The organism is Streptomyces sp. NPDC058683 (assembly GCF_042716195.1).
Taxonomy (GTDB): Bacteria; Actinomycetota; Actinomycetes; order Streptomycetales; family Streptomycetaceae; genus Streptomyces.
On sequence record NZ_JBHXSK010000019.1, the window covers coordinates 80,147 to 121,469 of the forward strand.

34 protein-coding genes and 1 tRNA gene (1 of these 35 only partly in view) are annotated in these 41,323 nt (G+C 70.9%); 19 read left to right on the forward strand and 16 right to left on the reverse strand.

The annotated features are described in order from the left end of the window. The 5 genes from ACFWXC_RS22060 to ACFWXC_RS22080 all read left to right on the forward strand — a co-directional run. On the forward strand, positions 1-156 hold the 3' portion of the coding sequence (locus ACFWXC_RS22060; protein ID WP_384481243.1) for a VIT1/CCC1 transporter family protein. 576 nt of this gene lie to the left of the window's left edge; 156 of the gene's 732 nt are visible here — the last part of the coding sequence; the start codon falls outside the window, past its left edge; its stop codon occupies positions 154-156. A 374-nt stretch (positions 157-530) separates the two neighbouring features. Further along, a complete protein-coding gene (gene gltB, locus ACFWXC_RS22065; protein ID WP_384481078.1) occupies positions 531-5,126 on the forward strand; it encodes a glutamate synthase large subunit in 4,596 nt (1,531 codons plus the stop codon). Then, positions 5,119-6,579: a glutamate synthase subunit beta gene (locus ACFWXC_RS22070; RefSeq protein ID WP_384481080.1), complete on the forward strand. Its 1,461-nt coding sequence runs from the start codon at positions 5,119-5,121 to the stop codon at positions 6,577-6,579. The genes gltB and ACFWXC_RS22070 overlap by 8 nt, the downstream gene beginning before the upstream one ends. Before the next feature lie 149 nt (positions 6,580-6,728). Next, positions 6,729-7,454 (forward strand): vWA domain-containing protein, encoded by a 726-nt coding sequence (locus ACFWXC_RS22075; RefSeq protein ID WP_384481082.1) that lies wholly within the window; start codon positions 6,729-6,731, stop codon positions 7,452-7,454. 87 nt (positions 7,455-7,541) lie between these two features. Further along, positions 7,542-9,203, forward strand: coding sequence for a cytochrome bc complex cytochrome b subunit (locus ACFWXC_RS22080; RefSeq protein WP_384481084.1), 1,662 nt, complete (start codon positions 7,542-7,544; stop codon positions 9,201-9,203). A gap of 96 nt (positions 9,204-9,299) precedes the next feature. Here the strand turns inward: ACFWXC_RS22080 and ACFWXC_RS22085 are convergent, their stop codons facing one another. Beyond that, entirely contained in the window at positions 9,300-10,262 is a 963-nt protein-coding gene (locus ACFWXC_RS22085; RefSeq protein ID WP_384481086.1) for an acyl-CoA dehydrogenase family protein, read from the reverse strand. Position 10,263: 1 nt separating this feature from the next. Continuing rightward, positions 10,264-11,403: an acyl-CoA dehydrogenase family protein gene (locus tag ACFWXC_RS22090; RefSeq protein WP_384481245.1), complete on the reverse strand. Its 1,140-nt coding sequence runs from the start codon at positions 11,401-11,403 to the stop codon at positions 10,264-10,266. Between the two features lie 53 nt (positions 11,404-11,456). Here ACFWXC_RS22090 and ACFWXC_RS22095 point away from each other — a divergent pair, with 53 nt between their 5' ends. Genes ACFWXC_RS22095 through ACFWXC_RS22105 form a run of 3 tightly spaced genes read left to right on the forward strand, consistent with a single transcriptional unit; the run spans position 11,457 to position 14,086 of the window. Next, positions 11,457-12,245: an SDR family oxidoreductase gene (locus ACFWXC_RS22095; protein ID WP_384481088.1), complete on the forward strand. Its 789-nt coding sequence runs from the start codon at positions 11,457-11,459 to the stop codon at positions 12,243-12,245. A 25-nt stretch (positions 12,246-12,270) separates the two neighbouring features. Further along, positions 12,271-12,882 (forward strand): TetR/AcrR family transcriptional regulator, encoded by a 612-nt coding sequence (locus tag ACFWXC_RS22100; protein ID WP_384481090.1) that lies wholly within the window; start codon positions 12,271-12,273, stop codon positions 12,880-12,882. Between the two features lie 46 nt (positions 12,883-12,928). Continuing rightward, entirely contained in the window at positions 12,929-14,086 is a 1,158-nt protein-coding gene (locus ACFWXC_RS22105) for an acetyl-CoA C-acetyltransferase (protein WP_384481092.1), read from the forward strand. Here the strand turns inward: ACFWXC_RS22105 and ACFWXC_RS22110 are convergent. Genes ACFWXC_RS22110 through ACFWXC_RS22125 form a run of 4 tightly spaced genes read right to left on the reverse strand, consistent with a single transcriptional unit; the run spans position 14,070 to position 17,449 of the window. Continuing rightward, a complete protein-coding gene (locus tag ACFWXC_RS22110) occupies positions 14,070-15,128 on the reverse strand; it encodes an NAD(P)H-dependent flavin oxidoreductase (protein WP_384481094.1) in 1,059 nt (352 codons plus the stop codon). The genes ACFWXC_RS22105 and ACFWXC_RS22110 overlap by 17 nt on opposite strands. After that, positions 15,128-15,856 (reverse strand): CoA-transferase subunit beta, encoded by a 729-nt coding sequence (locus ACFWXC_RS22115; RefSeq protein WP_384481097.1) that lies wholly within the window; start codon positions 15,854-15,856, stop codon positions 15,128-15,130. Before ACFWXC_RS22115 ends, ACFWXC_RS22110 begins: the two co-directional genes overlap by 1 nt. Beyond that, on the reverse strand, positions 15,856-16,704 hold the full coding sequence (locus ACFWXC_RS22120) for a CoA transferase subunit A (RefSeq protein ID WP_384481099.1): 849 nt from the start codon (positions 16,702-16,704) through the stop codon (positions 15,856-15,858). Before ACFWXC_RS22120 ends, ACFWXC_RS22115 begins: the two co-directional genes overlap by 1 nt. Next, complete coding sequence (locus ACFWXC_RS22125; RefSeq protein WP_384481101.1) at positions 16,697-17,449, reverse strand: enoyl-CoA hydratase family protein; 753 nt, start codon at positions 17,447-17,449, stop codon at positions 16,697-16,699. Before ACFWXC_RS22125 ends, ACFWXC_RS22120 begins: the two co-directional genes overlap by 8 nt. Positions 17,450-17,574: 125 nt before the next feature. Here ACFWXC_RS22125 and ACFWXC_RS22130 point away from each other — a divergent pair, with 125 nt between their 5' ends. Together ACFWXC_RS22130 and ACFWXC_RS22135 are read left to right on the forward strand one after the other, a co-directional pair. Continuing rightward, entirely contained in the window at positions 17,575-18,333 is a 759-nt protein-coding gene (locus ACFWXC_RS22130) for an SDR family oxidoreductase (protein ID WP_384481103.1), read from the forward strand. Position 18,334: 1 nt separating this feature from the next. Beyond that, positions 18,335-19,240 (forward strand): SDR family oxidoreductase, encoded by a 906-nt coding sequence (locus ACFWXC_RS22135; protein ID WP_384481105.1) that lies wholly within the window; start codon positions 18,335-18,337, stop codon positions 19,238-19,240. Positions 19,241-19,255: 15 nt separating this feature from the next. Here ACFWXC_RS22135 and ACFWXC_RS22140 read toward each other — a convergent pair whose 3' ends face one another. Together ACFWXC_RS22140 and ACFWXC_RS22145 are read right to left on the reverse strand one after the other, a co-directional pair. Beyond that, a complete protein-coding gene (locus ACFWXC_RS22140; protein WP_384481106.1) occupies positions 19,256-20,146 on the reverse strand; it encodes a hypothetical protein in 891 nt (296 codons plus the stop codon). Positions 20,147-20,295: 149 nt separating this feature from the next. Further along, positions 20,296-22,047: a beta-galactosidase family protein gene (locus tag ACFWXC_RS22145; RefSeq protein ID WP_384481108.1), complete on the reverse strand. Its 1,752-nt coding sequence runs from the start codon at positions 22,045-22,047 to the stop codon at positions 20,296-20,298. Between the two features lie 107 nt (positions 22,048-22,154). On the opposite strand from ACFWXC_RS22145, the gene ACFWXC_RS22150 reads away from it, so the two are divergent. The 4 genes from ACFWXC_RS22150 to ACFWXC_RS22165 all read left to right on the forward strand — a co-directional run bounded on the left by ACFWXC_RS22150 (position 22,155) and on the right by ACFWXC_RS22165 (position 27,053). Then, positions 22,155-23,027 carry a helix-turn-helix domain-containing protein gene (locus ACFWXC_RS22150; RefSeq protein ID WP_384481248.1) on the forward strand — a complete coding sequence of 291 codons (873 nt, stop codon included), beginning with the start codon at positions 22,155-22,157 and terminating at the stop codon, positions 23,025-23,027. A 34-nt stretch (positions 23,028-23,061) separates the two neighbouring features. Next, entirely contained in the window at positions 23,062-23,412 is a 351-nt protein-coding gene (locus tag ACFWXC_RS22155; RefSeq protein WP_384481110.1) for a chorismate mutase, read from the forward strand. A 210-nt stretch (positions 23,413-23,622) separates the two neighbouring features. Then, positions 23,623-26,106 carry an aminopeptidase N gene (gene pepN, locus ACFWXC_RS22160; protein ID WP_384481112.1) on the forward strand — a complete coding sequence of 828 codons (2,484 nt, stop codon included), beginning with the start codon at positions 23,623-23,625 and terminating at the stop codon, positions 26,104-26,106. 113 nt (positions 26,107-26,219) lie between these two features. Further along, entirely contained in the window at positions 26,220-27,053 is an 834-nt protein-coding gene (locus ACFWXC_RS22165) for an NAD(P)H-binding protein (protein WP_384481114.1), read from the forward strand. Positions 27,054-27,070: 17 nt separating this feature from the next. On the opposite strand, the gene ACFWXC_RS22170 is transcribed toward ACFWXC_RS22165, so the two are convergent. Continuing rightward, positions 27,071-27,619, reverse strand: a complete 549-nt coding sequence (locus ACFWXC_RS22170; RefSeq protein WP_384481116.1) for a GNAT family N-acetyltransferase — start codon at positions 27,617-27,619, stop codon at positions 27,071-27,073. Positions 27,620-27,837: 218 nt separating this feature from the next. On the opposite strand from ACFWXC_RS22170, the gene ACFWXC_RS22175 reads away from it, so the two are divergent. Together ACFWXC_RS22175 and ACFWXC_RS22180 are read left to right on the forward strand one after the other, a co-directional pair. Continuing rightward, entirely contained in the window at positions 27,838-29,196 is a 1,359-nt protein-coding gene (locus ACFWXC_RS22175; protein WP_384481118.1) for a pyridoxal phosphate-dependent decarboxylase family protein, read from the forward strand. Beyond that, positions 29,193-30,614 (forward strand): lysine N(6)-hydroxylase/L-ornithine N(5)-oxygenase family protein, encoded by a 1,422-nt coding sequence (locus tag ACFWXC_RS22180; RefSeq protein ID WP_384481120.1) that lies wholly within the window; start codon positions 29,193-29,195, stop codon positions 30,612-30,614. The genes ACFWXC_RS22175 and ACFWXC_RS22180 overlap by 4 nt, the downstream gene beginning before the upstream one ends. A 42-nt stretch (positions 30,615-30,656) precedes the next feature. Here the strand turns inward: ACFWXC_RS22180 and ACFWXC_RS22185 are convergent, their stop codons facing one another. Next, positions 30,657-32,462, reverse strand: coding sequence for a bifunctional metallophosphatase/5'-nucleotidase (locus ACFWXC_RS22185; protein WP_384481121.1), 1,806 nt, complete (start codon positions 32,460-32,462; stop codon positions 30,657-30,659). A 150-nt stretch (positions 32,463-32,612) separates the two neighbouring features. Between ACFWXC_RS22185 and ACFWXC_RS22190 the strand changes: the two genes are divergently transcribed. Together ACFWXC_RS22190 and pyk are read left to right on the forward strand one after the other, a co-directional pair. After that, positions 32,613-33,320: an SIMPL domain-containing protein gene (locus tag ACFWXC_RS22190; RefSeq protein WP_384481123.1), complete on the forward strand. Its 708-nt coding sequence runs from the start codon at positions 32,613-32,615 to the stop codon at positions 33,318-33,320. A 187-nt stretch (positions 33,321-33,507) separates the two neighbouring features. Further along, positions 33,508-34,944: a pyruvate kinase gene (gene pyk, locus ACFWXC_RS22195; protein WP_384481125.1), complete on the forward strand. Its 1,437-nt coding sequence runs from the start codon at positions 33,508-33,510 to the stop codon at positions 34,942-34,944. 41 nt (positions 34,945-34,985) lie between these two features. Here the strand turns inward: pyk and ACFWXC_RS22200 are convergent, their stop codons facing one another. Continuing rightward, a complete protein-coding gene (locus tag ACFWXC_RS22200; RefSeq protein ID WP_384481127.1) occupies positions 34,986-35,774 on the reverse strand; it encodes a helix-turn-helix domain-containing protein in 789 nt (262 codons plus the stop codon). Positions 35,775-35,879: 105 nt separating this feature from the next. Continuing rightward, positions 35,880-35,954, reverse strand: a tRNA-Leu gene (locus ACFWXC_RS22205). A gap of 99 nt (positions 35,955-36,053) precedes the next feature. Between ACFWXC_RS22205 and ACFWXC_RS22210 the strand changes: the two genes are divergently transcribed. After that, the gene (locus ACFWXC_RS22210) at positions 36,054-36,710 is read left to right on the forward strand and encodes an ANTAR domain-containing response regulator (protein WP_384481128.1); all 657 of its coding nucleotides are present in this window, start codon (positions 36,054-36,056) and stop codon (positions 36,708-36,710) included. Between the two features lie 76 nt (positions 36,711-36,786). Here the strand turns inward: ACFWXC_RS22210 and ACFWXC_RS22215 are convergent, their stop codons facing one another. From ACFWXC_RS22215 to ACFWXC_RS22230, 4 genes are read right to left on the reverse strand one after another with little or no spacing between them, the layout of a single operon-like run. After that, positions 36,787-37,503 (reverse strand): ABC transporter ATP-binding protein, encoded by a 717-nt coding sequence (locus ACFWXC_RS22215; protein WP_384481130.1) that lies wholly within the window; start codon positions 37,501-37,503, stop codon positions 36,787-36,789. Beyond that, complete coding sequence (locus tag ACFWXC_RS22220; RefSeq protein ID WP_384481132.1) at positions 37,500-38,411, reverse strand: ABC transporter ATP-binding protein; 912 nt, start codon at positions 38,409-38,411, stop codon at positions 37,500-37,502. Before ACFWXC_RS22220 ends, ACFWXC_RS22215 begins: the two co-directional genes overlap by 4 nt. Positions 38,412-38,416: 5 nt before the next feature. Beyond that, a complete protein-coding gene (locus tag ACFWXC_RS22225; protein ID WP_384481134.1) occupies positions 38,417-40,267 on the reverse strand; it encodes a branched-chain amino acid ABC transporter permease in 1,851 nt (616 codons plus the stop codon). Positions 40,268-40,272: 5 nt separating this feature from the next. After that, positions 40,273-41,205 carry a branched-chain amino acid ABC transporter permease gene (locus ACFWXC_RS22230; RefSeq protein ID WP_384481136.1) on the reverse strand — a complete coding sequence of 311 codons (933 nt, stop codon included), beginning with the start codon at positions 41,203-41,205 and terminating at the stop codon, positions 40,273-40,275. Positions 41,206-41,323 lie beyond the last annotated feature (118 nt).

Sequence of the window (41,323 nt, forward strand, 5' to 3'; positions counted from 1 at the left end):
CTCGCGCTCGTCGGGCTGTTCGGCTGTGGTGCCGTGGTGGCCAAGGTGACCGCGCGGACCTGGTGGTTCAGCGGTCTGCGGCAGCTCGCGCTGGGTGCCGCCGCGGCTGGTGTGACGTACGCCCTGGGCAGCCTGTTCGGAACCGCCGTAGGATAGCTCGACCGCTACTTATGCATTGGGCCGCATAAGTAGCCGTTACTCGCTGGTTTCGATTGCTTAACCACTGGGCATGAGCCGTAAGCACCGCAGGCAAGGACGCCTGACGTGTACCTGTGGGGTGACGACGACGCTCACCCTCGCCCCCGCGGACCGATGGACACGGATCTGTCCGGATCGGTCCCCCACCACCTTCGCCGCCTGAGCGGCACCACGCCGTAAACCCCTGCGGCGTCCGCATGTTGGAACGGTGTATCCAGTTCCCGAGAACCGCTCCATCATGTAACCTGCGTGAAATTTCGCAACAAAAACGCAGAGGGCCAGCGTCGTCCCTCGGCACCTGCTATATGCCACTGACGACGACGGGAGAGCCGATGCGTACGCCGCGCCAGCCGTCCCAGCACTCCACGAATGGCCTGAACTGGTCGTTCATGGATGCTCGCCCTGCTGCACAGGGTATGTACGACCCCCGCAACGAGCGCGACGCCTGTGGCGTCGGCTTTGTGGCCACCCTCACCGGCGAGGCGAGCCACGCGCTGGTCGAGCAGGCGCTCACGGTTCTGCGCAACCTGGAGCACCGCGGCGCGACCGGCTCCGAGCCCGACTCCGGTGACGGCGCCGGCCTGCTCTCCCAGGTACCGGACGCCTTCTTCCGTGAGGTGGCCGGATTCGAACTGCCGGCGGCCGGTTCGTACGCCGTCGGTATCGCCTTCCTGCCGGAGGACGGCATCGAGGACGTCGTCTCGCGGATCGAGACGATCGCCGGCGAGGAGGGCCTCACCGTCCTCGGCTGGCGCGAGGTTCCGGTCGCCCCGGAGCTGCTCGGCGCCACCGCCCGCTCCACCATGCCGGTCTTCCGGCAGGTCTTCGTCACCGACCACGCCAGCGAGGGCATCGCGCTGGACCGTCGGGCGTTCGTGCTGCGCAAGCGCGCCGAGCGCGAGGCGGGCGTCTACTTCCCCTCGCTGTCCGCCCGGACCATCGTCTACAAGGGCATGCTGACCACCGGCCAGCTGGAGCCCTTCTTCCCGGACCTGTCCGACCGCCGCTTCGCATCCGCGATCGCGCTCGTGCACTCCCGGTTCTCCACCAACACCTTCCCGTCGTGGCCGCTCGCGCACCCCTACCGGTTCGTCGCGCACAACGGTGAGATCAACACCGTCAAGGGCAACCGCAACTGGATGGTGGCCCGCGAGTCCCAGCTGGTCTCTGACCTGTTCGGGCCGCAGGAGAAGCTGGACCGCGTCTTCCCGATCTGCACGCCCGACGCCTCCGACTCGGCGTCCTTCGACGAGGTGCTGGAACTCCTGCACCTGGGCGGGCGCTCGCTGCCGCACTCCGTGCTGATGATGATCCCGGAGGCGTGGGAGAACCACGACTCCATGGACCCGGCCCGGCGCGCCTTCTACGGCTTCCACTCCACGATGATGGAGCCCTGGGACGGCCCGGCCTGCGTCACCTTCACCGACGGCTCCCAGGTCGGCGCCGTTCTCGACCGCAACGGTCTGCGTCCGGGCCGCTACTGGGTCACCGACGAGGGCCTGGTCGTCCTCGGCTCCGAGGTCGGCGTCCTCGACATCGACCCCGCCAAGGTCGTCCGCAAGGGCCGCCTGCAGCCCGGCAAGATGTTCCTCGTCGACACCGTCGAGCACCGCATCATCGAGGACGACGAGATCAAGGCGGGCCTCGCGGCCGCACAGCCCTACGCCGAGTGGCTGGAGGCCGGCGAGATCGAGCTGAGCGACCTGCCCGAGCGTGAGCACATCGTGCACACCCACGCCTCGGTCACCCGCCGCCAGCAGACCTTCGGCTACACCGAGGAAGAGCTGCGCGTCATCATCGCGCCGATGGCCAAGGCCGGTGCCGAGCCGATCGGCTCCATGGGCACCGACTCGCCGATCGCGGCGCTGAGCGAGCGCCCGCGACTGCTCTTCGACTACTTCACCCAGCTGTTCGCGCAGGTCACCAACCCGCCGCTGGACGCGATCCGGGAAGAGCTCGTGACGAGTCTGCGCTCGTCCCTCGGCCCCGCGGGCAACCTGCTCGACCCGAACGCCGCCTCCTGTCGCTCCGTCGTGCTGCCCTTCCCGGTGATCGACAACGACGAGCTGGCCAAGCTCATCCACATCAACGCCGACGGCGACATGCCCGGCTTCAAGGCCGCGACCCTGTCCGGTCTGTACCGGGTCTCCGGCGGCGGCGACACCCTCGCCGCGCGGATCGAGGAGATCTGCGCCGAGGCCGACGCCGCCATCGAGAACGGCGCCCGGCTCATCGTCCTGTCGGACCGGCACTCGGACGCCGAGCACGCGCCGATCCCCTCGCTGCTGCTCACCGCGGCCGTCCACCACCACCTCATCCGCACCAAGCAGCGCACCCAGGTGGGCCTGCTCGTCGAGGCCGGTGACGTCCGCGAGGTCCACCACGTCGCCCTGCTCATCGGCTTCGGCGCCGCCGCCGTCAACCCGTACCTGGCGATGGAGTCCGTCGAGGACCTGACCCGCGCGGGCACCTTCCTGCCGGGCATGGAGTCCGAGCAGGCCATCCGCAACCTGATCTACGCCCTCGGCAAGGGCGTCCTGAAGGTCATGTCCAAGATGGGCATCTCCACGGTCGCCTCCTACCGGGGCGCCCAGGTCTTCGAGGCCGTCGGTCTGGACACCGCGTTCGTCGAGAAGTACTTCAACGGCACCGCCACCAAGATCGGCGGCGTCGGCATCGACGTCATCGCCAAGGAGGTCGCCGCCCGCCACGCCAAGGCGTACCCGGCCTCCGGCATCGCGCCGGCCCACCGCGCCCTGGACATAGGGGGCGAGTACCAGTGGCGCCGCGAGGGCGAGCCGCACCTGTTCGACCCGGAGACGGTCTTCCGCCTCCAGCACTCGACGCGTGCCAACCGCTACGACATCTTCAAGAAGTACACGGGCCGGGTGAACGAGCAGTCCGAGCGGCTCATGACGCTCCGCGGGCTCTTCGGCTTCAAGAGCGACCGTCCGTCGATTTCCATCGACGAGGTCGAGCCGGTCCCCGAGATCGTCAAGCGCTTCTCCACCGGCGCCATGTCGTACGGCTCCATCTCGCGCGAGGCCCACGAGACCCTCGCCATCGCCATGAACCAGCTGGGCGGCAAGTCCAACACCGGTGAGGGCGGCGAGGACCCGGACCGGCTGTACGACCCGGCGCGGCGCAGCGCCATCAAGCAGGTGGCGTCCGGCCGCTTCGGTGTGACCTCCGAGTACCTGGTCAACGCGGACGACATCCAGATCAAGATGGCCCAGGGCGCCAAGCCCGGCGAGGGCGGCCAGCTGCCCGGCCACAAGGTCTACCCGTGGGTCGCCAAGACCCGGCACTCCACCCCGGGTGTCGGCCTGATCTCCCCGCCGCCGCACCACGACATCTACTCCATCGAGGACCTGGCCCAGCTGATCCACGACCTCAAGAACGCGAACCCGCAGGCGCGGATTCACGTCAAGCTGGTCTCGGAGGTCGGCGTCGGCACGGTCGCCGCCGGTGTGTCGAAGGCGCACGCGGACGTCGTGCTCATCTCCGGCCACGACGGCGGTACGGGTGCCTCCCCGCTGACCTCGCTGAAGCACGCGGGCGGCCCCTGGGAACTCGGTCTCGCCGAGACCCAGCAGACCCTGCTCCTCAACGGCCTGCGGGACCGGATCGTCGTCCAGACCGACGGCCAGCTGAAGACCGGCCGGGACGTGGTCATCGCCGCGCTGCTCGGCGCCGAGGAGTTCGGTTTCGCGACCGCACCGCTCGTCGTCTCCGGCTGCATCATGATGCGCGTCTGCCACCTGGACACCTGCCCGGTCGGCGTCGCCACCCAGAACCCGGTGCTGCGCGACCGCTTCAACGGCAAGGCCGAGTACATCGTCAACTTCTTCCGGTTCATCGCCGAGGAGGTCCGCGAGATCCTCGCCGAACTGGGCTTCCGCACCATCGAGGAAGCCGTCGGCCACGCGGAGACGCTCGACGTCACCCGCGCCGTGAACCACTGGAAGGCGCAGGGCCTGGACCTGGCCCCGCTCTTCCACGTGCCCGAACTGCCCGCGGGCGCGGCCCTGCACCAGACGATCGCGCAGGACCACGGCCTGGAGAAGGCCCTGGACAACGAGCTGATCAAGCTCGCCTCGGACGCCCTGGCCGCCTCCAGCGCCACCGACGCCCAGCCGGTGCGCGCCCAGATCAAGGTGCGCAACATCAACCGCACGGTCGGCACCATGCTCGGCCACGAGGTGACGAAGAAGTTCGGCGGCGCGGGCCTGCCCGACGACACCATCGACATCACCTTCACCGGCTCGGCCGGCCAGTCCTTCGGCGCCTTCCTGCCGCGCGGTGTCACGCTCCGCCTGGAGGGCGACGCCAACGACTACGTCGGCAAGGGCCTCTCCGGCGGCCGGGTCATCGTGCGCCCCGACCGGAACGCCGACCACCTCGCCGAGTTCTCCACGATCGCGGGCAACACCATCGCGTACGGCGCCACCGGCGGCGAGCTGTTCCTGCGCGGTCGTACGGGCGAGCGGTTCTGTGTCCGCAACTCCGGTGCGCTGGTGGTCTCGGAGGGCGTGGGCGACCACGGCTGCGAGTACATGACCGGCGGTCACGCGGTGGTCCTGGGCGAGACGGGCCGCAACTTCGCGGCCGGTATGTCCGGTGGCATCGCGTACGTCATCGACCTGAACCGCGACAACGTCAACGTCGGCAACGTGGACGCCGTCGAGGCCCTGGACGACGCGGACAAGCAGTGGCTGCACGACGTGGTGCGCCGCCACGCCGAGGAGACCGGCTCCACGGTCGCCGAGAAGCTGCTCGCCGACTGGGACACGGCCGCCCAGCGGTTCAGCAAGATCATTCCTGGCACGTACAAGGCAGTGCTCGCCGCCAAGGACGCCGCCGAGCGAGCGGGTCTCTCCGAGACCGAGATCACCGAGAAGATGATGGAGGCGGCGATCAATGGCTGACCCGAAGGGCTTCCTGACCCACGGCCGCGAGGTCGCCCGGACCCGTCCCGTCACCGAGCGCGTCCAGGACTGGAACGAGGTCTACGTCCCCGGCTCGCTGCTGCCGATCATCAGCAAGCAGGCCGGCCGGTGCATGGACTGCGGCATCCCGTTCTGCCACAACGGCTGTCCGCTGGGGAACCTGATCCCCGAGTGGAACGACTTCGCCTACCGCGAGGACTGGACGGCCGCCTCGGAGCGCCTGCACGCGACCAACAACTTCCCGGAGTTCACCGGTCGCCTCTGCCCGGCCCCGTGCGAGTCGGCGTGCGTGCTCGGCATCAACCAGCCGGCCGTCACCATCAAGAACGTCGAGGTCTCCATCATCGACAAGGCGTGGGAAGCGGGCACCGTCGCCCCGCAGGCCCCGGAGCGCCTGTCCGGCAAGACCGTCGCCGTGATCGGCTCGGGCCCGGCGGGCCTCGCCGCCGCCCAGCAGCTCACCCGGGCCGGCCACACGGTCGCCGTCTACGAGCGCGCCGACCGCGTCGGTGGCCTGCTCCGCTACGGCATCCCCGAGTTCAAGATGGAGAAGCGGCACATCAACCGCCGTATCGAGCAGATGCGCGCGGAGGGCACCCGCTTCCGTACCGGCATCGAGATCGGCCGCGACCTCAAGGCGACCGACCTGAAGAAGCGGTACGACGCGATCGTGATCGCCGCCGGTGCGACGACCGCCCGTGACCTCCCGGTTCCCGGGCGGGAGCTGAAGGGCGTCCACCAGGCGATGGAGTACCTGCCGCTGTCGAACAAGGTCCAGGAGGGTGACTACGTCACCGCCCCGATCTCGGCCGCGGGCAAGCACGTCGTCGTCATCGGCGGCGGCGACACCGGCGCGGACTGCGTGGGCACCGCCCACCGTCAGGGCGCGGCCTCGGTCACCCAGCTGGAGATCATGCCCAGGCCGGGCGAGGACCGGGCGCCGCACCAGCCGTGGCCGACCTTCCCGATGCTCTACAAGGTCACCTCGGCGCACGAGGAGGGCGGTGAGCGGGTCTACTCCGTCTCCACCACCCACTTCGAGGGCGACGAGGACGGCAACGTCCAGTGGCTGCACCTCACCGAGGTGGAGTTCATCGACGGCAAGCTGACCCCGAAGCCGGGCACCGAGCGCCGGATCCCGGCCCAGCTGGTCACCCTCGCGATGGGCTTCACCGGCACCGACCGGGACAACGGCCTGGTCGAGCAGTTCGGTCTCGACCTCGACGAGCGCGGCAACGTCGCCCGCGACGCCGAGTTCCAGACCAACGTGCCCGGCGTCTTCGTCGCCGGTGACGCCGGCCGCGGCCAGTCCCTGATCGTCTGGGCGATCGCGGAGGGCCGCTCGGCCGCCAAGGGCGTCGACCGCTTCCTGACCGGAGCGAGCGAACTCCCGGCCCCGATCCGCCCGACGGACCGCTCGCTGATGGTCTGATCCACCCCGAAGAACGTCCCGTACAAAGGCGTACGGAACACATTGCGGCGCCTGCCCGCCAGTCCCCGACCGGACGACTGGGCAGGTGCCGCAGCATTTCCCCGATCAAGTAATCTCGGCTTCCTGACCGTGAACCGGGGGGAGTGGGGATGGCCGCGATCAGTCTCAGCAAGGTGGCGGAGAGCGCGCCCGCGCTGGTCGGGTCGTACCGGTCGGCGGGGATCTCCCTCACCAAGCACGGACTCGACGGACTCCGGGCCGCCGTCTACCTGGTCGTCGACTACTCCGGTTCCATGAAGCCGTACTACGCCGACGGCAGTGTGCAGGCCCTCGCCGACCGGGTGCTGGGCCTGTCCGCACATCTGGACGACGACGGCCGGGTCCCCGTCGTCTTCTTCTCCACCGGCATCGACGCGGTCACCGACATCAGCCTCGCCGAGCACCAGGGCCGTATCGAGAAGATCGCGGCCGGGCTCGGGCACATGGGCAAGACCAGCTACCACCTGGCCATGGACGCCGTCATCGACCACTACCTCGACAGCGGCGCCACCGCGCCCGCCCTGGTCGTCTTCCAGACCGACGGCGGCCCGATCAACAAGCTCGCCGCCGAACGCTACCTGTGCAAGGCGGCCAGGCTGCCGCTGTTCTGGCAGTTCGTCGGCTTCGGAGACCCGCACAGCAAACAGTTCGACTTCCTGCGCAAGCTCGACGAGCTGGCGGTGCCGGGCAAGCGGGCGGTGGACAACGCGGGCTTCTTCCACGCCGGTTCGGACCCGATGAAGGTGCCGGACGGTCAGCTGTACGACCGTCTCGTCGGAGAGTTCCCGCAGTGGCTGGCGGCGGCCCGGGCGGCGGGCATCGTACGGGCTGACTGAGCCGACGGACTTTACGCCGCACCGTTGGCTGTCGGGGTCCTGTCATGCCACCCTGAGGGGTGATCCGGCGGGGAGGCGACGCGACGTATGGACGACGCGGCACGAACGGTGAACGGCTCGGTACGGGTGGGGAGTTCGGCGAGCAGGGAGAACCCGCCGGGCAAGGGTGAGAAGCTCGCGGACTGGGCCGACGGGCGCCTCGGGATATACGGCCTGGCCAAGGCCAACATGCGCAAGGTGTTCCCGGACCACTGGTCCTTCATGCTGGGCGAGGTCTGCCTCTACAGCTTCCTCATCCTGATCCTCACGGGCATCTACCTCACCCTCTTCTTCGAGCCCAGCGGCGCCGAGGTCGTCTACCACGGCTCCTACGAGCCGATGAACGGCATCATCATGACCAAGGCGTACGAGTCGACGCTGCACATCAGCTTCGACGTACGCGGCGGACTGCTGATCCGGCAGATCCACCACTGGGCGGCGCTGGTCTTCGTCGCCGGGATGTTCGTCCACATGATGCGGGTGTTCTTCACCGGCGCCTTCCGCAAGCCGCGCGAGGTCAACTGGCTGTTCGGCTGGACCCTGCTGTTCCTCGCCATCCTCACCGGCCTGACCGGCTACTCGCTCCCCGACGACCTGCTCTCCGGCACCGGCGTCCGGTTCGCCGACGGCGCGATCCTGTCGATCCCGATCGTCGGCTCGTACCTCTCGATGTTCCTGTTCGGCGGGGAGTTCCCGGGCCACGACATCATCTCCCGGTTCTTCCCGATCCACGTCCTGCTGCTGCCCGGGATCATGCTGGGGCTGGTGGTGGCCCACCTGATCCTGGTCTTCTACCACAAGCACACCCAGTACCCCGGGCCAGGACGAGACCAGAAGAGCGTCGTCGGCATGCCCTTCCTGCCGGTCTACATGGCCAAGGCCGGCGGCTTCTTCTTCCTCACCTTCGGCATCCTCGCGATCATCGGCGCCATCGCCACCATCAACCCGGTGTGGGCCTTCGGGCCGTACCGCCCGGACCTGGTGACCACCGGCGCGCAACCCGACTGGTACCTCGGCTTCTCCGAGGGCCTGATCCGGGTGATGCCCGGCTGGGAGATCAACGGCTGGGGCCACACCCTGGAGCTGGGGGTCCTCATCCCCTTCTCGCTCTTCCCGCTCTTCCTGGTGGCCATCGGCGTCTACCCGTTCGTCGAGGCGTGGATCACCGGCGACAAGCGCGAGCACCACATCCTCGACCGCCCGCGCAACGTCCCCGTCCGCACCGCGCTCGGCGTGGCCTGGCTCAGCATCTACTTCGTCCTGCTGATCGGCGGCGGCAACGACGTCGTCGCCACCCATCTCCATCTCTCCATCAACTCGATCACCTGGTTCGTGCGGATCTCCGTCTTCGTCGTCCCCGTCCTCGCCTTCATCACCACCAAGCGGATCTGCCTCGGCCTGCAACGCCGGGACCGCGACAAGGTGCTGCACGGCCGGGAGACCGGCCTCATCAAGATGCTTCCGCACGGCGAGTACATCGAGGTCCACGAACCCCTCGGCCAGGACAGCCTGTTCGTCCTCACCCAGCACGAACAGAACCCGCCGTACGAGATCGGCCCGCTGGAGGACGCGAACGGCGTACGCCGGAAGGTCACCCTCGTCCAGCGGGCACGCGCGAGCCTGGCGAAGAGCATGTTCGGCCCGGACACCCACATCCCGAAGCCGACACAGGAGGAGTACCGGGAACTGACGAGTGGGGATCACCACTAGAGAGCCCGAGGAGAAGCGCCCCTTCAGGGGCGCGGGGCTGTATTGGATATGCGGCTGCCGCCGCGTGGGCGCGGTCAGCCCCCACCGGTCCGCAGTTCACATACGGCCCTGCAGAACCGTATTTCTGCACTCCTCCGGCGTCCCCCAAGCCCCCCGCAACGCCCGCGCCTTGGTCAGCCACAACGACAGGTCGTACTCCGCCGTGTAGCCGATCGCCCCATGCAGTTGCAGCGCGGCCCTGGAGCTGAGATACGCCGCCTCGCACGCGCTGAGCTTCGCCGCGGCCACATCCGACGGAGTCATCGTCACCGCCGCCCCGAAGACCACCGGCCGGGCGAACTCCAGCGCGATCTTCACGTCGGCCAGCTGATGCTTCACCGCCTGGAACGAGCCGACGGGCACCCCGAACTGACTCCGCTGTCTGACGTAGGCCACCGTGCGGTCGAGCAGTGCCAGCCCGACCCCCAGTGCCTGCGCGGCCACCGCCAGCCGGGCCCAGGTCAGCGCATCCGCCCACGCCGGCTCCGCGCTGATCAGCTCACCGACCGGGGCGAGCGGTGTGAGCCGGCGCGCGGGGTCCAGGGACCGGCGTACCGCACCGGCGCCGGGGGAGAGCCGCAAGCCCTCCGGCGTCGCGGCCAGTCGCACATCCGCCGCGTCCCCGTCCAGCGCGTACCCGTACCCGTGCTCGGCGACCGTCACCGTCGCCAGGGTCTCTCCCGAGGCGATCCCCGGCAGGAACCGCTTCGCGAGGTCGGTCCGCTCACCGAGCAGCACCGCCGCGGCCACCGTCTCCACCAGCGGACCGGGAACCGCATACCGCCCCAACTCCACGAGTGCGAGCGCGAGTTCCACAGCCCGGAGCCCTGCCCCGCCGTACTCCTCGGGCACCGCGAGGCCGAACACCCCCGCCGCGCCGATACGTCCCCACAGCGCCCGTCCGCTCGTGTGCTCCCCGCGGCTCCACTCCCGTATCACCGCCGGTGTGTCCGCTGCCGTCAGCAGCGCCCGCAGGGAGGCGGCGAAGTCACGCTGCTCGGTGTCGAGGAGGAAACGCATGTCAGCGGCGTCCCTTCGGCAGGCCGAGCAGGCGCTCGGCGATGATGTCGCGCTGGATCTCGTTGGTGCCCGCGTAGATGGGCCCGGCGAGCGAGAAGACGTATCCCTCGGACCACGAGGTGTCCGCCAACTCACCCTCCGCGCCCAGCAGATCGAGTGCCGTCTCGTGCAGCGCCAGGTCCAGTTCGGACCAGAACACCTTGTTCAGGCTGGACTCGGGGCCGAGCGACTCGCCGTCCAGGAAGCGGGAGGCGGCCGCGTAGGTGAAGAGCTGGTAGGCGCGGGCGCCGGCGACCGCGTCGGCGACCCGGCCCGCGGCGGACTCCGGGGCGCCCCGCGCCCGCCACAGCTGCAGCAACCGGTCCGCGGCGGCCAGGAACCGGCCCGGTGACCGCAGCGTCAGCCCCCGCTCGTTGCCCGCCGCCGACATCGCTATCCGCCAGCCCTCGCCCGGCTCGCCGATCACGTCCTCGTCGGGGACGAACACCTCGTCCAGGAAGAGTTCCGCGAATGCCGGCCTGCCGTCGAGGCGGCCGATCGGGCGGACCGTGACCCCCGGTGCGCGCAGGTCGAACATCAGGTAGGTGAGCCCCTGATGCGGCTTGGGGGCATCCGGATGGCTGCGGAACAGGCCGAACGCGCGGTCGGCGAACGCGGCCCGTGACGACCAGGTCTTCTGCCCGCCGAGCAGCCAGCCGCCGTCCGTCCGCACCGCCTTGGAGGTGAGGGAGGCCAGATCGGAACCGGCCCCCGGCTCGGACCACGCCTGCGCCCAGACCACCTCGCCGGTGGCCATCGGCGGCAGCACCCGCGCGCGTTGCTCCTGCGTGCCGTGGTCGAAGAGGGTCGGCGCGAGCAGGCTGATGCCGTTCTGGCCGACCCGGCCCGGCGCGCCCGCCGCGTGGTACTCCTCCTCGAAGACCAGCCAGCGGATCAGCCCCGCGTCCCGGCCGCCGAACCGCTCGGGCCAGGACACCACCGACCAGCGGTCCGCGGCCAGTTCGGCCTCCCACGCGCGGTGCGCCGCGAAGCCCTCCGCGGTCTCCAGGGAGGGCAGCGGTGTGCCGGGCACGTGCGCCGTGAGCCAGGCGCGGGCCTCGGCGCGGAACTCCTCGTCGGCCGGTGTGTGGGTGAGGTCCACGGTCGCCGTCACCATCCTTCCCTAACAAGTGTTTGGTAGGTTAGCGTGGCCCTATGACAGGCGTCGAGAGTCCGGAGTACGTACCCGGGCACGGGCTGCTGACAGGGCGCACCGCCGTCGTCACCGCCGCGGCCGGGGCGGGGATCGGCGGTGCCACCGCACGCCGCTTCCTGGAGGAGGGCGCGCGCGTACTGATCAGCGACGCGCACACGCGACGGCTGAAGGAGTACGAGGCCGAGCTGGCGGGTGCGCATCCGGGCGCCGTGACCGCGGTGCCCTGTGACGTGACCGACGAGGGGCAGGTGCGGGCCCTGTTCGAGACCGCCGTACGGGACCACGGGCGGCTGGACATTGTCGTCAACAACGCCGGTCTGGGCGGTACTTCGGCCCTGGTCGACATGGACGACGAGCAGTGGGCGCGAGTCCTGGACGTCACTCTCAACGGCACCTTCCGGTGCCTGCGCGCCGCCCTGCGGCTCTTCCGCGAGAGCGGACGGGGCGGGGTCGTCGTCAACAACTCCTCCGTCGTCGGGTGGCGTGCCCAGGCCGGCCAGGCGCACTACGCCGCCGCCAAGGCCGGGGTGATGGCGCTGACCCGGTGCGCGGCGATCGAGGCGGCCGAGTACGGGGTGCGGGTCAACGCCGTGGCGCCCAGCCTCGCCATGCATCCGCACCTGGTGAAGGTGACCTCCGCCGAACTGCTGGAGGAGCTGACCGCGCGCGAGGCCTTCGGGCGGTACGCCGAGCCCTGGGAAGTGGCCAACACGATCGTCTTCCTGGCGTCCGGCTACTCCTCCTACCTCACGGGAGAGGTCGTCTCCGTCAGCAGTCAGCATCCCTGACCACCGGAGTGCTCACAATGGACCCGTGCCGACCAAGAAGAAGCCCCAGGTGACCGCGGCCCCCGCCCGGCGCCGCGAACTCCTCGAAACCGCCGCCGAGGTCTTCGCCGAGCAGGGCTACAACGCCACCACCGTACGCAAGATCGCGGACCACGCGGGCATGCTCGCGGGCAGCCTCTACTACCACTTCGACTCCAAGGAATCGATGCTGGAGGAGATTCTGCGGACCTTCCTCGACGAGCTCTGGGGCGGCTACGACACCGTCCTGGACGCCGGACTCGGTCCCCGCGAGACCCTCGAAGCCCTGGTCACCGAGTCCTTCCGGGAGATCGACCGGCACCGCGCCGCCGTCGCGATCTACCAGAAGGAGAGCAGGCAACTGGTCGCGCAGGAGAGATTCACCTTCCTTGCCGAGTCGCAGCGCAAGTTCGAGAAGGCGTGGCTGTCCACGCTGGAGCACGGGGTCGCCGCACGCGTCTTCCGCGCCGACCTCGACGTCCGCCTCACCTACCGGTTCGTGCGCGACACCGTGTGGGTCGCCGCCTCCTGGTACCGGCCCGGCGGACAGCACAGCCCGGAGGAGATCGCCCGGCAGTACCTGTCGATGGTGCTGGACGGGATCGCCGTCCGTGAGTAGCTCACCCATTCGCTGAAAACCCCTTTCTGGTCAGGGAGTTGCTGACATGGCCGAGGCCTACATAGTCGAAGCGGTGCGTACGCCCGTCGGGCGGCGCCGGGGCGGACTGAGCGGGGTCCACCCGGCCGATCTGGGCGCCCATGTGCTGACCGCCCTGGTCCAGCGGTCGGGCATCGACCCGGCGGCCGTCGAGGACGTCGTCTTCGGCTGCCTCGACGCGGTCGGACCGCAGGCCGGTGACATCGCCCGGACCGCCTGGCTGGCGGCCGGGCTGCCCGAGGAGGTGCCGGGTGTGACCGTCGACCGGCAGTGCGGCTCCTCCCAGCAGGCCGTGCACTTCGCCGCGCAGGCCGTGCTCTCCGGCACCCAGGACCTGGTGGTCGCGGGCGGTGTCCAGAACATGTCGCAGATCCCGATCGCCTTCGCCTCCCGGCAGGCCGCCGAGCCGCTGGGGCTGACCGAGGGCCCCTTCCTGGGCAGCGAGGGCTGGCGGGCCCGGTACGGCCGGCAGCCCGTCAACCAGTTCGCCGGCGCCGAGATGATCGCCGCCAAGTGGGGCATCACCCGCCGGGACCAGGAGGAGTTCGCCCTGAACTCCCACCGGAGGGCACTGCGCGCCATCGACGAGGGCCGCTTCGAGCGCGAGAGCGTGCCCTACGGCCCGGTCGCCGTGGACGAGGGGCCGCGCCGGGACACCTCCCTGGAGAAGATGGCCGCCCTCAAGCCGGTCGTCGACGGCGGCACCATCACCGCCGCCTGCTCCTCCCAGGTCTCCGACGGCGCCGCCGCGATGCTGCTCGCCTCCGAACGGGCCGTCCGCGAACACGGACTGCGCCCCCGCGCCCGCGTCCACCACCTCTCCGTCCGCGGCGAGGACCCCATCCGGATGCTCTCCGCCCCCATCCCGGCCACCGCGCACGCCCTGAAGAAGACCGGCCTGACCATCGACGCCATCGACCTCGTCGAGATCAACGAGGCCTTCGCCCCGGTCGTCCTGGCCTGGCTCAAGGAGACCGGCGCCGACCCCGCCAAGGTCAACGTCAACGGCGGCGCGATCGCCCTCGGCCACCCCCTCGGCGCCACCGGCGTCAGGCTGATGACCACCCTCCTGCACGAACTGGAACGCACCGGCGGCCGCTTCGGCCTCCAGACGATGTGCGAGGGCGGCGGCCAGGCCAACGTGACGATCATCGAGCGGCTCTGAGCCCCTCCAGTCCCCGCACCACCTCGTCCGCCTCCTTCATGACGCGTGCTATCAGCTCCGCGCACGACGGCAGGTCGTCGATCAGCCCGGCGACCTGCCCGGACGCCATCACCCCGAGATCCGTGCGGCCGTCCACCATCGCCGATCTGAGCAGCATCGGGGTGTTGGCGGCGAGCAGTACCTGACTCCAGGACAGGTCCTTGCCGTGCCGCAGGGCCAGACCGTCGCGGACCATCTGCCGCCAGGTCAGCCCGGAGAGTCTCCGGAAGGCGGCCGCATGGCGCACGGCCCGCAGCAGCCGTCGCGTCCGGCCGGTGTTCTCCAGGGAGTCGACCAGCGGGGTCCGCAGCATCCGGTGCGGCAGCCCGTCCACCGCCCTGGTCACCGTGACGTCCTTGACCGTCGCCGCCAGATACCTCGCCTTCACCGCGTTCGGCACCGTCGAGTCCGAGGTGAGCAGGAAACGGGTCCCCATCGCGACCCCCGCCGCCCCGTACGCCAGCGCCGCCACCAGTCCACGCCCGTCGAAGAAACCCCCGGCGGCCACCACCGGTATCCGCACCGCGTCCACCACCTGCGGCAGCAGCACGCTCGTCGCCACCTCCCCGGTGTGCCCGCCGCCCTCACCGCCCTGCACGATCACCGCGTCCGCGCCCCACGCCGCGACCTTCTCGGCGTGCCGCCGCGCCCCGACGGAGGGGATCACCACCACGCCCGCCCCCTTCAACTCGGTGATCAGCTCGGGGGAGGGCGCGAGCGCGAAGGACGCCACCCGCACGCCCCCGTCGACGATCAGCCGGACCCGGTCGCCGGCGTCGGCCGCGTCCGCCCGCAGATTCACCCCGAACGGGGCGTCCGTACGGCATCGCACCTCGGCTATCGCGGCACGCAGCTGGTCGAGGGTCATCGTCGCGGAGGCCAGGATGCCCAGAGCCCCGGCGTTGGCCGTCGCGGAGACCAGACGGGGGCCCGCCACCCAGCCCATCCCCGTCTGCACGATCGGATACCGGACCCCGACCAGCCGGGTGAGTGCGGTCTCCATCAGCCCGCGACCTCCTTCGTCCGCGCCCCGCCGGGATCCAGCACCTCATGGATCAGCCGCAGCTCCTCCGGGCCCGGTTCGCGGGTGTACGGCACCTCGTCCGGGACGGCGAGCTCGAAGTCCGTGGCCTCCCGCACCTGGCCGACGCTCACCCCCGGATGCAGTGCGGCCAGCCGCATCGAGCGGTCCGGGGTCTCGAAGTCGAAGACGCCGAGGTCGGTGACGACCCTCGGGATGCGGTGGAAGCGTTCCGTGCCCGGGTGCTCGGCCACCCGGTCGTACCCCACCCCGCACACCATGTCGACCTTCGCCACGAACACCCGCCGGGAGTGCTTCGGGACCCAGTAACTCGTCGGGTTGTTCAGTGTGTTGAGGGGAGCGCCGCGCACGCCGAGCAGCTGGCGGCGGGGCCGGGACCAGTCACCGATGGCCGAGATGTTCTGGTTGCCGTACCGGTCGAGCTGGCTCGCGCCCATCATCACGTGCCGGCGGCCACCGGCCACCAGGGTGAGGTGCTGCCGGTAGGGCAGCCAGCCCTCGGGGGTGCCGTCCGGGCGGACCAGCAGGGCCTCGCCGTCGGTCAGCAGCAGGTCGGGGGCGAAGGTGAGCCGGGCCAGCCGGGCGCCCAGGGAGGGGATCAGACCCATCGGGCTCGCCAGGATCTCACCGGAGCCGCGCCAGGCCTCGGCGCAGGCGATGACACAGTAGTCGGCGCGCAGTACGTCCATCAGCCCTGCTCCTCCTGCCAGTCCCGCACCGCCGAGCGGTAGGCCTGCTCGTCCCCGGCCAGGAACCGCTCGGAGAACTCCGCCCACGGGGTCCTCGCGTACAGCCGCTGGAAGCCCTCGTCCCGCCCGTAGTCCGGGGCGCAGGAGGTGAAGTGCGCACCGCCCGGGGCCTCCACGACCCCCGTCACGTGCAGCCGCTTGACCAGCAGCGACTGCGCGGCCGCCGCCTTCGTCAACTCGGCCGTGTCCACGATCTGTTCGCAGGAGACATAGGCGGTGTCCGCCGCCTCGCAGAACAGGTCGTCGAAGTACGGGTCCGGGCCCAGATACTGCCCGTTGCCCAGCCGGTCGGCGCGGTTGACGTGGACCAGGGCCGCGTCCAGGCGCAGGGCGGGCATCGCCACGAACGTCTCCCCGTCGTCGTACGGCGACGTCACCGTCCGCAGGCCGGGGTTGACCCGCATGACGTCCGAGCCGAGCCCCGCGCGCACCGGCAGGAAGGGCAGCCGGTTCGCGGCCGCGCGCAGGCCCCACATGAACATGCCCTCGTCGACCTCCGTCAGCTCGAACGCCGCGCGCTCGCGCGCCGCCCGGTAGTGCGGTTCCAGCGGGATGGAGTCGAGGGTGACGAAGGCCGTCACCAGCCTGCGCACCCGGCCGGCCGCGACCAGCATCCCGACGTCCGGGCCGCCGTAGGAGACCACGGTGAGGTCGTCGATGCCGCTCCGGAGTACGGCTCTGACCAGGGACATCGGCTTGCGTCGGGAACCCCAGCCGCCGATGCCGAGGGTCATGCCGCTGGTCAGCCGGGCGACGGCCTCGTCGGCGGTCATCGTCTTGTCAGTCACTCCCCGCACCCTCCTTCCCGAAGGTGTCACGGACCCGGTCGGCCACCCCGCTGAGGGCGGCCTCGAAGGTGAAACCCTGTTCCCATCGGTAGCTGCGCCGCACGTCGACGGGGTCGATGCCGTTGATGGCGGCCTTGGCCAGGCGCAGCAGCCGGCCGTCCTTGGCGGCTATCTCCCGGGCCAGCTCCAGTGCCGCCGAGAACAGTTCCCCGCGCGGCACCACCCGCCACACCGAGCCGTGGGCGTGCAGCTGGGCCGCCGTCGCTGTGCGCGAGGTGTAGTACAGCGTCCGCATCAGATGCGGCGGGACCAGCCGGGCCAGATGCGTGGCCGCGCCCAGCGCGCCCCGGTCCAGCTCGGGCAGCCCGAAGACGGCGTCCTCGCTCGCCACGATCGCGTCCGCGTTGCCCACCAGGCCTATCCCGCCGCCCAGACAGAAGCCGTGCACGGCCGCCACCACCGGGGTCTCGCACTCGTACACCGCCGCGAAGGCCTCCGCGCAGGCCCGGTTGGCGCCGAGCAGCGCCTCGTTCCCGTCCGCCTGTATCTCCTTGATGTCCACGCCCGCGTTGAAACCGCGGCCCTGCGCGGCCAGCACCACACACCGGGTTTCGGGGTCGCGGCCCGCCGCGCGCACCGCGTCCGCCAGCGCGAACCAGCCGCGCACCGGCAGCGCGTTCACCGGCGGGTGGTCGACCGTGACCAGCGCGACGCCCTTTTCCGGAAACGAGGTGGAGACACCCATGGACGCATCAGCTACCTTCGCACTCAGCTGCCTTTCCACCAAACATTTGTTAGGTGTGAGGCTTCGAAGCTAGCAGCCGCTGCGAGCAAGCGGGAGGCCCTGTGGAAAACCCGGAACGAGGCCCTGTGGACGACTCGCTGCGCGGCCGGACCGTCGTGGTCACCGGCGGTACCAGGGGCGTGGGCGCCGGAATCGCCCGGGCCTTCGCCGAGGCCGGCGCACACGTTCTGACCTGTGCCCGCCGGCCGCCCGGACAACCCCTCGACGGCATCGAGTTCACCCCCCTCGACCTGCGCGACCCGCCCGCCGTGCGCGCCTTCTTCGACGCCCTGCCCCGGGTCGACGTGCTCGTCAACAACGCGGGCGGCACCCCCTACCGGCGGCTCGCCGAAGCGGACGCCGAGCGGCACGCCCGGGTGATCGAGCTGAACCTCCTCACCCCGCTGACCGCCTCCCTCGCCGCCTACGAGCACCTGCGACGGGCCCGGGGCGCCGTGGTGATGATCGGCAGTGTCAGCGGCGGCCGCCCCTCGCCGGGCTCCGCCGCCTACGGCGCGGCCAAGGCGGGACTGGAGAACCTCGCCCGGTCCATGGCGGTGGAGTGGGCGCCGGAGGTCCGGGTCAACACGCTGGTCGTCGGCATGGTCCGCACCGAGCTGGCCCACCTCCACTACGGCGGCCAGGACGGCGTCGACGCCGTCTCCCGCACCGTCCCGCTGGGCCGCCTCGCCGCCCCGTCCGACATCGGCGCCGCCGCCGTCTTCCTCGCCTCCGACGCGGCCGCCTACATCAGCGGGGCGAGCCTGCTCGTGCACGGCGGCGGGGAACGGCCCCCCTTTCTCGACGCCGCGACTGCCAACAAGCCGTCCGACAAGGAGGACTGAGATGAGCGGAATCTGCACGGGCCGGGTCGTGGTCGTCACCGGCGCCGGGCGCGGGCTCGGCCGGGCCCACGCGCTGGCCTTCGCCGCCGAGGGCGCCCGGGTCGTCGTCAACGACCTCGGTGTCGGCCTCGACGGCGTGCCGGGGCCGGACCATCCCGCCGGGGCCGTCGTGGACGAGATCCGCGCGGCCGGCGGCGAGGCGGTCGCGCACGGCGGTGACATCGCGACCACCGCCGGGGCCGCCTCGCTGATCGGAACGGCCGTCGAGACCTACGGCCGGCTCGACACCCTCGTGAACAACGCCGGGTTCCTGCGCGACCGCATGCTCGTCAACCTCGGCGAGGACGACTGGGACGCGGTCATGCGGGTGCACCTCAAGGGTCACTTCCTGCCGCTGCGGCACGCGGCCGCGCACTGGCGGGCCGAGGCCAAGGCGGGCCGCACCCCGGTGGCCCGGATCGTCAACACCAGCAGCGGAGCCGGCCTGCTGGGCTCGGTCGGGCAGGGCAACTACAGCGCCGCCAAGGCCGGCATCGTCGGCCTCACCCTGGTCGCGGCCGCCGAACTGGCCCGCTACGGCGTCCAGGTCAACGCCGTCGCCCCGGCCGCCCGCACCCGTATGACCGAGCGCACGTTCGCCGCGACCATGGCCGCCCCCGGCTCCGGCTTCGACGCCATGGCCCCGGAGAACGTCTCCCCGCTCGTGGTCTGGCTGGGCTCCGCCGCGAGCGCCCAAGTCACCGGGCGGGTGTTCGAGACCGAGGGCGGCCGGATCACCGTCATGGAGGGCTGGCGAGCGGGGCCGACCGCCGACAAGGGAGCCCGCCGGACCCCGGCCGAGGCGGGGGAGACCGCACTGAAACTGCTGGCCGAGGCGGCGGCGCCGGGGGCGGTGTACGGAGCCTGACCGGCGGGCCGGTCTCTACGTGTCGCACTCCAGTACCGTCCGGCACAGCGAGCAGCGGGCCCGGACCCGGCCCCGTACCGGCACCCTGATCCGCTGGTGGCAGGTCGGGCACGGGAACGAGACCCGCAGTCGACCGACGCCGTCGGGGGTGAAGGCGTAGGGGGTGCCGGACTGCGGGGCCGGGGCCGCGGGGGCGTGCCGGCGGTCCCGGGCGTAGCGGCGGCGGCCCGCCCAGCCCGCCGCGGTCAGCGGCGGCTGCTCCTCGTCCCGGCGGGCCCGGGCCATGCCCTTCTCGTACGCCGTGTAGGCCTGCGGGCTGGTGAACCACACGGACGGGTCCTCGTGGAAGACGAGGGAACGCTTGGCCAGGACGTAGCCGAACTCCTCCGGGGTGAGGTAGCCGAGCTTCTGGGACGCCTCCCCGTGCTCCCGGTAGGCGTCGAGCAGCAGCCAGCCCGCGCCCAGGTAGGTGGTCGCCGTGTCCGTGAGGATCTCGTTCGCCGGGGTGCCCGGGAAGGACAGGTCCAGCCGGTGCAGATAGACGTGCATCACCTCGTGGGCGAGGGCCGCGCCGATGTCCCTGCGGTGGGTGCGGAAACGGTCGTTCAGCTCGACGAAGTACTCGGGGCCCGCGGTGAGTTCGACGTTCGCCGCGTGCGTCATCTCCCGGAAGCCGACGATCATCCGGGCGTCCGGCAGCCGGAAGTGCCGGACCATCTCGTGGGCGACCCGCTGGGCGCCGAGGTGGAGGTCGTCGGTGTCGCAGAACGCCACGTCGGCGGGGAGCACGCTGGTGGCGAAGGTCTGGACGGTGTCGTACGACAGGCGCCGGTACAACGCCGTGATGGCGGCCCGCACGGTGTCCAGGTGCGGGTAGCCGTGTTCTACCGGGCCGCCGTTCGCCACGTCACCCCCACAGACGCCGCCGGAGCTTTTTTCCACTGTATGCGGGGGTGGACGAAAACGGGGGCCGGAGGGTTGTTCGGAACCTGCTGGCCGGTGGGGGTTGATCGCGCAGTTCCCCGCGCCCCCGAAGGGGCGCCACCCGCGCGCCCCTAAAGAGGCGCCACCCGCGCCGTTTGCTGCTCAGATCCCTGAAGTTCCAGAACCCACACCTCGTTCTCGCCCTCCCTCAGCACCGGACCCGGCACGTACAGCGACTCCTGCGGGCCCGCCGACCAGTACCGGCCCAGGTTGAAGCCGTTGATCCAGACGAAGCCCCGGGTCCAGCCGGGGAGTTCCAGGCGGGCGTCCCCGGCGCCGTGGACCGTCACCGTGCCTCGGTAGAGCCCGGGCGTGCCGTCCTCCGGGAGCGAGCCGAAGGCAACCGCCTCCACACCCCCCTCGAATGCGTCCAGATCCAGCCCCCGCGCGCGTACCCCGTGCAGGAACTGGCGTTCGTGCAGGAGGCCGCCGGTGATGCCCTTCGTCTCGCCCGAGCGGGGGCCGTAGTTGACGCGGCCCAGGGACTCCACCCAGAGCTCCACGCGCGCGGGGCCGGCGATCGGCTCCTTGAGCTGGGGCTCCTCCTCGGTGAGCACGCCGGCCCGCTCCCCGTCGACGTACACGACGGCCAGATCGCGCAGCCCTCGCGCGGTGAGCGGATACGGCCGGCGGGGTCCCGGCACGTCCGCCGCGTAGCGGACCAGGCCCCGGCCGATGCCCAGCTCCTCGAAGGTGGGCGGGACGGCGTGGACGCGTTCCGGGCCGCCGAGCGCTTCCAGGACGCCGGCCAGGGAGGCCCAGCCGGTGACCGTCACGTCGGCCGCCGCGACCAACCCGGCGGGCGCGGGCGGCGGTTCGGGCAGGGGCCCGGCGTGGTACTCGGCCAGCACCTCGCGGAAGCGCCGGAACTTCTCCGTGGGGCGGCCGTACTCGTCGATCGGCGCGTCGTAGTCGTACGACGTCACGTCCGCCTCCAGCGGGCCCTCGTGCAGGTCGCCGCCGGGCCGGTTGGCGCCCGCCCAGCCGGCGAAGTTGGTGCCGCCGTGCGCCATGTAGACGTTCACGGAGGCCCCGCAGTCGAGGATCTCCCGCAGTGCCGCCGTCGCGTCCCCGGCGTCCCGTACGACGTGTTCGCCGCCCCAGTGGTCGAACCAGCCGCACCAGAACTCCATGCACATCAGCGGGCCCCGCGGCTGGTGCCGGCGCAGGGTCTCGAAGGCCACGCGCGCGTGGGAGCCGAAGTTCACCGTCGCGAGCAGCCCCGGGACCGAGCCGCCGGTGAGCATGTGGTCCTCGGGGCCGTCCGAGGTGAACAGCGGCACGGTGACGCCCTGCGCGCGCAGCAGCTCGGTGAGATGGGCCAGGTAGTCGGCGTCGGAGCCGTAGCTGCCGTACTCGTTCTCGACCTGGACCATGATCACCGGGCCGCCCCGGTCCAGCTGCCGGGGCACGACCTCGGACAGCAGCCGCTGGAACCAGCGGTCCACGTACTGGAGGAAACGCTCGTCACGCGTGCGTGCCCGCGCGCCGAGCTCGCCCGTCACCCAGTGCGGCAGACCGCCGTTCTCCCACTCCGCGCAGATGTACGGCCCCGGGCGCACGATCGCCCACAGGCCCGCCTCCCGCGCCGCGTCCAGGAAGCGGCCGAGGGCCCCGACGTCCTGGAAGGAGCCCGGACGCGGCTCGTGCAGGTTCCACGGGACGTACGTCTCCACGCAGTTCAGCCCCATGGCCCGCAGCAGCGCCAGCCTGTGGTCCCACTGCTCCTCGTGCACCCGGAAATAGTGCAGCGCGCCGGACAGCACGCGTACCGGGCGGCCGTCGAGCAGGAAATCCGTTTCGCCCACCGTGAAGTCGCTCATAGGCTCACCTTGGCCCCCTGGCGGGCGCCGAGACCATGGACAAAGATCGGCAGCAGTTGGACTGAAGAGCCGAGCAGAAGGAGCGCGCAGTGCCGGCAGGGGCGCCGATCTTCCGCACCTGGATGCGGTTCTTCACACCCGGCCCCGTCCACCACCGCCTCGGCCTGGTCTGCCAGGGCGTCGGCCTCCAGTACGGCGCGGTGCCCGCCGTCGGCCCGCGCGTGCTCGACGGGCACGTCGCCGTGGTGATCAGCTCCGGCCGGGGCTGGTACCGCACACCCGACGGGCGCCGTACGCCGGTCACCGCGCCCGCGCTGGTGTGGCTGACGCCGGGCGTCCCGCACCACTACGGGCCCGACCCCGACAGCGGCTGGGACGAGGCCTTCGTGACCTTCACCGGGCCCGACACCGCCACCTACACGGAGCTCGGCTACATCGAGCCCGAGCGGCCCGTGGTGCCCCTGGCGGACGCCGCCGGACCCCGGGACGTCATCGCCCGTATCGCCAGGGCCGCCCGCCGCGGCAACCCCCTCCTGGAGGTCGAGACCGGTGCCGCCGTGCACGAACTGCTGGTCGCCCTGCGCCGCGCGCGTGCCGACCTCGCCCCCGACGGCGACCCGGTGCTGCCGGCGCTCGCCCGGGACGCCTGCACGGGCATGACCGTCGCCGACCATGCGGCCCGGCACGGCATGACCCCGGCCGAGCTGCGTACCGCCGTCCGCCGGATCGCCGGGTGCAGCCCCAAGGACTATCTGATCGGCATCCGGCTCGGCCGCGCCCAGGAACTCCTCGCCACCACCGAGCTCGCCGTCGCCGCCGTCGCCCGCCGCGTCGGCTACGACGACCCGGCCTACTTCTCCCGCCTGTTCACCCGCCGCGTCGGCATGGCCCCCGTACGCTTCCGCGCCCAGCAGAGCCGCGCCGTCCCCGACGACTGGAACGACGCCCTGGACGAGGACGGCCTCGACGAGGGCCCTTAGTGATCACGCGGTCGTCCCCTTAGGGTTGACGCCCATGACCACCAGCAACACCGGTACCGGTGACGTCGACCCTGCCGTCCGCGCCGAGCTCGGCCGGCTGCGCGACAGCATCGACAACATCGACGCGGCCGTCGTCCACATGCTCGCCGAACGCTTCAAGGCCACCCAGCAGGTCGGCCGCCTCAAGGCGGTCCACCGGCTGCCCCCGGCGGACCCGGCCCGCGAGGCCCGCCAGATCGCCCGGCTGCGCGCCCTCGCCGAGAACGCCAAGCTCGACCCCGCCTTCGCCGAGAAGTTCCTGAACTTCATCATCGCCGAGGTGATCAGACACCACGAGTCCATCGCCGAGGACACCGTCGGCGGCCGGCCGGCGGACGCGCACTGACCCGGCCCCACGCCCCGTAGAGCGCCCGGCCCCGCCGGGCCACCGGCGGTTGCGAGGCGCTCGGACAGGTGCTCAACGGCCGGGCCGGCCGCCGGCCGCACCGCGCCCACCAGCGCCGCCCCGTCCCGCCGCACGGCCGGTGAGCGGACATAAGCCGCGTACCGCTCCCGCCTCTGTGCGTTGTCGGTGTCATCGGGCAGCATGGCCCGCATGTCCGTACTGACTCGCGACGAAGCGCAGAGCCGCGCCGAGCTCCTCGACGTCCACCGCTACACGATCGACCTCGACCTGACCACCGGGGACGAGACCTTCGACTCCCGAACAGTGATCAGGTTCACGGCCCGGTCCGACGGCGACACCTTCGTCGAGATGAAGCCCGTCGAACTGCGCGCCGTCAGTCTCGACGGACAGCCCCTCGACCCCGGGGCGCTGGACCAGGACCGGCTGCCCCTGAAGAACCTCACCGCCGGGGAGCACGAGCTGCGCGTCGACGCCACGATGCGCTACTCCCGCACCGGCGAGGGCATGCACCGCTTCACCGACCCCACGGACGACGAGACGTACGTCTACACGCAGCTCTTCCTGGACGACGTACAGCGCGTCTTCGCCGCCTTCGACCAGCCCGACCTGAAGGCCGTCTTCGAGCTGTCCGTCAAGGTCCCCGAGGACTGGACCGTGCTCGCCAACGGGGTCACCGAGCACCTCGGCGAGGGCCGCTGGCGGGCCGCCGCCACCCCGCTGATCGCCACCTACCTGGTCGCCGTCGCCGCCGGCCCCTGGCACTCGGTGCGCACCGAGCACCGCGGCCTGCCCTTCGGCATCCACTGCCGCCGCTCGCTCGCACCGCACCTCGACGCCGACGCCGAGGAGATCCTCGACATCACGCGCGCGTGCTACGACCGCTACCACGAGAAGTTCGAGGAGCCCTACCCCTTCGACTCCTACGACCAGGCGTTCGTCCCCGAGTTCAACGCCGGCGCCATGGAGAACCCCGGCCTGGTCACCTTCCGCGACGAGTACGTCTACCGCTCCGCCGTCACCGACACCGAGCGGCAGACCCGTGCCATGGTCATCGCCCACGAGATGGCCCACATGTGGTTCGGCGACCTCGTCACCCTGAAGTGGTGGGACGACATCTGGCTGAACGAGTCGTTCGCCGAGTACATGGGCTACCAGACCCTCACCGAGGCCACCCGCTTCACCGAGACCTGGGTCGACTTCGGGGTGTCCCGCAAGGCCTGGGGCTACGACGCCGATCAGCGCCCCTCCACCCACCCGGTCGCCCCCGAGGCCGTCGACGACACCGCCGCCGCCCTGCTCAACTTCGACGGCATCTCCTACGCCAAGGGCGCCTCCGCGCTGCGCCAGCTGGTCGCCTGGATGGGCGAGAAGGACTTTCTCGCCGGCATCAACATCCACTTCCGGCGGCACCGGTTCGGCAACGCCACCCTCGCCGACTTCATCGACTCCCTCGCCGCCGCCACCGAACGCGACGTGCACGCCTGGGCCGACGCCTGGCTGCGCACCACCGGCGTCGACACCCTCACCCCGGTCCTGGCCACCGCCCCCGACGGCACCCGCACCCTCACCGTCGAGCGCACCGGCAGCCGCCCGCACCGCGTCTGCGTCGGCGTCTACGACCGGGACCTCGCCGACGAGGGCCGGCTCACCCTGCGCGAGCGCATCGACCTCGACATCCCGCAGAGCGCCCCGCAGGACCTCGGCAAGCGCCCCGCGCTGCTCCTGCTCAACGACGGCGACCTGACCTACGCCAAGATCCGCTTCGACACCGAGTCCGCCAGGACCGTCCGCGCCGCCCTGTCCGGCCTGCCCGACCCGCTCGCCCGCGCGGTGGTATGGAACGCCCTGCGGGACGCGGTCCGCGACGGCGAGCTCCCGCCCGCGGACTACCTGGAGACCGCCCGGGCCCATCTCCCGCGCGAGACCGACCTCGCCCTCGTCCAGGGCGTGCTGGCCTTCACCTCGGTCCATGTCGTCGACCGGTACCTCAGGCCGGAGGACCGCCCGGCCGCCCTCGCCACCGTCTCCGCCCTGTGCCGCGACTTCATCCGGCGCACCGAGGACGGCGACAACCCCGGCCTGCGCCTGATCGCCGTACGGCACTTCATCCGCGCGGCCGCCCACCCCGACGCCATCGCCGCCTGGCTCGCCGAGGGCACCGTGCCGGGCGGGCCCGAGCTCGACCCCGAGCTGCGCTGGCGCATCCTGAGCCGGCTCGCCGTCCTCGGCGCCACCGACGAGACGCAGATCGCCGCCGAGCTGGCCCGCGACCCCAGCGCCAGCGGCCAGGAGGGCGCCGCCCGCTGCCGGGCCGCGCTGCCCGACCCCGAGGCCAAGCGCAGGGCCTGGGAGGCGATGTTCACCGGCGACGACCTGTCCAACTACCTCTTCACCGCCACCGCCCAGGGCTTCTGGCACCCCGAACAGGCCGACCTGGTCCGGGAGTACGTGCCGCGCTACTACCAGGACGCGGCCGCCGTCGCCGCCCGGCGCGGCCCCGCCATCGCCGCCGTCGCCGGCCGCGAGGCCTTCCCCTCCCACGCCGTCGACGCCGAGAACCTCGCCCTGGGCCGGGCCTGTCTGCGCGACGCCGACCCGGTCACGGCCCTGCGCCGCCGCCTGACCGACGAACTCGACGACCTGGAGCGGGCATTGCGGGTCCGCGAGGCGTAGGGCCGCCGACGTAGGGCGACACGGGTGCGGCTGGTCCCTGATGACGATGCGGGGGCCGGCCGCCGCTCCTAGGCTCGGTCGTCAAGAACGGCCAGAGCCCCAAGGAGAGACCTGTGATCGTAGTGACCGGTGCCACCGGCAACGTCGGCCGTGCCCTCGTCGGCCGTCTCGTCGCCGCCGGGCGGCCCGTGCGGGCGCTCACCCGTGCCCCGGAGCGGGCCGGACTGCCCGACAAGGCCGACGTCGTGGAGTTCCGGCCCGACGACCTGGGCGCCCTGTTCGAGGGCGCGGACAAGGTCTTCCTGTACGTCCAGGGCGCCGGCGGCCGGATGCCCGAGCTGCTGGACGCGGCCCGCACGGCCGGAGTGCGGCAGGTCGTCCTGCTCTCCTCCGGGATCATCCGCGAGGGAGCCGACGCGACCCACCCGATCCACGCCATGCACGCCACCGCCGAGCGGCAGATCCGCGACAGCGGCCTCGCCTGGACGTTCCTGCGCCCCAACGCGTTCGCCACCAACGCCCTCCAGTGGGCGCCTCAGATCCGGGCCGGCCACACCGTCCGCGGTGTCTTCGCCGACATGCTCACGGCACCCATCCACGAGGACGACATCGCCGCCGTCGCGGAACGCGCCCTCCTCGACGACGGCCACGAGGGCGCCGTCCACCGCCTCACCGGTCCCGCCGCCACCACCAACACCGACCAGATCGCCGCGATCGGGCGGGCCGTCGGCCGGGACCTGACCTTCGTCGAGGTGGGGCCGGCGGAGGCGGGCCCGCTGCTCTTCCCGCAGACACCGCCGGAGCTGGTGAGGGGCCTCCTGAAGACCTTCGCGGACACCGTCGGCGTCGCTCCCGAGATCACCGCCGCGGTCGAGGAGATCACCGGCAGCCCGGCCCGCACCTTCGAGCAGTGGGCAAAGGACCACACGACCGACTTCCAGCCCTGAAGGCCTGACCAGAGCCCTCAGCCCGCCGCCAGTCGCAGCTCCGCCCGGCGCACGCCTCCTTCCCGGGGTCCCGCGCGCCGGTTGCCCACCTCGGCCGCCCTGGGCGCCTCCGCGCCCAGCGTGAAGCCGAGGCGCTCCAGGAAGCACTCCCCGGACCGCCAGCCCGGCGGCACGCCCGCCGTCACCAGGGAGACCCCCTCGGCATGCGCGAGCAGCGACTCGGCCAGCGCCCGCCCGAGACCCCGGCCCCGCGCCCAGGGCGCCAGCAGGAACAGGCCCACCGCGACCGCGCCGGGCACCGGATGGTTGCGTACCGCGTCCACCAGCCCCGAGACGACCCCGTCCCGCTCCAGCACGAGCAGCACCTTGTCGTCCGGGGCGGCGCCCTCGGGCAGCCCGTAGAACAGGCTCTGCACGTCGCCCGGCCCCGACGGCAGTCCCGTCGCCGCCACGAACCAGTCCTCGCACGCCTCGAACAGGTCGAGGAGCGGCCCCTCGTCCGAGGGCAGCGGCTCCCGCACCAGCACCCGCTCACCGGGCACGTCGATCATCCACGCGTCAACCACCCGACCGACGTTAACCCCGGTCAGCCCCGGTCTCAACGCCCTGTCACCGCCTGCTCCGACGCGCCCCGCGCCCACCGCCCCCGACACGTTTTCCCCGCACGGCAGTACCCACTTTCGGGTTTCGATCGTTGAGCTTTGGGGGCGCGCAGACCCAATCCCGTACAAGCTGGAACTCCCCCCGCGGACAACCCCTTTCGGCCGGCGCCCCGAGGAGACCCATGAGTACGCCGCCTCTCGCATCCGGACCCCAGGGCCCCGACGCCCTGCGGCCCCTGCTCGACACCGTGCTCGACGCGCTGCGCGACGGCGGCCGGGCCCGCGGCGGACCGCTGCCGGCGGGCGGACCGGAGGCGGTGGCCGAGCGGGTCGCGGACGCCGTCGGGGACGTACTCCCGGACGACGGCGACCCCGACGCCCTGCGCACCCTGGTGACCGCCCTCGCGGCGGGCGCGGCCGACCCCGCCGACCCGCTGTGCGCGGCGCATCTGCACTGCCCGCCGCTCGCCGTCGCCACCGCCGCCGACCTCGCCGCGAGCGCCCTCAACCCCTCGCTGGACTCCTGGGACCAGGCCCCGGCGGCCTCCGCCCTGGAAGCCATGGTCACCCGCGCCCTCGCCCATGCCATCGGCCTCTCCGACGCCGTGGTCACCAGCGGCGGCACCGAGTCCAACCAGCTCGCCCTGCTCCTCGCCCGCGAGGCCCTCGGCGGCGGTGTCCGGCTGGTCTGCGGCGCCAACGCCCACCACTCACTGCCCCGGGCCGCCTGGCTGCTGGGCCTGCCCGACCCGGTCGTGGTCCCGGCGCCGAACGGCACCCTCGACCCGGCCGCCCTGCACGCCGCCCTCACCCACCTGCCGAAACCGTTCGTCGTGGCCGCGACCGCCGGTACCACCGACGCCGGCCTCATCGACCCGCTCCCCGAGATCGCGGGCCTGTGCGCGGCCCACGGCGCCCGGCTGCACATCGACGCCGCCTACGGAGGCGCTCTCACCTTCAGCGACCGGCACCGGGACAAACTCGCCGGCCTGGAGCGCGCCCACACCGTCACCCTCGACCTGCACAAACTCGGCTGGCAGCCGGTCGCCGCCGGCCTCCTCGCCATCGCCCGCCCGGCCGAGCTCGGCGTACTCCACCACCGCGCCGACTACCTCAACGCCGACGACGACACCGAGGCCGGCTACCCCGACCTGCTCGGCCGCTCCCTGCGCACCACCCGGCGCCCCGACATCCTCAAGATCGCGGTCACCCTCAGGACCCTGGGCCGCTCCGGACTCGGCGCGCTGATCGACCAGGTGTGCGCACGGGCCCGGGAGTTCGCGGCCCTGGTCCGGGAGCACCCCGGTTTCGAACTCTACGACCGGCCGAACATCAGCACGGTGCTGTTCCGCCCCACCGGAGCCACCGACGACGACATCGCCGGCATACGGCGCAGGCTGCTGCACGACGGCCGGGCCGTCCTCGGCCGGGCCCGGCTCGACGGCCGGCTCTGGCTCAAGGCCACCCTCCTCAACCCCCACACCCGGCCGGACGACCTGGCCGTCCTCCTCAAACTCGTGGAAGGAACGACGCCCCAATGAGCTCGCTGCCCAACCCCCCACACCAGGAGCCGGAAGCACCCCGCGACCTGGTCGGCATCGGCGTCGGACCGTTCAACCTCTCCCTGGCCGCCCTCGCCCACCCGCTCGCCGAACTGGACGCCGTCTTCTACGAGCAGCGCCCCGGCTTCGACTGGCACCCCGGGCTGCTGATCGACGGCGCCACCATCCAGGTCCCGTTCCTCGCCGACCTGGTGACCCTCGCCGACCCCGCCAGCCCCTGGTCGTTCCTCAACTACCTCAAGTCCCGCGACCGGCTCTTCCCGTTCTACTTCGCCGAGCGCTTCCACATCCAGCGCGCCGAGTACGACGCGTACTGCCGCTGGGTCGCCGAGAGCCTGCCCGGCCTGCGTTTCTCGCACCAGGTGGACGCGGTCCGCTGGAACTCCGAACGGGACCTGTTCGAGGTCGACTTCACCCAGCTCGACGCCGAGGGGGAGGCCGAGTCCCTGGGCCGTACCTACACGAAGAACGTCGTGCTCGGGGTCGGCACCGTTCCCCATGTGCCCGACCCGCTCAAGCCCCTGGTGGAGGCACCGGGCGTGCCCGTCGTGCACGCGGGCGACTACCTCGACCACCGCGAGGCCTTCCTCGCCGCCGAGCATGTCACCGTCGTCGGCTCCGGGCAGTCCGGCGCCGAGGTCTTCCTCGACCTGCTGCGGCACCGCCCGGCAGGCCGCGAGAAACTGCACTGGATCGGCCGCAGCGAGGCCTTCGCGCCCATGGAGTACTCCAAACTCGGCCTGGAGCACTTCACGCCCGACCACACCCGCTACTTCCACGCCCTGACCGAGCCCGTCCGGGACCGGCTGGTCGCCTCCCAGTGGCGACTGCACCGCGGCATCGACGCCGACACCATCGCCGCCATCCACGAGGAGCTCTACCGCCGCACCCTGCACGGCGGCTGGCCGGACGCCGTTCTCACACCCGGGGTCCAGGTCCGTACGGCCGGACGCATCGCCACCACCAAGATCGAACTCCACCTGGAACACCTCCAGCAGGGCAGCCGCTCCCGGCTCGCCACCGACGCCGTGGTGCTGGCCACCGGCTACCGCGAGCGCCCCCTGGGCCGGCTGCTCGCCGGACTCGACCCCTATCTGCGCCGGGACAGCAGTGAACGCCCGCGCGTGGACGAGCGGTTCCGGCTCCTCCTCGACCCGTCCGTGACCGGATCGGCATACGTGCAGAACGCCGAGCTCCACACCCACGGCGTCGGCGCGCCCGACCTGGGCCTCGCCGCCTGGCGCAGCGCCACCATCCTCAACTCCCTCACCGGCAAGGAGCCTTACCCGCTGCCCGCCCGCACGGCCTTCACCAGCTTCGGCCTGGAGCGGTCGGAGGAGAGGGTTCCGACGCAGAACGGGCAGCGGCCGAGGCAGCTCACCCCCCTGGCCGACTGAGTGACGGGCGCCGGTCCCAGGACCGGCGCCCGCCGCCCCCCGTCAGAACACCGGCGTGCCGTCACGGGTCAGCTTCCAGTCCGCCGACGCGAAGTCCTTCGGGTCCAGGACGCCCTTGGCGGTCACCCACTCCGCGATCCGGGTGCGGATCTCCGTCGACTCCGACCACAGCTCCTTCGCCGAGGCGACGTGCGGGAAGGCGCCGCCGCCGTTGGCGCGGTAGTTGTTCACCGCCAGCACGAACTGCTGGGCGTCGTCCAGGGCGGCACCGTTGTAGGTCAGGTTCTTGATCCGGGACCCGGCCGCCTGGGCGATGTCGATCTCGTACCCAAGGCCCGAGACATAGTCGTAGTTGTAGTCCGGGCGGTTGTTCGCGTTGGTCAGCTTGTCCACGTCGACGACGGCGCCGGCGGCCGTCTGCACGAAGTACTGCGCGGAGTACTCCAGGTACGCCCGGACCTGAGCGCCCGTCATCAACTTGGCGACCAGCGTGTTGTCGTACACGTACAGGCTCGACAGGTCCCGGATGGTGACCTCGCCGGCCGGGATCTGGGAGGTCCGGGAGAACGGCGAGGCCTGGGCGAGCACCGCGAGCGCGGCGTACTCGGTGCCCGCCAGGGCCGCCTTGACCACGTCCTCCTGGACCTTGGTGATCAGGTCGATGATCGGGGCGTCCTTGTAGCGCGCCTCGACCGTGGTGAGGGTCGCGGTCGCGGTGCCCACGACCTGGTTGACGTACTCGACGACCTTCGCGTGCTCGTCCTTCAGCAGCCGGGTGATCTTCGGGTCGTCGGCGACGGTGTTGGAGTTGCGCAGCGAGGCGGCGACCGACTCCACCTCCCACCCGCCCTTGGAGAACACCAGCTCGATGTCGAAGACGGTGAGGCGCTCGGCATAGCACAGCGGCTCGGAGAGGACGACGGTCTTCCCGGTGGCCTCGTTGGTGACCTTCAGCTCCGGGATCTCCACATGCGCGTGGCCCACCAGGATGGCGTCGATGCCCGGCACCTGCCTCGCCACGTTCGCGGCCGCGTTCTCGACGTACGGCACCTGGTCGCCGTAGGACGAGGTGCCCGAGCTGCCGGAGTGGGCCGAGACCACGACCACGTCCGCGCCCATCGCCTTCAGCCTGGGCACCCACTTCGCGGCCTGCTCCTCGAGACCCGGGAAGGCCAGCTTGCCCTGGACGTAGGCCTTGTCCCAGATCGCGATGCCCGGGTTGGTCAGACCGAGCACGGCGACCTTGACCGGCGGGGCGCCCGGGACATGGAACTTCTTCATGAAGTACGGCGGGAAGGCGGGCCTGAGGGTCTTCGCGTCGACCGCGTTGGCACCGAGCAGCGGGAAGCGCAGCTGGTCCTCGAACCTGCGCAGGGTCTCGATGCCGTAGTTGAACTCGTGGTTGCCGAGCGCCGCCGCGTCGTACCCGATCGCGTTCATGGCCTGCGCCATCGGGTGCACCGGGCCGCCCTTGGCGGTGATCGGGTCGACCTTGGCGTAGTAGTACGCCAGCGGCGTGCCCTGGATGGTGTCACCGGCGTCCAGCAGCAGGGTGTTGCAGCGGCCCTTCTCCTCGCGCACCTGGTTCACCAGGGTCGAGACCCGCGCCAGACCCAGCGCGTTGCCCTTGGCGTCCGTGTACTCCGCGTCCTTGAAGTAGTCCCAGTTGAAGACGTTTCCGTGCAGGTCGGTGGTGCCCATGACGGTCAGGGAGTACCGCTTGGGGTGCTTGGCGGGCCTCGGGGCGGCCTGCGCGGCCTGCGCCGGAGCCGCCGCCGCTCCGGCGACCGCCATTCCCGCCCCGGTGGCGGCGGACTTCTTCAGGAACTTCCGGCGATTCAAGGGCATGTCTTGATCTCCTCGGGAAATGGTCAACGACGCGCGTAGATTCTGTCTTGAACATGACCTACGGCAACAGGTCCGGGAGGTTGCGATCTGGTGACCCGGACTGTGAACTCCACTGCGCACACCCGGGGATGGCGTGACAGAGTGGGGCGTATGACCGCACCCTCGCCCGAGGACCGCCGACCGGCCGGCACACCCGAGGCCCCCCTGCTCGTCGTACGAGGCGAGGCCGAGCTCGAGGTCGAGCCCGAGCTGGCCCGGATCGGCGTCATGGTGAGCGCCCGCGGCCGCGACCGCCGCTCCACCCTGGACGACCTCACCCGCCGCAACAGCGCCGCCCTCGACCTGATCAAGTCCTACGGCGAGGCGGTGGCCCGTCTGTCGACCGGCGCCTTCTCCATCGCCCCCGAATTCGCCGAACGCGGCCGCGGCGAACGGGTCCGCAGCTACCAGGGCCGGGTCCAGCTCACCGCCGAGCTCACCGACTTCACCGTCCTCGGCGAACTCACCACCAGACTGGCCGACTTGGAGCTGACCCGGGTCGACGGCCCCTGGTGGTCGCTGCGCCCCGACTCACCCGTGCACGGCGAGGCCCGGCGGCAGGCGGTCGCCGAGGCGGTACAGCGCGCCCGGGAGTACGCGAGCGCCCTCGGCACCTCCCTGGCCGCCCTGGTCGAGCTCGCCGACACGGGCGCCGACGGTCCTCAGCCGCGCCGGCCGGCTTTCGGCGGCGGGGTCCGCCGAATGGCGGCCGCCGCCGAAATGGCCGAACCCGCCGAGCCCCTCGATCTCGAACCTCCGCAACTGCGCGTGACCGCTCAGGTCAGCGCGCAATTCACGATGGCGCCGCCGGAGCTGTGACCCCGAAGCGAATGTTCGGTATTTCGAATGGATGAGCGCCGGGATCTCCGCATTCAACAAATGCGAGATGCTCATCGGAGCGGGCCACCGCACAATTCAACACTTGTCAATAGGCCTTCACGCAAAGGTTGTTGGGTCGTCATGTACGGCCAATTCTCTACCCGCCGGTAAGGCCTAGGCTCGAAGCATGCGCCGAGCAAAGATCGTTTGTACTCTGGGGCCCGCCACCGACTCGTACGACCAGATCAAGGCCCTGGTCGAGGCCGGAATGGACGTCGCCCGATTCAACCTCAGCCACGGCAACTACGCCGAGCACGAGGAGCGCTACCAGCGTGTCCGCAAGGCCTCCGACGAGACCGGTCGCAGCGTCGGGATGCTCGCCGACCTTCAAGGCCCGAAGATCCGCCTCGGCAGCTTCACCGAGGGGCCGGTACTCCTCGAACGCGGCGACACCTTCGTCATCACCGTCGAGGAGGGCGCCGAGGGCGACCGCCGGCAGTGCGGAACGACGTACGCCGGCCTGGCCGACGACGTCACCCCCGGTGAGCGCGTCCTCGTCGACGACGGCAAGGTCTGCCTGGAGGTCACCCACGTCGACGGCCCCCGGGTGCACACCACGGTCGTCGAGGGCGGCATGATCTCCGACCACAAGGGCCTCAACCTTCCCGGCGTCGCCGTCTCCGTCCCGGCCCTCTCCGACAAGGACGAGGCCGACCTGCGGTGGGCACTGCGCACCGGCTTCGACGTCATCGCCCTGTCCTTCGTGCGCAGCGGCCGCGACGTCGAGGACGTCCACCGCATCATGGCCGAGGAGGGCCGCCGCCTCCCCGTGATCGCCAAGGTGGAGAAGCCGCAGGCCGTCGAGAACATCGACTCCATCGTGGCCGCCTTCGACGGCATCATGGTCGCGCGCGGCGACCTGGGCGTGGAGATGCCGCTGGAGCAGGTGCCGATCGTCCAGAAGCGCGCCGTCAAGCTGGCCAAGCGCAACGCCAAGCCGGTCATCGTCGCCACCCAGATGCTCGACTCGATGATCGACAACTCCCGGCCCACCCGCGCCGAGGCCTCCGATGTGGCCAACGCGGTGATCGACGGCACGGACGCGGTGATGCTCTCCGGCGAGACCAGCGTCGGCAAGTACCCCATCGAGACCGTCCGGACGATGGCGAAGATCGTCGAGGCGGCCGAGGAGGACATCCTCGCCAAGGGGCTGCCGCCGCTGACCGAGAGCAACAAGCCCCGCACCCAGGGCGGCGCGGTCGCCCGGGCCGCCGCCGAGATCGGCGACTTCCTCGGTGCGAAGTTCCTGGTCGCCTTCACCCAGTCCGGAGACACGGTCCGCCGGCTCTCCCGCTACCGCTCGCCGATCCCGCTGCTCGCCTTCACCCCGGAACCGGCCACCCGCTCCCAGCTGAACCTGACCTGGGGCGTCGAGACCTTCCTCGGCCCGCACGTCGACTCCACGGACAAGATGGTCGACCAGGTGGACGAGCTGCTGCTGAAGTACGGCCGCTGCGAGAAGGGCGACGTCGTGGTGATCACGGCGGGCTCCCCGCCCGGCGTCTCCGGCTCCACGAACATGGTCCGCGTGCACCACATCGGCGAGGACGACAGCCCGAAGTAACGGGCGCGGGCCCCTCTGTCCGGCGGAGGGGCCCTTCGCGTTCAGTGTTTGGGGCCTACGTGGAGGTCGAGGAGGGCTACTGACGCTTTGCGCGCGACGGAGATGTTGTACGGATTGCCATGCCGGGTGCAGTGCGTCCACTCGACGCCGAGTTTGTCGAGGGTGTCGGTGTAAAGCCGGCGGATGTCGTCGGAGACGTTGGTGAAGAAGTACCGGGGGTATTCGTAGCGCTTGCGTTCACCGCCCACGAGGCGAGTCGTCCAGTTGGTGATGCGGCAGCCGTCGGAGTGGATGAGGCCGCGGATGAATTTCCAGGGGTGGGCGTCGACGATCGCCTGTTGCCACGGTTGGAGGGTGATGGAGCGCTCGTGTTTCCTGCCGGGGCCGTGTTGGGGGAAGAGGCAGTGCAGGTGCTTCGAGTAGACCTTCACGTTCCGGCAGCCGACCTTGCGGACTCGGCAGACGGAGTTGTCGGGGAAGACGGCGCGCATGGCTGCTTCGCAGTCGTCCATGAGGCCGGGCCATGACTCGTCGCACGTGATCATGAGGTTGGGTACGCGGTGCTCCGAGTACTGGCTGATGTGGCCGTCCCCCAGATAGAGGCCGAGCAGGTAGCTGTACGCCGAGAGGTCCAGGTCCTGGCCGTCGCAACGTGGGCACTTCGGGTCGTGTTTCCCTGGACACTCGCCGCGTTTCGCGCGATCCAGGTGCTTCCAGTAGCCGATGGTGCCGAGTGGGACGTTGAGCCGGTGCGCCACCTCCGCGTTCTTCGCGCCCTCGCGCAGCAGCGTCAGCGCCTGCTGTCGCACCTGTGTGCCATGAAAGAACATGTGCACACTCTGTGAGAGTGAACGCGATGGCGCGCAGCAAAAAGCGGATGTTCACTAGAACGAGAACATCCGCTCCTGGTGTCAACCTTCGACTTGAAGGAAAAGTGCCCCAGGTGGGATTCGAACCCACACTGTCCGCTGTTTGAGAGCGGCCTCTCTAACCGGTTGGAGTACTGGGGCCTTTGAAAAGAAGGAGTTACCCAACCCCTCGGGCCACCACCTTACCGCAGCTAGGTAGGCTCTTGTCAGCAGTACCCCTGCCCTGAACGAGGAGCCCCCGTGACCGCCGCCGAGTCGCCCAAGCCAGTCGACGTACCCGACGACGACAAGTCGCACGTGCCTCCGCTGACGACCCGTGTCGTCATCGCCGAGGACGAGGCCCTGATCCGGCTCGACCTGAAAGAGATGCTGGAGGAGGAGGGGTACACCGTCGTCGGCGAGGCCGGCGACGGTGAGCAGGCGGTCGAACTCGCCCGCGAGCACCGCCCCGACCTGGTCATCCTGGACGTCAAGATGCCCAAGCTGGACGGTATCTCGGCGGCCGAGAAGATCGCCGCGGAGTCCATCGCCCCGGTCCTGATGCTCACCGCGTTCTCCCAGCGCGACCTGGTCGAGCGGGCCCGGGACGCCGGCGCGATGGCGTACCTCGTCAAGCCGTTCAGCAAGAGCGATGTCGTGCCCGCGATCGAGATGGCCGTCTCCCGCTTCACGGAGCTGAAGCAGCTGGAGCAGGAGGTCGCCGACCTCAGCCAGCGCCTGGAGACCCGCAAGCTGGTCGACCGTGCGAAGTCCATCCTGCAGACCGAGTACGGCCTGACCGAGCCGGCCGCGTTCCGCTGGATCCAGAAGACGTCGATGGACCGCCGCATGTCGATGCAGCAGGTCGCGGAGGCGGTCATCGTGGACAGTGACGAGAAGAAGTCCCACAAGGGCTGACCGGCCGTTTGCCGACGACGAGGCCCGCGCTCCGGAGAAGAGGGAGCGCGGGCCTCGTCGTATCGGAACCCGGGTGTCAGTCCTCGCCCAGATAGGCCTTGCGGACCGACTCGTCGTGCAGCAGGTCCTGCCCGCTGCCCGAGAGCACGATGTTGCCGACCTCCATCACGTGCCCCTGGTCGGCCAGCGACAGCGCCGCCTGGGCGTTCTGTTCGACCAGCAGAATCGTCGTGCCCTGGGACTTCAGCTCGGCGATCGTCGACATGATCTTCTGCATCATGATCGGCGACAGTCCCATGGACGGCTCGTCCAGCATCAGCAGCTTGGGCTGGGACATCAGCGCCCTGCCCATCGCGAGCATCTGCTGCTCACCGCCGGAGAGGGTGCCGGCGGCCTGCTTCCGGCGCTCGCCGAGGATGGGGAACAGGGCGTACGCCCGCTCGATGTCCTTCTCGATGCCCGGCTTGTCGTTGCGCAGGAACGCGCCGAGGCGCAGGTTGTCCTCGATGGTCATGCGCGGGAAGATGTGCCGGCCCTCGGGGGAGTGGGCGAGGCCCAGCGAGACGATGTTGTGCGCCGGGATCTTCTTCAGCGACCTGCCGTTGAACCGGATCTGCCCGCCGACCGGCTTGAGCAGCCCGGACAGTGTGCGCAGGGTCGTCGTCTTGCCGGCGCCGTTGGTGCCGATGAGGGTGACGACCTGGCCGGCCTCGACCTTGAAGGAGATGCCCTTGACGGCCTCGATCTTGCCGTAGGCGACCCGCAGGTCCTCTACTTCGAGCAGTGCGGTCATCGGTCGTTCTCCTTGCCGGGCACGGCGTCGGTCGGGGACTCGGCGTTCGCCTCGGCCGCCTCGACCTCGGCGGCCTCCTCGTCGCCGGGCGCGTTCTCGAACGGCTCGCCGAGGTAGGCGGCGATGACCCGGTCGTCGCCCTGCACGGTCGCGCTGTCGCCCTCGACGAGCTTCTCGCCCTGTACCAGGACGGCGACGCGGTCGCAGAGGTTGAAGATGAAGCGCATGTCGTGCTCGATGACGAGGACGGCGATGCCCTTGTCGCGGATCTTGAAGACCAGTTCCTCGGTGGTCCGGGTCTCCTGCGGGTTCATGCCGGCCGTCGGCTCGTCGAGGAGCAGCAGTCCCGGCTCGCTGGCGAGGGCGCGTGCGATCTCCAGCTTGCGCTGCTCGCCGTAGGGCAGGTTGCGTGCCAGGTGCTCGGCCTTGCGCTCCAGGCCGACGAACTCCAGGAGTTCCATGGCCCGGGCCCGGGAGGCCGCCTCGGCGCGGTGGAAGCCGGGGCCGCGCAGCAGGGCCGACCAGAGGCCTTCCTTGGTGCGGGTGTGCCGGCCGACCAGCACGTTCTCCAGGACCGTCATGTTGGCGAACAGCCGGATGTTCTGGAAGGTGCGGGCGATGCCGGCCGCCGTGACCTTGAAGGACTTCGGCGGCAGCACCTGGCCCTTGTAGCGGACCTCGCCCTCGGTGGGGATGTACAGGCCGGTGAGGCAGTTGAAGAAGGTGGTCTTGCCGGCGCCGTTGGGGCCGATCAGACCGACGATCTCGCCGCTGTTGACGGTGAGGTTCACGTTGCGTACGGCGGTCAGGCCGCCGAAGCGCATGGTCACGCCGCGTGCGTCGAGCACGGTCTCGCCGGGGGCGGTGGCCCCGGACGCGGCGTCCTGGACGGTGGTGTCGGTGGTCATGGTGGTCAGGCCCCTGCCTTGGTGAGGACGGCGGGCGCTTCGGCATCTTCGTGGAACTCGAGCTGGCGGCGCCGGTTGGGGATGAGGCCCTCCGGGCGGAAGCGCATCAGCAGGATGAGCGTGACGCCGAAGGCGAAGAGCTGGTAGTCGCCGAGGAACTGGAGCTTGGCCGGGATCAGGTAGAGCAGGGACGCGCCGACCAGCGGGCCGGAGATGGTGCCCATGCCGCCGAGTACCACCGCGGCCAGCAGGAAGGCCGAGTTGGGCGGGACGACGTAGGCGAACTGGTACTGCTCCGGGGTCACGGTGTAGGTGACGTGCGCCTGCACCGAGCCGGACAGGCCGGCGAGGCAGGCACCCAGGGCGAAGGCGATCAGTTTGACCCGGAAGCCGTTGATGCCCATGGCGAGCGCGGCGGTCTCGTCCTCGCGGATGGCGACCCAGGCGCGGCCGATGCGGGAGTCGCTGCTGCGCCGGAAGACGATGACCACGATGAGGGTGATGATCAGCATCAGCAGCAGGTAGTTGGCGAAGCGGCCGATGTTGGAGCCGAGGATCTGGTGCTCGGCGCCGAAGTCGAAGCCGAGGATGTCCAGGTTCGGGATCGACGAGATGCCGTTGGAGCCGTTGGTGACGTCCGGGCCCGAGGTGCCGTCCAGGTTGAGGACGGTGATCCGGAAGATCTCACCGAAGCCGAGCGTCACGATGGCCAGGTAGTCGCCGCGCAGCCGCAGTGTCGGTGCGCCGATGACGACGCCGAAGATCATCGCGACGGCCGCGCCGAGCAGTGCCGACGCCCAGAACGGCCACTGCACGTGCAGCGGGGAGGACGGTGAGCCGGAGACCAGGGCCGCGGTGTAGGCGCCGACACCGAGGAAGGCGACGTAACCGAGGTCGAGCAGGCCGGCGAGGCCGACGACGATGTTCAGGCCGAGTGCGACGGTCGCGAAGATCAGGATGTAGACGCCGATCGTCGCGTACTGGTCGTTGGACTGGGTGAACGGGAAGGCCGCGGCGGCGAGGAAGGCGCCGGCCATGGTGATGTTCCGGTGCTTCCCGGTGATCGCCGAGACGCGGGCCACGATCCCGGCCTTGGAGATGGCGGCGAAGCCGAAGCCGGCGGTGATCAGGAAGCCGATGAACAGTTCGTCGTACGACGTGCCGATGCCGTAGCTGAAGACCCACAGTCCGATGGCCATGGACGCGACGATCACCAGGATCTCGGCCCAGGACGGCAGCGGGCGCGCCGGGGCCGGGGCCTTGGTGGCGAAGGCCGCGCGGAAGGTGTTCCAGTTCTGCCGGGAGTTGTGCCGGAACAGCTCCCAGCCGGTGTCGTCCGGGTCGACCGGGTCGGGCTCAGGTCGCTCGAACGGCAGGGCCAGCGCGCCGACCACGGCGGCGAGCGTGGCGATCGCGACGACGAAGCCGCCCGGGTCCAGGTTGACCACACCGCCGAGTTCGTCGCTGATGGCGATGACGGTGTACCAGGCGGTGCCGAAGGTGCCGAGCGCGGCCATCTTCAGCGCGCTCTCGGCGCTGCCCGGCGTCAGCGCGCCGAGGCCCTTCACGCCGTACGACGCGAGGCCGAACAGGGTGGTGAGGAGTCCGCCGACCAGGACGAGGACCTGCAGGCCGCCCGGGTAGCCGTAGACCGTGAGGTCACCGGGGAACTCGGAGGTCCAGGTCCAGGACATGAACGCGGAGACGACGGCGAGGGCGCCGCCGCCGGTGGCGAGGGCCCGGCCGAGGGGGGTGGGCAGGCCGATGAGGCCGGACGCGGTGGGCGCGGGGGCGCTCTCGGCCGTCGGGGTCCCCGGGGTCTCGGGGGTCTCGGATGCGGTGGTCTCTGTGGTCATCGGTGTCACGCCCTGTCCGCGACGCGTTCGCCGAGCAGACCCTGTGGCCTGAACAGCAGTACGAGGATGAGGAGTACGAACGCCCAGACGTCGGCCCAGGACTGGCTGCCGAACTGGTCCATGCCGGGGATGTCCGAGATGTAGGCGGTCGACAGGGCCTCGGCGACACCGAGGACGAGGCCGCCGAGCATGGCGCCGTAGATGTTGCCGATACCGCCGAGGACGGCCGCGGTGAAGGCCTTCAGGCCGAGCAGGAAGCCCATCTTGAAGTCGATCTGGCCGTACTTGAGGCCGTAGGCCACGCCGCCGACGGCGGCGAAGGCGGCACCGAGGGCGAACGCGATCACGATGATGCGGTCGGTGTTGACGCCCATCAGCTTCGCGGTGTCCGGATCCTGGGCGGTGGCCTGCATGCCACGGCCGGTCCGGGTGCGCATCACGAAGTAGGCGAGGAAGGCCATGCTGAGCGGGGCCACGACCACCAGGAAGATGTCACCGGTCTGGATCGTGACGTTGCCGATGTTGAAGGGGCCGCCCGGGATGGTCGGGAAGGTCCGGGCGGACTTCGCCTCGGGGTACCAGGCCCACACCGCCTGCTGGAGGGCCAAGGAGAGGCCGATGGCGGTGATGAGGGGGGCGAGACGCGGGGCGGTGCGCAGCGGGCGGTAGGCGAACCGTTCCGCTCCCACGGCGACCAGGACGGCCACGATGATCGCGCCCACCAGCATGAGCGGCAGCGCCACCCACATCGAGGTGCCGCCGGGCAGTACATACGCGTAGACCGTGAGCGCGCCGAAGGCGCCGGTCATGAAGATCTCGCCGTGGGCGAAGTTGATGAGCTGGACGATGCCATAGACCATCGTGTAGCCGATGGCGACCAGCCCGTACATGGATCCCAGTAGCAGGCCGTTGACCAGCTGCTGCGGCAGTTCGTTCACCGCATGTCCTCCGAGACGTTCGGAAAGTTCGACGGATGAGGCCGGATGCGAGTCCGCGCGGGCGTCACCTCGGAGCGCGCCCCGCGCGGCGCGGTGCGTGGGCCGGGGGGGGGCTAGG

Bases quoted from the DNA above. Each gene is read 5' to 3' on its own strand.
- ACFWXC_RS22145 (WP_384481108.1), bottom strand. From the start codon at position 22,047: ATGAGCGACTTCACGGTGGGCGAAACGGATTTCCTGCTCGACGGCCGC.
- ACFWXC_RS22155 (WP_384481110.1), top strand. From the start codon at position 23,062: ATGACCACCAGCAACACCGGTACCGGTGACGTCGACCCTGCCGTCCGC.
- ACFWXC_RS22110 (WP_384481094.1), bottom strand. From the start codon at position 15,128: ATGGAGACCGCACTCACCCGGCTGGTCGGGGTCCGGTATCCGATCGTG.
- pyk (WP_384481125.1), top strand. From the start codon at position 33,508: ATGCGCCGAGCAAAGATCGTTTGTACTCTGGGGCCCGCCACCGACTCG.
- ACFWXC_RS22220 (WP_384481132.1), bottom strand. From the start codon at position 38,411: ATGACCACCGACACCACCGTCCAGGACGCCGCGTCCGGGGCCACCGCC.
- ACFWXC_RS22180 (WP_384481120.1), top strand. From the start codon at position 29,193: ATGAGCTCGCTGCCCAACCCCCCACACCAGGAGCCGGAAGCACCCCGC.
- ACFWXC_RS22095 (WP_384481088.1), top strand. From the start codon at position 11,457: ATGACAGGCGTCGAGAGTCCGGAGTACGTACCCGGGCACGGGCTGCTG.
- pepN (WP_384481112.1), top strand. From the start codon at position 23,623: ATGTCCGTACTGACTCGCGACGAAGCGCAGAGCCGCGCCGAGCTCCTC.
- ACFWXC_RS22135 (WP_384481105.1), top strand. From the start codon at position 18,335: ATGAGCGGAATCTGCACGGGCCGGGTCGTGGTCGTCACCGGCGCCGGG.
- ACFWXC_RS22105 (WP_384481092.1), top strand. From the start codon at position 12,929: ATGGCCGAGGCCTACATAGTCGAAGCGGTGCGTACGCCCGTCGGGCGG.
- ACFWXC_RS22115 (WP_384481097.1), bottom strand. From the start codon at position 15,856: ATGGACGTACTGCGCGCCGACTACTGTGTCATCGCCTGCGCCGAGGCC.
- ACFWXC_RS22075 (WP_384481082.1), top strand. From the start codon at position 6,729: ATGGCCGCGATCAGTCTCAGCAAGGTGGCGGAGAGCGCGCCCGCGCTG.
- ACFWXC_RS22225 (WP_384481134.1), bottom strand. From the start codon at position 40,267: ATGACCACAGAGACCACCGCATCCGAGACCCCCGAGACCCCGGGGACC.
- gltB (WP_384481078.1), top strand. From the start codon at position 531: ATGCGTACGCCGCGCCAGCCGTCCCAGCACTCCACGAATGGCCTGAAC.
- ACFWXC_RS22215 (WP_384481130.1), bottom strand. From the start codon at position 37,503: ATGACCGCACTGCTCGAAGTAGAGGACCTGCGGGTCGCCTACGGCAAG.
- ACFWXC_RS22085 (WP_384481086.1), bottom strand. From the start codon at position 10,262: ATGCGTTTCCTCCTCGACACCGAGCAGCGTGACTTCGCCGCCTCCCTG.
- ACFWXC_RS22070 (WP_384481080.1), top strand. From the start codon at position 5,119: ATGGCTGACCCGAAGGGCTTCCTGACCCACGGCCGCGAGGTCGCCCGG.
- ACFWXC_RS22080 (WP_384481084.1), top strand. From the start codon at position 7,542: ATGGACGACGCGGCACGAACGGTGAACGGCTCGGTACGGGTGGGGAGT.
- ACFWXC_RS22190 (WP_384481123.1), top strand. From the start codon at position 32,613: ATGACCGCACCCTCGCCCGAGGACCGCCGACCGGCCGGCACACCCGAG.
- ACFWXC_RS22125 (WP_384481101.1), bottom strand. From the start codon at position 17,449: ATGGGTGTCTCCACCTCGTTTCCGGAAAAGGGCGTCGCGCTGGTCACG.
- ACFWXC_RS22175 (WP_384481118.1), top strand. From the start codon at position 27,838: ATGAGTACGCCGCCTCTCGCATCCGGACCCCAGGGCCCCGACGCCCTG.
- ACFWXC_RS22185 (WP_384481121.1), bottom strand. From the start codon at position 32,462: ATGCCCTTGAATCGCCGGAAGTTCCTGAAGAAGTCCGCCGCCACCGGG.
- ACFWXC_RS22200 (WP_384481127.1), bottom strand. From the start codon at position 35,774: ATGTTCTTTCATGGCACACAGGTGCGACAGCAGGCGCTGACGCTGCTG.